Raw genomic sequence first — 57,412 nt, forward strand, 5'->3', positions numbered from 1 at the left:
CTGGCTGGAGTGGCGAGCCCGCCCCTGTGATGGCCAGCGCTTCCCCCCTAGTGAGGCGCCAGAGTCGGCCGTTCGCTCCCCAGCCCACGGAGCTGGCGCTCCAGTGCCGCCTCCACCTTCCTGCCGAACCCGTGCGAGCCCTGCCTGCGGGCCACGTCGAGCGCGTGCATGAAGGACACCGTGGCCGCCGCGTCGTGGCCGAGAGCCCGGAGCAGCTCGCCCTCGATGCGGTGCAGCTCCACCTCGTAGGAGCGCTCGCCGAGCGCGTCCGCCCACCCCAGGGCGTGGCTCACCGCGGACAGGCCCTGTGAGTACTGCCCCAGCTTCAGGTGGTACTCCGCGAGCATGCCGAGGAACAGCGGCATGCCGGCGCGGATCCCCGCGTTGCGCCACTTCCCCAGGTTGGCGCGCAGCAGCGCGAGCGCCTCGCGGGGGAAGCCCTGCGCGGACAGCACCCAGCTCTTGATGAAGACGGACCAGCCCAGCCACAGCCGGAAGCGGTGCTCGGTGGAGATGGCCATGCACCGCTCGGCGCGCTCCTGCGCGCACTCCAGCTCTCCCCGGAGCTGACAGGCCAGGGCGGTGTAGGTCAGCGCGAGGGCCAGCGTGTGGTGGTGGCCTATCCGGTCGGCCAGCGCCAGCGCCTCGTGGCCGTAGGCGCGCGCCCTGGCCTCATCACCGGTGACGGAGTGGACGACGGAGCCATAGGCGAGCGCGGCCACCCGCGGATCCACCCACTGCTTCACCGCGAGCTCCCGGTGCTGCTCGAGACTCACGTCCGAGCACTCCAGGGCGCGCTCCAGGTGCGCCACGGCGGTGGGCATGTCCCCCCAGGTGAAGAAGTTGGTGGCCATCATCCGGTGGCCCAGCGAGAGCATCTCGCCGCTGTGCTGGCGCTGGCCCACGTCCACGAGCAGCTCGGCCAGCTCATGGGCCACCTGGAAGCGGGCGCGCATGAAGTAGTACGCGAACGAGCCCCAGGTGGAGACGCGCAGGCCCGGCAGCGCCTCCCCCACCTGGTGGAACAGCTCCAGGGCGCGGCCGTAGGTCTGCTCCACCTCGCGAGCGCGCACGCTGCGCGTCTGCATCAGCGGCAGCCCCAGGCCCACCAGCAGCTGCAGCTCCTGCTCGGGGCGTCGCGCCTCCTCCGGCAGGCCGCGCAGCAGCTTCAGCGCCTGGCTCAGGTGGCTGATGGCCTCCACGTTGGCCGAGCGCCGGCTGGCGCGCTCTCCGGCCTTGGCCCACATGCGGATGGCGGGCTCCACCTCTCCCGCCTCCGTGTAGTGGTGGGCGAGCATCTCGGGCTGCGTCTCCGCCAGCTCGGGGAACTGGGCGGCCATCACCTGGGCGATGCGCCGGTGGTACTCGCGCCGCGTGCGCCGCAGCAGGGACTGGTAGGCCGCCTCCTGGATGAGCGCGTGGCGGAACTGGTACCGGGGCTCGTTGGTGTCATCCCCCGGCTGGAGCAGGCCGGCCTGGATCAGCCCGAAGAGATCCTGCTCGAGCGCCTGCTCGTTGCGTCCCGACAGCGTGGCCAGCAGGGCATGGCTGAAGCCGCGCCCCACCACGGCGCACAGCTGGGCCAGCGCCTTCTGCCGTCGGGGGAGCCTGTCCAGGCGCGCCAGCAGCAGCCCGCTCAGGGTGAGCGGAATGGAGGAGGACTCGGAGCCCGGGGCCTCTGGGCCGCCCCGCTCCACCACCATGCGCGTCATCTCCTCGGCGAAGAGCGGCACGCCATCCGTCTTCGCCACGAGCTGCTCGATGGTCTCCTCCGACAGCGAGTGCCCGCTGGCCGCCTGCCGCACCAGCTCCGCGCTGAGCTTCGGCGCCAGCCGATCGATCGTGAGCACGTGGAGCCGGTCCGTCCTGGGCCACGCGTGCTGGAAGTCCGGACGCGCGGTGAGGAAGACGCAGATGCGCGATCGCTCGATGCGCGTCAGCAGCACCCCGAGCAGCTCCAGCGTCGAGGGATCGGCCCAGTGCAGATCCTCGACGACGGCGAGCACGGGGCCCTCCTCGGTCATCTTCAGCAGCAGCGTCGTGAGCGCCTCGAGCGTCTTCTCCTTCAGCCGGTCTGGCGTGTACCGCAGGTGCGGTGAGCCCTCGGTGACGGGCAGCGCCAGGAGGCTGGCCAGCAGGAACACCTGCTCCGCCGGCAGCCCCGCCGCCCGCATGCGCCCCTCCACCTTGCGCAGGTTCACCTGCGGGCTCCCCTCGGGATCCAGCCGCAGCAGGTGCTGGATCAGCTCGATGATGGGATGGAAGGCGCTGGTGCTGAACTGGACCCAGCACTGGCACCGCAGGCGGATCGCGCTGTCCGCGGGGACACGCTCGCGCAGCTCCAGGACCAGCCGCGACTTGCCGATGCCCGCCTCTCCTCGAAGGAGGACGAAGGCGCCCTGCCCCTCTCGCGCCCGCTCCCATTCCTCGAGGAGCCGCCGCAGCTCGGGCTCGCGGCCCACCAGCGGAGTGAGCGGGCCCTGCTCGTGGGTCCGCTCGAAGCGGCTCACGGTGCGCTTTTCCCTGAGCAGCTGGTGGACCTCCAGCTTCGTCACCCCCGACAGCCCCTGGAACGAGCGCTGCCCCAGCGGCTCGGTCCTGAAGGCGCCACGCACCAGCCGCCAGCTGGTGTGGCTCATGCACACCGCATCCGGCTGAGCCTCCCGCGCCAGCCAGAGGGCGATCTTCGGGGCCTCTCCCTGGAGCGCGGAGGTGCGCCCGCGCAGCTCGGTCGGGAGGTTGTCCAGCACCACGGTGCCCGTGTGGAGCCCCACCTTCACGGTGAGCTTCCGGCGCGGCAGGTACGGCAGCTTCTGCTGGATCGTCGTGCCCAGGTGCGAGGCCAGGTACAGGGCCGCCCGCGCCGCCTTGTCCGCGTCCTCCTCGCGCGCCTGGGGGTAGCCGAAGCAGGCGAGCACCTCATCCCCCACGAACGTGGTGATGAACCCGCCATGCTCCTGGATGATCTCGGAGCAGGACTGGTGGAAGGCCCCCTCCAGTTCGCCGAGATCCTCCACGTCCAGGTGCTCGGCGAGGCCCGCCAGATCGGCCAGCCAGCACGCCACCAGCGTCACCTGTCTCCGCTGGGGGGCCAGCCCGCGAGGCTCGTCCTTCCACGGCGTCAGGCTCTCCTCGATGCGCCGCAGGCGCTCGCGGACCTCCGCGATGCTGGCGATCCGCTTCGCGGGCTCCTTGACCAGCATGGCCGCCACGAGCGCATCCAGCTCCTCGGGCAGCTCCGGGGTCCGCTCGCGCATGCGGGGCACCGGCGCCTGGGAGAGCACCCGCTCGCGCAGCTCCACGAGGCTCGTCTCCATGTAGGGCGTCTCGCCGGTGAGCAGCTCGAACAGGAGGACTCCCACCGCCCAGATGTCCGTGCGCTCGTCCTGTCCCTCGCCGCTCCACTGCTCGGGCGCCATGTACGAGGGCGTCCCGGCGGAGGGCAGGTTCGGCACCGAAGGGAACGCGGTGGCGGTGAGCCAGGCCAGCCCGAAGTCCAGGAGCTTCACCTGGCCCCTGCGGGTGAGGAAGACGTTGCCGGGCTTCAAGTCCCGGTGGATGACGTGGTGCTCGTGGGCATGGGCCAGGCCCGCGACGACGCCGCCGATGATCTCCAGGGCCCGCTGGACCGAGGGCTGCTCGCGCTGCATCAGCGCCGAGAGACACTCACCCTCCAGGCACTCCATCACCAGGAATGGGACGCGCGGCTCCCAGGACGCGCCCTCCCACTCCGAGACGTCGAAGATTCGGACGATGTTCTCGTGATCCAGCTGGGCGATGGCGCGGGCCTCCTGCCGCAGCAGGGCGCTGAGCGGCACCTCGACGAGCACCTCGCGCGGGAACAGGAACTTGAGGGCCACCTCGCGCTGCAGCTCCTTGTCCCGGGCCCGGAGGACCACGCCCATGGCGCCGCCGCCGAGCCGATCCTGGATCTCGAAGCGCTGGCCGTCCACGCCGCCCATGCGCGCTCCAGGCTCGGGGACCCGCAGCGGGACGGAGACGCGGGCCACCTGGTGCAGCAGGGAGTCATCGAGGTCGGCGTCGTCGTCGGCCTCGCTCCACGGATCCTCGGATCCGGGCGCCTGCTCGTCTGGATGCTCCTCTCCTTGATGCATTCCTCTGCCCTCTGGTCCTTCCCCGAGACCCTCGGCGCAGCGTCTCGTCAGAGGTTAGGAATCCTGGTGAGGCCGAGCAACGAACCTGATCCGCGGGGCGATGCGTGCCACCACCGGGCGCGCGAGCAGGCGGGAGCCCGCTCCAGCCCGCGCCACCCGCCAGGACAGGCAGGCTTCCGCGAGGGGGGCCACACATCCTGTTCCAGGAACCGCACGTACCTCATCACACCGGGAGCACCCAGACTCGATCCAGACAGAACGACAACGAAGGAAGCAAGGCGGGCGACACCATGAGCACCATCCTCCTCGTAGACGATGAACAGGAAATGCTCGACCTCTTCACCGAGGTGCTGGAGCAGATGGATCACCGGGTCCTGGGTGCTCGGGACGGGCGCGAGGCGCTCTGCATCGCGCGCGAGGCGTCGCCGGATCTCGTGGTGACCGACTGGAACATGCCGCGCATGAACGGGCTGGAGCTGTGCCACGAGCTGCACTCGGACGAGCAGCTGCGCGACATTCCCATCATCCTGCACAGCTCCGCGGGCAACCCGCGAGCTCCGGGCGTCCAGTTCGTTCCCAAGAGCTGTGCCCTGGACGAGTTCGAGAGGCTGGTGAGCCGGCTGCTCTCCAGCACCCACGCCCAGCGCAAGCTGTCATCTCACGAGCGCGAGGGATCGCGCGCGCCCCCTCTCGCCCAGACGCCCGTGCACGCGGCGAGTCGGGCGTGCAGGTTCAACATGGAAGGCGAGGCGGCATGCTGCACGGCACACTGACCATCGTGAAGCGGATCAGGCCCTCGAGGGTGGCGGCGCTCGAGTCGCTCCTGGGCCAGGTGGATCAGCGCATCCGCCAGGGCCAGGCGCATCCCTTCGAGGGTGTGGACGGGCTCTACTTCGGGCGCTGGGGCATCCTCGCGCCGGGCCCGGACGGAGAGCGGCTGCTGGTGATGGGCCTGGACTTCAGCGCGGAGGACGGGCGCTACCGCAGGCGGCTGGACGAGTTCCTCACGCGGTTCGTGGACACGCTCGCCGAGCGCCGCGGGGAGCCCGGAGCCCGGGCCTTCGAGGCCATCTACCGGAGCTGCGAGGGGTACCCCGCCAAGGGGCTGCGCAAGCCGACGCGGGTGCGCGAGTTCCTCCGGGCGGGCTCCGTGGACTACACGGCGCGCCACGTCGACTTCTCCTACCGGGTGGAGCCGCCCGAGGGCATGCGCCGGCTCCTGGCGCTGGGCGAGGAGATCGAGCGCTACCTGAACGCCTCCAGCCGCAGGCTGGAGGGACTGGCCCGGAGCGAAGCCCGCTGGATCGACCGGGTGCACCAGGAGCTGAACGATCGGCTCGAGTCGCTGCAGGAGCTCCGGCAGGATCCGGAGTGGCGGCGGCGCTGGGCTCGGGCGCGCTTCAGCGCGGCGCGAGCCACCCTCCTCTATCCTCCGTTCCGCTACCTCGTGGCGATGCCCGCGGTGGGCCTCTTCACCGCGCTCGGCTGGGTGGAGAAGCGGCTGCGCGGTGTGCTGCGCCGCCAGTCTCCGGAGGCAGCGCGCGTGGTGGGCCGGCACGGCGCGGCGCTGCCCCGCTACGAGCGGGAGCCCCAGGGGCAGGTGCAGAACCCGATGATCCACGTGGCCACGCTGGTGCCCGGCCTGGGCAGCCGGCTCGCCCTGTGGATGACGCTGCGGAGCGTGAACCTGCGGCTCGCGCGCTACGTGGTCGGCCTCAACCACATCCGCGCCATCCACTGCGCGCGCTGGGTGCTGCTGAAGTCGCGGCGTCCAGGGCGGGGCTCGCTCCTGCGGCCCAGGACGCGCCGGCTGCTGTTCTTCAGCAACTACGACGGCAGCTGGGAGTCGTACATCGACTCGTTCATCGACGACTCCGAGGTGCGCAACTTCCTGGTCAACATCTGGAAGGACACGGAGGACTTCCCCCTGCGCGCGCGCGGCCGGCCCTTCCTGGAGCCCTTCAAGGGGTGGATCCACCAGAAGCAGGTGCGCACGCGCGTCTGGTACAGCACCCACCTCCACGGCCCCGGGGGGCGCATGGAGCCGGCAATCACGGACCTGCACCACCTGCTCCAGTTGAGAGGCCTGCTCGCGCGGGGGGACGTCTCCGCGCCCGACGCGCAGGAGGCGCTGCGCTCCTTCCTGTGCCGAGGTGTCTTCTCTCCCAAGCCCCACATGATGAGGGCGCGGGAGTGGCTGAGCTACATCCTGACGCGACGCGCTCCGCGAGAGCCGGGCCGCCGCCTGACGCAGTGGAGGAAGCCGAATGTTGCGATCCGAGCGCTCCCACGTACCGATGCTCCAGCGCGCCCAGCGGCTGCTGCCGCTCTTCCTGCGCAAGCGGCCACGGCCCGATCCCGGTCGGCCCCAGGCCGACATCCAGGGGATCCTGCTCCATGGGTACAAGACCCAGGACGTGGCGTGCTTCCTGCTGTTGAGGATCGAGGATCCCGCCCGGGCCCGGAGCTGGCTGCGACAGAGCCTTCCTGAGGTGACGAGCGCGGCGGAGAAGACCCCCGAGCAGCTCGCGCACTGGAGGACGAGCGTGAACCTGGCGCTGACCGGCAGCGGCCTGAAGGCGCTGGGGCTGCCCGAGGCGGCGCTGGAGACGTTCCCCTCGGAGTTCCGCGAGGGCATGGCCGCCCGCGCGGACATCCTGGGCGATGAGCAGGAGAGCTCGCCGGAGACATGGGAGTACGGCGGCACCTCCGGCCCGGCCTCCCAGGAGGCGGTGCACCTGCTGCTGATGCTGTACGCGACCACCGAGCAGGAGCTGTCCTCGCTGCTCGCCACGCAGCGCTCGCGGCTCGAGGCGGGGGGGCTGCGGGAGCTCGCCGCGCAGCGGACCGCTCGCATCCGGGATGCCCGGGGCGGCATGGTGGAGCACTTCGGCTTCCGCGACGGCATCTCCCAGCCCGAGATCGAAGGGTTCCGCGAGTCGAAGCACGAGGGCCCAGATCACGGCGCCATCAAGCCGGGAGAGTTCCTGCTGGGCTACGAGAACGAGTACGCGGAGAGCCCCGACGTGCCGAGCGTGCCCGCGGTCCTGGACACGACGGGAGCGCTCCCGGCACAGGCGCACCGGAGGGACTGGAAGGAGCTCGGGCGCAACGGGAGCTACCTGGTCCTGCGCAAGCTCGAGGAGAACGTGGACGCCTTCCAGCACTTCCTCGAGGCCCACAAGGAGCTGGGCGTCGGCGAGAGTGACGAGCAGAAGAAGCAGTGGCTGGCCGCCAAGCTCATGGGGCGGTGGCACAATGGCGCGCCGCTGCGGCCGGGGGAGGATGTGCCGCCCGCGGAGCCCCCGGACGGGCGGCATGGGCACGACAACAGCTTCGGGTTCCGGGAGAACGATCTGGACGGCCATGGCTGTCCGGTGGCCTCGCACGTGCGGCGCGCCAACCCGCGGGACGCGCTGCCTCCCAGCGCGGAGCTGTCGATGCAGGTGAGCCGCCGCCACCGCATCCTGCGCCGGGGCATCACCTACTCCGACGCGAGCGGCAAGGGAGTGCTCTTCATCGCCCTCAACGCGAACATCGCCCGGCAGTTCGAGTTCCTCCAGCAGACGTGGCTGAACAACGGCAAGTTCGGCGGCCGGTATGACGAGCGCGATCCGCTCATGACGCACGGCGCGGGACAGCTGACGTTGCCGCGCCAGCCGCTCCGCCGGTGCGTGGAGGGCATCTCCCGCTTCGTCACGATGAAGGGCGGCGGCTACTTCTTCCTGCCGAGCATCCGGGCCCTGGACTTCCTGGCGCACCTGGAGCCATAGCTTCGCGTCGAACACAGGCCACGCGCTGGTGCGAATCGACACGCCCACCCCCTCGCCCATCCACTGAGGCTCACTGACAGGAGTCTTCCTCGAGCCTCACCCGCACCGTCTGCGGCCACGGCGTGGAGAGCAGATCCGGCCTGCAGCTCCAGAGCCCGTCGTCCCGCACGCAGGACAGGGCGCACGGCCCCACCGTGAGGAGGCCGCACAGCGGCGCATCGTCGCAGATGCGGTCCTCCAGGAGCAGGGGCAGCCCGAGCAGCCCGCACGACTGGGGCAGCAGTCCCTCCCAGCACACGAAGACGCTGAACGCGGGCAGGAGCCCCAGCAGGGGCACGGGCGACGAGAACAGATCGCCATAGGCGGTCGACTCGATGAGGGGGTACTCCGCGCCAAAGGACTGGCTCGCCGAGAGCGCCTCATGGCGGCCCTCCAGGAGGATGGGCACGGACGTCCCGTGGTAGTTCAGCCGCTGGACCATGCACGCCGTCACGTACCGGCGCCCCTCGACGTGAAGGGTGCTGCCGAGCCACGCCGGCGCCAGCCCCCACCACCCCGTGTACAGCTCGCCGGTGACAGGGTCCGTCACCGCCTGCTCCGGGGTGAGGGCGCACTCGACGGCGGAGCGGAGGACCTCGCGACAGTCGCTGGAGACCTGGCTGAGGGGAATGCTCGCCAACGCTCCCCCGCCCTGATCGAGCGCCTGGCCACCGAGGGCTCTCAGCGCCTGCTGCGCGCCATGGGCCCAGAAGCAGGAGGGGCGAGTGCCGTTCGCCCCGTTGGGGGGTGGACGCTCCTCTTCCGTGGCCTGCCTGCGCGACGCGAGGGGAGAGCCTGGCGCGGCCTCCGGCATCTCGGTTCCGCATCCCAGGAGGCCGGTCAGCAATGAAGCAACCCACATGAAGCGCACCTGTGAACTGAACATGAGCCACCTCTGGCCATGGACTCAGACACGGGGGGTCGTGCCGTTCCAATGGCATTGCCATGTTGCAGTCTTTTTGAGGGCTCGGCCTCGCATCGGGGTCGCGGACCAGTGCGGACTAGCGAACAAGCCGCGACGCATCGCCCAGCCAGTTCGCGCTCTCCCGAGCGAGGCGAGGGTTCTTGCGAGCAGCGGTCTCGAAGGCGTCCCGGGCACGCTGTCCCTCCTCGGCGCGGGCTTGCGGTGAGCGGGCCGTCCGCGCCCGCTCGAGGAGGAGGTGCCCCTTCGCCAGCCAGGCCAGGGGGTTGTGGGGGTTCCTGGCGAGCGCCTCATCCACGCGCGCCAGCCCGCCTCGGATGTCCTGCTCGGGGCTCTGGCCCCGCTTCGCGAGCCAGGCCGCGCGCTCGGCATGGAGCTCGGCCGCGAGCTGGTAGGGCGCGGAGTCGTTGCCAGGCAGCGTGAGCAGGGGGCGAAGCAACCCGAAGGCCTGCTCGAAGTGCTCTTCTCGGAGGGCCTCGCTCCGCGTGGCCGCGCGGAGGGCCGTGAGCTCGATGGTCGCCGAGAGCAGCGCGAGCGACGGGATCGGTCCGCTCAGCTCGGAGGCCTGCCTCGCCGCGGCTCGCGCCCGCTCCAGGGCCAGCGATGGATCCGTCCCCTGGCTCAGCGCGTGCTCGGCCTCCAGCAGGCGGCACCGCGCCAGCTCCCGGAGGAGCCACGAGTCCTTCGGGGACTCGCCCGCGGCAGCCCGGATCAGCTCGACGGCCGACTCGAGAGCCCCGCGCGGATCGCGTCCGAGAACGAGCTCCCGCTGGCCGTGGAACCGCCGCGCGCGGGCCTTCCAGAAGACGACCATCCCAGGGCTGAAGTTCGTGCGCGCGAACTGGGACACCGCGCTGGAGAAGGCCTCGAGCACGGCCTGCGCATCGCGTCCACGCGCGAGCTCGGCTTCGAGCCACACCGCCAGCGCCTCCAGGCGGCCTCCGGCGGGCAACGAGAACCGGGAGTCCAGCGCCATGGCCCGCTCGTACTGGCGGACGGCGCTCTCCAGCAGCGGTGTGGCCTCCAGCCCGTGCAAGAGCTGCTCGCGAGCCTCCCGGAGGTAGGCATCCCCCAGCTCGTTCACCGCCCAGGAGAAGCGGGGATCCATCGCGAGGACGCGCTGATACCCCTCGATCGCCGGCTGCATGGAGGCCTCGCGACCCAGGGAGTAGAGCAGCCGCGCGCGCAGGTAGAGGGCCTGGGCCACGGCATGGTGGGCCATGATGTCCCCGGGGCGGGCGCGCACCCCTTCCTCGGCCGCGGCGAGCGCCTCCTCCACGACGGGGATCGTGTCCGCCGAGACGTTGCTCCGCAGGCCATGGAGGCGCGCCATGAGCACGAGCGCCCGTTGCACCAGCGCCCTGCCATCCTTCGAGCTCGCCCGCACCGCGCGATCGCACGCGGCCCTGGCGGCCTCGAACGGCGGGCCGGTGGGCAGGCCCTTGGAGAAGGCCCCCCACCCCATCTTCTCCCACAGCTCGCACTCGGCCCGGTGCACGTCCGGATCGCTGCTGCCGATCTCCGCGGCCACCCGGTAGGCCTGCGCGGCCCGATCGAAGTAGGCCTTCATCTTCTCGTAGTCGAACGCCGCGTCATGCCGGTACCTGCTGCCCTCCGCGTACAGCGCGTCCCCCTCGAGCTTCTTCGGCTCGTACATCCACGGGGCCTTGTCGAACGCGGCCTGGGCCTTGGCGATCGCCTCCTCGCTCCGTCCCTCGTACAGCGCGATCAGCCCCTCGGCGTACTCCGGCACCTCCAGCCTCGAGCCCACCGCGGCGCGCAGGTGCGCGAGCGCCGGCTCACGGATCTCCCGGTCGAGGAGCTCCACCTTCTTCTGGCGCTCCTCCTCGTTGCTGATGCGCCGGGTCTCCTCCAGGGCGTGGCGCAGCAGCTCGCCCAGCGCCCGCCCCAGCGCGTACTGGAGATCCGCCGACGAGTAGCCCGCCGCGAGCGCCTGCTCCAGGTGCTCCCGGGCGCGCTCGGGGCTGCCGAGCGCGAGCTCTCCCAGCCCGAGCGCGTAGTGCCCGGGCCCCTGCCCCGCCCTGCCCGCCTCGCGCATCCGTCGCTCGATCTCCCCGAGCCGGGCGCGCACCACGTCCCGCTCCCGCTCCACGTCATGCAGGGGCAGGCCGTACGCCGTGCGCAGGAACAGCTCCATCTCCTTGACGCTCTCGCCCAGCTCCAGCGCCAGCCGGGCCTGCTCGGCCGCATGTCTCTCCGCCGCGACCCAGACGCCGCCCAGCGCCAGCGCTCCCAGCGCCAGCGTGGCCACCAGCCCCGTGAGCAGCTTGTGCTTGCGCGCCTTTCGCAGGAGGACCTGGGCCCAGGACACGGGTCGGGCCTGGATCAGCTCGCCATCCAGGACGCGCCGCAGATCCTCGGCGAGCGCCCGCGCGGAGTCATAGCGACGCGCCGGAGCGCGCTCCAGGCACTTCATCACGATGGTCTCGACGTCCTTGGGCACGCCCGGCTTCACCGCGCCCAGAAGCGGGACATCCTCGAGCGTCACCATGGCGAGCAGCTTCCACGGATGATCCGAGACGAACGGGGGCCGCCCGGCGATCACGTCGTACAGCGTGGCCCCCAGCGAGTAGACGTCGGTGCGGCGATCCAGCCCGTGCACCTCGCCCAGGGCCTGCTCGGGCGACATGTACGCGGGCGTGCCGATGACCTCTCCGGTCTGGGTCTGGCCCTGATCCTCGAGCTGGCGCACCAGGCCAAAGTCCACGACGTACGGCTTCCACGTGCCGTCCTCGCGCTGCTCGACGAGGATGTTCCCCGGCTTGATGTCCCGGTGGATCATCCCCAGCCGGTGCGCCTCATGCACCGCCGAGGACACTTCCATGAGCAGCTTCACCTGCTGCTCGAGCGTCAGCCGCTCGCGGATGCGCGAGAGCGGCTCGCCATCGATGAACTGCATCACGATGTACGGCTCGCCGTCGGCCTGCCCGGCCTCGTACACGCGGCACACGTGCTCGTGCTGGATGCGCGCCTGGGCCCGCGCCTCCGCGATGAACCGCCGCCCGAGCGCCGGGTTGTTCCCCTTCAAGAGCTTCAGCGCGATGGTGCGCCCCAGCCGGGGGTCCACCGCCCGGTAGACGATCCCCACGGCCCCTTCGCCGGCCAGCCGGATGTCCTCGTACCGCTCGACCAGCGAGGGAGGCAGCGGCCTGCGCTGGGGGGCGGACGGCTCCGGGGCCCTGCCCAGGAGCGTCTCCGCGAGCGGGGGATGGCTCTGGCTGTCGTCCTCGGACATGGGGGCCTCGGACCACGGATGACGCGACGGGACAGACGCTCGAGCTCGAGCGTCAGGGCCACGTTACGCGCCCTCCGTCACCGCTTCCTATAGCGCCGCGGGATGAGATCCGCCGTTCGGAGAGGGGGGAGGGTTACCGCCACCCCAGCTTCGTTCCATGGACACATCCGCTCGTGTCTCGACTCATCTGGGGTGCCCGCAAGATCGCCAGGCTCACTTCGATGAAAGGACGTGGAATGGACTTCCGATCAAGAGGCGCCTGAGACCTACGCTTGGGCGCCTGTGCGCCCACCCGCTGTGCCTGGCACGGGCCTCCCCAACAGCGGGCAGCCAGGGCAGGTTCGCCCCAAGCCCCTGCCGCGGAGCCCTCACAAGCGCGTGTTACCGCCCACCCGGGAGCCGGGACTCTGGGCCGGAGACGCTCCTCGGGCCTCACAGGAACCGGAGGTGTTCCGCCCCGGGGGCTCCCAGCGCTCAACCTTCCCAAGCACCTCCGCTCGCCTGAGATCCCCCACTATCTCGGGTGGCTGAACTACTGGTCGGCAGCCACCGCGCAGACCCTCGGGTTCCCGGACCCTGCCCGCGACGAGGAGCTCCTCTCGCGGGCGTGGCGCACTGCGACGGGCGGGTGGGTCGTTCGGCTCACGGAGACGCCGCTCGATCTCGACGACCCCTCGCACCTGGAAGCGCTCCTGCGCGCCTACGAGCGCTTCCCGGAGATTGGCGGGCGCGCGCCCCCTCGATGAATCACCGGGCCCGAGGCAGAGGGGGGCCGACCCGGGCTACTTCGCCGCCGCCCGGGACACGGGGAAGCCGCGCTTGCGCATCAGCGCGTCGATGCCGGCGTCCTTGCCGCGGAAGGAGCGGTAGGCCTCGGCGGGATCGACCGTGTTGCCCAGGGAGAAGACGTTCTTGCGCAGCCTGTCGGCCACGGCCCGATCGTAGAGCCCGCCGCCCTCGGTGAAGGCCTCGTAGGCGTCCGCCGTGAGGGTGTCGGCCCAGAGGTAGCTGTAGTAGCCCGCCGAGTACCCGTCGCCCGCGAAGACGTGGGTGAACTGCGGCGTGCGGTGCCGCATGACGATCTCCTCCGGCATCCCGAGCGCCTTCAGCGTGTCGCGCTCGAACGCATCCGGGTTGATCTCCTTGGCACCGGCCAGGTGCAGCTTCATGTCCACCAGGGCGCTGGCCAGGAACTCCACCGTGGCGAAGCCCTGGTTGAAGGTGGAGGCCTTCTTGATGCGGTCCACCAGCGCCTGGGGAATGGGCTTGCCCGTCTGGTAGTGAACCGCGAAGCGGTTGAGCACCTCGGGAGTGGAGAGCCAGTGCTCCAGCAGCTGCGAGGGGAACTCCACGTAGTCACGCGGCACGGCGGTGCCGGAGAGCGACGGGTAGCTCACCTGGGAGTTCAGCCCGTGCAGCGCGTGGCCGAACTCGTGGAACAGCGTCTCCGCGTCCTCCCAGCTGATGAGGACGGGCTCGCCGGGCTTGCCCTTCACGAAGTTGGAGTTGTTGGAGACGATGGTGGTGACTTCGCCCTTGAACCGTTCCTGGCTGCGGTAGGCGTTCATCCACGCGCCCGAGCGCTTCCCGGGCCGCGCGTACGGATCGAAGTACCACAGGCCGATGTGCCGGCCGCTGGTCTTGTCCTTCACCTCCCAGACGCGGACGTCGGGGTGGTAGACGGGCACGTTGTCCACCGGCACGAACACGAAGCTGAACAGCTCGCCGGCGACCCAGAACATGCCCTCGCGCAGCTTCTCGAGCTGCATGTACGGCTTCACCTCGTTCTGATCGAGGTCGTACTTCGCCTTGCGCACCTTCTCGGCGTAGTAGCGGTAGTCCCAGGGGGCGATCTTCAGCTTCGCGCCCTCCTTGTTGGCCACCGCCTGCATGTCGGCGACCTCCTCGCGGACGCGAGCGACCGCGGGAGTCCACACCGCCTCCATCAGCGCCATGGCGCGCTCGGGCGTCTTGGCCATGGCGTTCTCCAGCCGCCAGTGCGCATGCGTCGAGTAGCCCAGCAGCTTGGAGCGCTCGGCGCGCAGCTTGAGGATCTCGGAGATGATGGCGTTGTTGTCGCGCGCATCCCCGTTGTCACCGCGGTTGACGTAGTTGCGCCAGACCTTCTCGCGCAGATCCCTGCGGGACGAGTAGGTCAGGAACGGCTCCATGGCGGAGCGCGTGTTGGAGATGGCCCACTTGCCCTTCTGTCCCCGAGCCTCGGCCGCGGCCGCCGCGCCAGCCCGGACGGAGTCGGGAAGGCCGGCGAGGTCCGCCTCGGACTCGAGGATGACGGCGTAGCTCTCCTCGTCCTTGAGGACGTTCTGGCTGAAGGTGGTGAAGAGTGAGGCGAGGCGCTGGTTGATCTCGACCAGGCGCTTCTTCGCGGCCGCGTCGAGCTTGGCGCCGGCGCGGACCATGTCCGTATAGCGGAGCCAGCTCAGGCGCTGCTGCTCGGGGGTGAGCTTCGCCTTCTCGGGCGAGGTGTAGACGGCCTCGATGCGCTGGAAGAGCTTCTCGTTCTGGTTGATCTCGTCATGGAAGGCGGCGAGCTTGGGAGCCATCTCGCGCTCGATGGCCTGGAACTCCGGCCCGTTCATGGTCGAGGACCAGACGCTGTAGATCGTCCGCACGTCATCCAGGGTGCGCCCCAGGTCCTCCAGGGCGGCCAGGGTGTTCTCGAAGTTCGGCGCGGCGGGGTTGTTGGCGATGGCGGCCACCTCCGCGCGGGCCTTGTCCATGGCCGCCTCGAGGGCGGGCTTGAAGAGCTCGACCTTGACCTGATCGAACGCGGGGACGCCGCCGTACGGGCCAGCCCACGGGGCGAGCAGCGGGTTCTGGACCTGCGGACTGGGAGCCTGCTGGCTGGGGGCCTGGGCGGCCGGGGGCTGGGTGTCGTGCATGGAGCTTGGGCCCTCCTGGGCGGGGGTGGTGGCACACGCGGCGGACACGAGGACGGCGGCGCCGGCGCTGGCGAAGAGATGCTTTCGCTTCAAGTGAAACCTCCAGAGGGGACTGGCATGAATTCGCGCAGCAACCCTATAGCCTGCCCGCTCATTCCCCGACCTGGAAGGTTTTCACCTGCGCTCGGGCGGACGAGCGCAGGGGCGCGGTGACCAGGATGCCGACCACCGCGGTGGCCAGGCCACCCAGCAGGTCCAGGAAGTAGTGCTGGCGGGTGGTGATGATGGTGAAGGACGTCAGCGCGAAGGCGATCCACAGCGGCACGGCGACGCGGGGGCGATCCCTCACCAGCCCCCAGCAGGCCACGGCGGGGATGGTGATGTGCCCCGAGGGGAAGCTGCTGTGGGGCGTGTCCACCACGACCAGCAGGTTGTAGGCCGCCATCGAGATGGCATCTCCCTCCACGGAGGACGGGCGGGGATAGGTGGTAGGGAACAGCAGCCAGATCGTGAAGTTCAGCCCGATGGCCACGTAATAGGCCCGCACCGTGTCGCGGAAGATCGTCTCGTCGCGGATGAAGGCCGGCACGCCGACGTCCGCCAGCAGCAGGATGGCGTAGGGCCACACCGTCCAGGCCATGAAGGGCAGCAGCGCGTCCACCCACGTGAGAGGCAGGTACGCGGGCGTCCCCGTGGGGTGGTGGTTGAACCAGAGGTAGGCCGTCGTGTTCACCAGCACCAGCGGGATCATCCGCCGCACGTTGCGCCAGATGTAGCTGGCCATGTCAGTACACCATCGCCAGCGCGCCGATGGACACGCCCGCCGCCGTGCCGGCCAGCAGGATGCGATCGCCCCGGCGGATGCGCCCCGCCTCCACCGCGTCATGGAGCGCCATGGGCAGGGAGGCGGAGATGCAGTTGCCGTGCGTCTGGATGTTCTCCACCAGCCGCTCCTGCTCGAAGCCGCACGCCCGCGCCGCCATGCGCACGGCGAAGAGGCTGGCCTGGTGCGGCACCAGCACGCGGATCTCCTCGGCGGGGAACGGCAGCGACGCCAGGTACTTCGCGATGAAGGGGACGCTGGCCTGCTGCGTGAAGCGGAAGATGGCCGGCCCATCCATGTGGAAGAGGTTCATCTCCGGCGTGGTGGTCGGCGCGTTGGGATGGTTGAGGGTGCCTCCTCCCGTGAGGCAGGCCAGGTCCGCGCCGGCGCTATGGGTGGTGAAGGACGAGGGGTACAGGTGGCTGGGCTCCGTCTCCTCCGCGCGCGTCACCACGGCGGCGGCCGCCCCGTCGCCCATCAGCACGCAGCTCTCCTTCTCATTCCAGTTCAGCCCGACGCTGGCGAGGTCCGCGGACACCACGAGCACGGCGCGGTGCTGCCCCAGCGCCACGGCGTTCGCCGCCACGTCCAGCCCGGTGAGGAAGGACAGGCAGGTGCTGTTCACGTCGAAGCAGGGAATGCCGTGCGCCTCCGGGCCCAGCTCACGCTGGAAGAACACCGCCGTGCAGGGAATGGTCTGCTGCGGCGTCCCCGAGGCGCAGAGGATCAGCCCCACGTCCCCCAGCGTCAGGCCGGCCCGCTGGAGCGCCACCCTCGCCGCCTCGGCGCCCAGGGAGGCAGCCGTCTCGTCGGTGGCGTGCCGGCGCTCGGCGACGCCCGTCTTGCGCTCGATCCACCCGGGCTCCAGACCCAGCCGTGTCTCCAGCTCCGCGCTCGTCACCACCCGCCGGGGCAGGCTCTTGCCCAGCCCCGCGATCTTCACTCGTCGTATCGTGTTCACCCGGTCCTCCGCGGACGAGCGGATGGCCCCAGGCCACTGCTCAATCCGGACCGCTTCCGAGGTGTGCTCGGCCCCTCGATGCGGCCGCGAGTATAGTGCAGCCCTTCGTGCATCGACACGCACATGACTCCCCTCCTCCCCGTGAACCCGCCATGAGCGGCCAGGCTCGAACTCTCCCGCAAGCGCCCCCGATCAATGTGGCGCGCTACCTGGAGCGGCTCGCGACGCACGCACCGACCGCACCGGCCCTGCACCTGGCTCGCACCGGCGAGACGGTGAGCGCGGGAGTGCTCGCCGAGCGTGCGGCCAGACTCTCCCGAGGGCTGGCGGCGAGGGGCGTGGCCCCCGGGGATCGCATCCTCCTCATGGTCCGGCCCGGGCTGGACTTCGTCGCGCTGGCGTTTGGCCTCCTGTCGCTGGGGGCGGTGCCGGTGCTCATCGATCCAGGGATGGGGCGCAAGCGCCTGCTCGATTGCGTGGAGGCGGTGGCGCCGGTGGGCATGGTGGCGGTGCGCCTGCTGCATGCGCTGCGCTGGACCCGGCCGAGCGCCTTCCGGAGCGTGCGCCTGTCCGTATCGCTCGGAGCCTTCCCCGGCACGGTGCGCTACGCCTCGCTGCTGGAAGGCGAGCCGGTCCCCTTCACCGCCGTTGCCCGCCGGGCGGAGGATCCCGCCCTCATCGCCTTCACCACGGGCGCGACGGGCGTGCCCAAGGGCGTCGTCTTTCCCCACCGCGTCCTCGAGGCGCAGGTGGACACGCTGCGAGAGCTGGCCTCGCTTCGGGAGGGTGACTGCTTCCTCGCGCTGCTGCCGCCGCTGGCGCTGCTGGGCCCGGGGCTGGGCTGCTCCGTGGTGCTACCGGACATGGATGTGGCGCGTCCGGCCGCGGTGGATGCGGCCCGGCTGGTGGAGGCCATCCGCCGCTGGCGAGTCACTCTCGGCTTCGGCTCGCCCACGGTGTGGGGCCGCATCATGCGGCACCTGGAGGCCACGGGCGGCACCCTGCCCTCCCTGCGGTTCCTGATGCTCGGCGGCGCGCCCGTGCCCCCGGAGCTGCTCCGGGCCTGCTCGGGGAAGCTGGCGCTCGGACGGGAGGCGCTGACGGCCTACGGCGCCACCGAGGCCCTGCCGCTGACCGGCGTGAGCACCCGCGAGAGCCTGCTCGAGGCGGAGCGGGAGCGCACGGAGCGAGGCTCCCTGGTGGGCCCGCCCGTGCCGGGGGTTTCGGTGCGCATCGTGCCCGTGACGGATGCGCCCCTGGAGCGACTGCCCGCGGCACTGCCTGCCGGCGAGGTGGGCGAGGTGTGTGTCCGAGGTGGCGTGGTGGCCTCCGGCTACTTCGGTCGCCCGGAGGCGGATGCGCTCGCGCAGGTTCCGGATCCCGGGGGCGCCTGGCACCGCATGGGAGACCTGGGCTACCTGGATGAGCAGGGCCGCCTGTGGTTCTGCGGGCGGAAGACCGAGCGGGTGGAGACGCCCGAGGGACGGCTGCTCACCGCGTGCGTGGAGCCGGTGTTCGCCGCGCATCCCCGCGTGGAGCGGGTGGCGCTGGTGGGCGTGGGCGAGCGTCCCCACCAGCGCGCGGTGCTGGTGGTGCAGCCCCGGGCCGGGCAGTGGCCCTGGACGAAGGCGGCCCGAAACACCTTCACCCAGGAGCTGCTCGCGCTCGGAGCCAGATACGCCCAGGCGAGCGGAGTGCGCGACGTGCTGTTCCACCGCGAGCTCCCACTGGACGTGCGCCACCAGGCGAAGATCCTCCGACACGAGCTGTCGCGCTGGGCCGCGGAGAAGCTGAAGTGACGGAGCCACGGGAGGGCACGGGCGAGCAGGAGCGCGGGAGCGAGCCCACGGTGGTGACGGGGGCCACGGGCTTTCTCGGGCGCCACCTGTGCGCCGCGTTGGTCGCCCGGGGAGAGTCCGTGGTGGCCGTGGGCCGGGACTTCTCGCGCTTCCCGCCGCTGGTGGAGCCCCTGTGCCGCAAGGCCGTCACGGACCTGGGAGATGCACGGGCGCTCGAGGCCGCATGCCGGGGAGCGCGAGCCGTCATTCACGGCGCGGCCCTCTCCAAGGCCTGGGGCCGGCGCGAGGACTTCGTGCGAGTCAACGTCGAGGGCACCCGGAACGTGCTGGAGGCCGCGCGCGCGGCGGGCGTCCGGCGCTTCGTGCACATCTCCTCCTCGAGCGTCGTCTTCGAGGGACGGGACGGCTGGAACCTCACCGAGGACGCGCCCCTCCCCTCGCGCTTCCTCGGCGACTACTCAGAGACCAAGGCCCGTGCCGAGGAGCTGGTCCGCGCCGCGCGAGGCATCGAGACGATCATCCTCCGACCGCGAGGGATCTTCGGGCCGGGAGATCCAGGCATCCTCCCCCTGCTGGTGGCGAGGGCCCGAGCGAAGCGGCTATCCATCATCGGCTCGGGAGACAACGTGCAGGACTTCACCTACGTGGAGAACGTGGTCCACGCGGCGCTGCTGGCGAGAGATGCGGCTGGCGTCTCGGGGCGCACGTACTTCATCACCAACGGAGAGCCCATCCGGGTCTGGGACTTCATCCGTCGGGCACTGGAGGGGCTCGGGATCGCGCCTCCCACGCGACGCGTTCCCCTGGCGGTGGCGCGCACCGTGGCGGCCGGACTGGAGGCGCTGTACCGCCTGGTGCCGGCCCTGGGAGAGCCGCCGCTCACGCGCTACACGGTGTCCCTGGTGGGAGTGAACCAGACGCTGGACATCACGGCCGCGCGGCGGGAGCTGGGCTACGCGCCCCGAGTGAGCCTGGACGAGGGCCTGGCGCGCACGCTGGCCGCCTTCCGCGAGGAGCACGCATGAGCCGGGTCCGCATGGAGGTGAGATACGCGGGGCGCTGCTTCCACCCCGAGGCCATGGTGGTGCGCGGAGCGCCGCTCCGGCCCGCGGCGTTCCCGGCCCTCTTCGCGATCCTCCGCCACCCGGAGGGCGGCGTGGCGCTCTTCGACACGGGGTATACGCCGCGCTTCCTCGCGGCCACCGCCACCTTCCCCGCGAGCCTCTACCGTCGCCTGACTCCCATGCGGCTGGAGACGGGCGAGACGGCCGTGGCCCAGCTCGCGGCCCTCGGCATCCCACCCCACGAGGTGCGGACCGTCATCCTCAGCCACTTCCACGCGGACCACATCGCGGGGGCGCGTGACTTCCCGCGGGCTCGCTACCTGGCCACGCGTGAGGCCTACGCGGCCGTGAGCGAGCGAGGTGCCCTCGGACGTCTGCTGCGCGGCTTCCTCCCGGATCTGCTCCCCGAGGACTTCGAGCAGCGCGCCATGCTGCTGGAGCCGGAAGACTTCACCGGAGCTCCTGTCGCCGACTTCGGCGCCACGTACGATCTCTTCGGCGATGGCAGCGCGCGATTGGTCCGCCTGCCGGGACATGCCGCCGGGCAGCTCGGGCTGTGGGTGCACACCGAGGAGGGCCGCCGTGCCTTCCTGGTCGCGGACGCGGCGTGGACCTCGCGCTCGTTCCGGGAGCTGCGCCCACCGAATCCCGCCGCGAACCTCATCGTCGACAGCGCCCGGGAGACCCGACGCACGCTGGAGGCCCTCCACGCGCTGTCCCTGAGGGAGCCCGGACTGGAGATCATCCCCTCGCACTGCTCCGAGTGGCACCAGGCCCACGCGGCAACCCCTGAGCCAACACGGCTCAGCCCGCTGGAGCGTGCTGGCGGCGGTACTCGCCGGGAGTAGTCCCCGTCCAGCGACGGAAGGCCCGGTAGAACGCGCTCAGCTCCGTGAAGCCGGCGATGAAGGCCACCTCGATGATCTCCATGCTGCTGGCGGTGATGTAGTGCTCCGCCACCTCGCGCTTGACGGCATCGAGCTCCGCGGTGAACGACGTGCCCTCCTGCTGAAGATCCCGCTGGAGGGTGCGCGGGCTGGCGCTGATCGCCGCCGCCACCTCCTCCAGTGACGAGCGCCCTTCCGGGAGCAGATCGACCAGCACGGCTCGAACCCGCTCGCGGAGCGTCCGGGGCTTCACCTTCCGCAGCAGCGCATCGGCGTGGCGCTGCATCACCGAGAGGAGCACCTGATCCCGCTCGCGGAGCGGCAGGTCCAGCAACGAGCTCGGAAGGACGATCTCGTCGAGAGAGCAGCCGAAGCGCACCGGACCGCCCAGGATGCGCTCGCGCTCGGCATGCGGCTCGATGGGGGGATGCCGGAAGCGGACCTCCTGAGGGCTCCAGGGCGTCAGCGTGGACTCCCGCCCGGCCCTGAGCACCATGCCCGCGTAGAACTCGGACAGCTGAGGCAGGCGCGGAGCTGCGCGTCCCTTGATACCCCAGCGGACGAACGCCTGGGGGCCGCGCACCTCCAGCTCCATCTCCAGGCAATCGTTGATCAGCGGGATGTAGCGCACGAGGCGCTCGAAGGCGGAGCGCAGGGTCGGGCTGGCGCGGAACAGATAGAGGTTGATGCCAGCGGCCGTGAGCCGCATGCGCTCGACCATGTGCAGGGCGATCGTGGAGTCACCCGAGTGCCGCTCCAGCTCGCGAAAGATCCCCAGCGCGGGGGCCAGCGGAAGACGGCCGTCATGAGCCTGGAGCGACGCGGGATCGATCCCCACCGTGCGCAGGAGCGCCTCGTGCGAAATGCCCATTGTTTCAATGGCTTCGACCAGGGTGGCCACGGCCTGTATGGAGACGGTGCCCTCTCGCATGGTGGGCATCATACCCCTTCGTTCCGGTGGCTCCCGCGGCACGGAACCACCTCACGGACCTCACATGTCACCCTCTGTCCCCCCATGGCTGCCTGGGCCCGTCTGCTCTAGGTGCTCCTTTTCGGTCTGACTGCGTGTGCCACCGCTGGGGAAGAGCGTCCTGCGCGGCGACTGAGCGCCCGGTCGCAAGGCTCCCTGCGCCCGAGGAGCGGCGCGCCTCCGTCACAACCCGCCCGAGCCACCTCCCTCCCCTTGGATCTGCCAGGGAGCGCACCGGATGGAGCGATGGGGATGGACACGGAGGATGGCGCTGACTTTCTGCTGCCTGGGCGGGCTCGCGGCCACGTCGCCCGCCACGGCAGCGGAGGCCCGGCGCGGGGAGGTTCCATCGCCCGTCCCGGCGTCGGACGGTGGGGCTCCCCGCGCGGGCGTTTCCGCGGCCTTCCTGGGCGTCGTCATCCCGCATGACTCGGTGGACCTGACCTCGAAGTTCGAGGGCCGGCTGGAGGAGCTGACCGTCGACGTGGGAGACGCCGTCCGCGAGGGCGACGTCCTGGCGCGGCTGGACGTGCGCCCGCTGGAGCAGGATCTGGCGGCCGCGCGGGCCACGCTGCAGGGCTCACGAGCGGAGGAGCAGGCCGCCGGCCTGGCGCTCGCGGAGGCTCGTGAGAAGAAGCAGCGGTACTTCACCCCGCGCTCCCTGGAGCTGGGGGTCTACTCCCAGGAGGAGCTGGCCAGGATCCGCTACCAGGAGAACACGGCCCTGGCGCGCCTGGAGGCGGCCCGGGCCCGGACGCGGGAGCAGCAGGCGCGCGCCAAGGAGCTGGAGCAGAACGTGAGCGAGGCCACGCTCGTGGCGCCCTTCGATGGCGTCGTGGCCACGCGGCCCGTGAGCCCGGGGGCGCGAGTCGCCGCGGGACAGCCGGTCCTCCGCGTGCTGGGCACGGGAGGCCAGAAGATCCGCTTCGCCGTCCCCGAGGAGGAGGCACGTCGGCTCGCGCCCGGCTCGCCGCTGCGGCTGACCGTCGAGCAACCGGCGGTGACGCTCGCCGGGCACGTGGAGAGCATCACTCCCGAGGTGGACGCGGCGGCCCGCCTGGTCTTCGCCGTCGCCGCCTTCGACGCGCCGCCACCGGAGACGGTCGCCACCGGCATGGTGGCCCGGGTCCGGCCGGGCCCGGCGCAGGGGAACGTCGTGCAGCTCGAGTCCGGCGGCCCCACCCCGACGCGGAGCGGGCCGTAGGCCTTCACCGCGAGCCGGAGCACGTGCCCCCGCACGGCCGGCCAGGAGCAAGAGACATGGAAGCCGTTCGCTCGAAGATCTTCCGAGAGGAAGCGCTGCGCCATCACGAGGGCGCGCAGCAGGACGGAGACGTCCTGCGCATCTCCCCGTCGTGGACCCGGTGGACGTACTGGACGCTGCTGGGGCTGCTGCTCGCGGCGCTGGTGTACTCGCTGCTGGGCACGCTGCCGGAGTACGCCTCCGGGCCGGCCATCGTGAAGGTGGAGGGCCAGAGCCACCTGACCGTGGACCTGCCGGGCATCGTGTCGAGCGTCGAGGTCCGCCCCGGGCAGCGGGTGGAGCAGGGGCAGGCGCTGGTCAGCTTCCACTCGCAGGAGGAGACGGTCTCGCTGGAGCGCATCGAGCGCGAGTTCGATCTCCAGCTCATCCGGGTGCTGAGGGATCCCTCGGACGAGAGCGCGCGGCAGACGTTGACCTCGCTGCGCGCGGAGCGAGAGCTGGCCATGGCGCGGCAGCAGGCGCGGACCCTGCGGGCGCCCCAGGCGGGCGTGGTGAGCGATCTGCGGATCCGCCCTGGCCAGTATGTGACGCCCGGGCAGAGCGTCGTCTCCGTGGTGGGCGACGACGTGACGGTGTCGCTGGTGGCGCTGCTGCCGGGTGGCTATCGGCCGACGCTCGAGCGGGGGCGCTCGCTGCGGGTGGAGCTGAGCGGCTTCCACCACGAGTACCACACCTTCAGCATCGACTCGGTGGGAGACCAGATCGTCGGGCCGGCCGAGGTGCGGCGCTTCCTGGGCCCGGAGATCGCGGACGCGCTGGAGCTCGAGGGGCCGATGGTGCTGGTGAGGGCGCGGCTCCCCTCCTCCACGTTCACGAGCAAGGGCCGGACCTTCAACTACTTCGACGGGATGTTGGCGCGAGCGGACGCGCGGGTGCGTGCGGAGCGCATCCTCGTGGCGCTGGTGCCGGGCCTGAAGGGAGCCATGGGACATGAGGACCGCTGAAGCAAACGTCGTAGGGCTGGCCGACCGCTTCCCGGCCCTGCGCAACCTCCAGGCGCGGGTGAAGGGTCGCATCCCGATCGTCCGCCAGCTCTCGGAGACGGAGTGCGGCGCGGCCTGCATCGCCATGGTGCTGGGCTTCCACGGCCGGCCGGTGCGGCTGGAGGAGGTGCGGCAGTCCATGGGGGTGGCGCGGGACGGAGTGTCGGCGCTGGACATCCTGCGCACGGCGCGCACGTTCGGGCTGCGCGGGCGCGGCGTGTCCATCGACGAGGAGGCGCTGAAGTACCTGCCGCCGGGCACCATCCTGCACTGGCAGTTCTCGCACTTCGTGGTCTTCGAGCGCCTGGGCAAGGACGCTGTCCACCTGGTGGACCCGGGCCAGGGCCGGCGGCGCGTGCCGATGGAGCGCTTCCGCCAGTCCTTCACGGGCGTGGCCCTGCTGCTGGAGCCTGGGGAGAACTTCGAGACGGGCAAGGCGCGGCCGCGGAACGCCTCGCGCTACGCGCTGCAGGTGCTCCAGCAGTCGCACACGCTGACGCGGGTGCTGGTGATGTCGCTGGTGCTCCAGCTCTTCGCGCTGGCCATCCCCGTGCTCACGGGGCTGGTGGTGGACCGGGTGGTCCCCCGAGGGGACGTGCACCTGCTGGGCGTGGTGGCGGCGGGGCTGATCGCGCTGACGGGCTTCCAGTTCCTCACGACGCTCATCCGCAGCCACCTGCTGCTGGAGCTGCGCACGCGGCTGGACTCGAACATGACGCTGGGCTTCGTGGAGCACATGGTGGGGCTGGCCTGGTCCTTCTTCCAGGTGCGGGCGGCGGGCGATCTGCTGGCGCGGCTCAGCAGCAACGCGACGGTGCGGGAGATCCTCTCCTCCAGCGCGATCTCGGGGCTGCTCGACGGCGCGCTCGTGGTGCTCTACCTGGTGCTGATGTTCGTGGTGAGCCCGGTGCTGGCGCTGATCGTCCTGGGGCTGGGGCTGTTGCAGGTGCTGATCCTGGTGTTCTCCACGAAGCGACAGCGCACGCTGATGTCGGAGAGCCTGGAGGTGGAGGCCAAGAGCCAGAGCTACCAGGTGGAGATGCTCACGGGCATCCAGACGCTCAAGGCGTTCGGCGTGGAGCACCAGGCGGTGCAGCGCTTCTCGGAGCTGTTCGTGAACGTGCTCAACGTGTCGCTGCGGCGGGGCCGGCTGACGGCCTGGGTGGAGGCGCTCAACGGGTGCCTGCGCGTGGCGGCCCCGCTGGTGCTGCTGAGCTTCGGCGCGCTGCAGGTACTGAGCGGGAAGATGACGCTGGGGACGATGCTGGGGATGACCGCCCTGGCGGGCGCGCTGCTGGTGCCGCTGTCCAACCTGGTGAGCACGGGCAGCCAGCTCCAGCTCCTGGGCAGCTATGTCGAGCGCATCGATGACGTCTTCGACACGCCGCCCGAGCGGGATCCGGCGAAGCCCGGCCAGCCGGCCCGGCTGAAGGGCGGCATCGAGCTGGATCGCGTCTCGTTCCGCTACGCGCCCACGTCACCGCTGGTGGTGAAGGATGTCTCGGTCCAGATCCAGCCGGGGCAGTTCGTGGCCATCGTGGGACGCTCGGGGGCGGGCAAGAGCACGCTGGCCAACCTGCTGCTGGGCCTGTACCTGCCCACCGCGGGGCGGGTCCTCTATGACGGCGCGGATCTGGGCGATCTGGATCTGCAGTCGGTGCGCGGCCAGATGGGCGTCGTCCCGCAGGAGCCGGCCTTCTTCAGCACCACGCTGCGGGCGAACATCGCGCTGAGGGATCCCACGCTTCCCATGGAGCCCATCATCGAGGCGTCCCGGCTGGCGAGGCTCTACGATGACGTGATGGCGATGCCGATGGGCTACGACACACCGCTGGTGGATCGCGGCGCGTCCCTCTCTGGCGGACAGCGTCAGCGGCTGGCGCTGGCCCGGGCGCTGGTGCACAACCCGGCTGTGCTGCTGCTGGACGAGGCGACGAGTGCGCTCGACGCCATCACGGAGAGCCAGGTCCAGCAGGCGCTGGCCTCCCTGCGCTGCACGCGCATCGTCATCGCGCACCGGCTGAGCACGGTGGTGGACGCGGATCTGATCCTGGTGATGAATGACGGCCAGCTCGTGGAAGCTGGCCGTCACGAGGAGCTGCTCTTGCGGCGGGGGGCCTACGCCGAGCTGGTCCGAGCCCAGATCGAGAAGACCGGTCGCCTCGAGTGAATCAGCCGTTCCGCTCGGCCGAGTGGAACTTGGTGAAGAGCTGGCCCCAGATGAGGTCCTCGCTGCCGCCCTTCTTCGACAGCTCGCGCGCCTCGTTCTTCCACACCTCGCGCTCGCGGGGCGTCAGCTTGCGGCCGACGCTGCTCTCCAGGTGGTTGAGCACCCGGTCCAGCGCGGCCTCGCTCAGCGTGGCGCCCTCCGCCGGCGTCTCCGCGGCCGCGCCCGGCAGCACATCCACTCCGCGCCCGGTGTTCTGCTGCGCCGAGTGGAACTTGGTGAAGGCCTGGCCCCAGATGAGGTCCTCGCTGCCACCCTTCTTCGACAGCTCGCGCGCCTCGTTCTTCCACACCTCGCGCTCGCGGGGCGTCAGCTTGCGGCCGACGCTGCTCTCCAGGTGGTTGAGCACCCGGTCCAGCGCGGCCTCACTCAGCGTGGCCCCCTCCGCCGGCGTCTCCGCGGCCGCGCCCGGCAGCACATCCACTCCGCGTCCGGTGTTCTGCTGCGCCGAGTGGAACTTGGTGAAGGCCTGGCCCCAGATGAGGTCCTCGCTGCCACCCTTCTTGGACAGCTCACGCGCCTCGTTCTTCCACACCTCGCGCTCGCGGGGCGTCAGCTTGCGGCCGACGCTGCTCTCCAGGTGGTTGAGCACCCGATCCAGCGCGGCCTCGCTCAGGGTGGCGCCCTCGGCCGGCGTCTCGGCAACCGCGCCCGGCAGCACATCCACTCCCCGTCCGGTGTTCTGCTGTGCCGAGTGGAACTTGGTGAAGGCCTGACCCCAGATGAGGTCCTCGCTGCCGCCCTTCTTGGACAGCTCGCGGGCCTCGTTCTTCCACACCTCGCGCTCACGAGGCGTCAGCTTGCGGCCGACGCTGCTCTCCAGGTGGTTGAGCACCCGGTCCAGCGCGGCCTCACTCAGGGTGGCGCCCTCCGCCGGCGTCTCGGCGGCCGCGCCCGGCAGCACATCCACTCCGCGTCCGGTGTTCTGCTGCGCCGAGTGGAACTTGGTGAAGGCCTGGCCCCAGATGAGGTCCTCGCTGCCGCCCTTCTTGGACAGCTCACGCGCCTCGTTCTTCCACACCTCGCGCTCGCGGGGCGTCAGCTTGCGGCCAACGCTGCTCTCCAGATGGTTGAGCACCCGGTCCAGCGCGGCCTCACTCAGCGAGGCACCCTCCGCCGGCGTCTCGGCGGCTGCGCCCGGCAGCACATCCACTCCGCGCCCGGTGTTCTGCTGCGCCGAGTGGAACTTGGTGAAGGCCTGGCCCCAGACGATGTCCTCACTGCCACCCTTCTTGGACAGCTCGCGGGCCTCGTTCTTCCAGACGTTGCGCTCGTTGGGCGTCAGCTTGCGGCCGATGCTGCTCTCCAGGTGGTTGAGCACCCGGTCCAGCGCGGCCTCACTCAGCGTGGCACCCTCGGCCGGCGTCTCCGCGGCCTGACCGGGCAGGACCTCCTTGAAGGGGCGGGCCTGCGTCTCGGCCAGCGCCATGGGAGCAGCGCGAGTCGTCTCGAAGCCATCCTGCCGCGGTGCGGCAACCTGCGCCTTGGTCGCCGTCATCTGGCGCAGCAGGGTCTGGGTCGTCCGCAGGCTCTCCAGCGGAGAAGACGGGGTGCTGCGCTGCGTCGTGGGGGTGGTGGGCTTCGTCAGGCTGCGAATGGTGCTCATGGGCAGGGGCCTCGAAGTGGGGGCTTCAACTGGCACGGGGACTTGGGGTCCGAAAGAATTATCTCATCGACAATTCAAGAGTTGCGGTTGACTTCCCAATTCCTGTCACGCCACGACTGTCCCTGATCTGGGACAGTGACTGTCTTACTCCCAGCGAGCCCCTGAAGCCTCGCGCCAGGGCGACTGTCCCTCTTCTGGGACAGGTGCTCTCGCGGCGCCGGAGAGTGTCCCTGATCTGGGACAGGTGCTATCTCAGACACCAATAACAATAGCCAGACATGCCCTGCTCGGAGTTCGCGACCCTCGCCCACATGAGAGGGATAAAGACAGACGATGCAGCTGGAGCGGGCGCGGCCTTCGGGAACCCCGCGGGCTCAGTCCCCCATCGGCAACCGGTAGATGAAGCCCAGGGTGACGCTGGCCGTATCCAGCCAGTTGCTGCTGTAGCCGTCGCCCAGGCCCATCGCGGCCTCCTGCTCGTCCGTGCCGCGTGCGCCACCCCCCAGGTAGCGAAGATTGAGGAACACATCCATCGTACGAGTGAGACGCATCCCGGCGCGCGCGCTCGCATCCAGGATCGCGGCGTCGAAGCTATCCGCCTCATTGTTCCGATTGAGCAAGCCCCCGGAGGCATAGATTCCATCCACCTCCAGCCCGAGCCATGCCCCCGAGCTGAAGGTGTAGCGTCCACGCACCTTCAGTGCGGGCACGGGCCCGACATCCCGGCTGGACCAGCGCCGAAGGCCATCCGCCGAGGTGAAGGTGAGCGCCGCGTTGCGCAGCTGCAGCGAGGCGCCCACCGCCAGCTCCCACTCCGCCCCCGCGAGCAAGTCGTAGAGGTAGCTCGCCCGCCAGAACGAGAAGCCATAGCGGACGTCCAGGGGTGTCCCCGCTGGGAAGCTGTTGTCGAAGAAGGAGATGTCACGCGACAGCACCGTCTCGCCCCGCAGATCGATCGGCTGGTACAACAGCACGGCGGTGTGCCGCCCGCGCCACGAGAGCTCCGCGCTCAGCCGGGTGGAGAGGAAGAGGTTGTCCTGGCCTCCCTCCTCGGTGAAGCGGAAGAGCGAGCCGCCCTGTCCGTAGCGGACCGAGTTGGCGTGCACATCCAGGAAGCCCAGCTCGCCCACGATGCTTGCCTGGAAGCGCGGCTCGGGCGGAGCCTCCTGCGCGGATGCAGCGGTGGAAAGGCCCAGCAGCACGACCAGCGGGATGAAGCGCTCCATGGTTCCTCCTCGTGAGAGGCGTCACCTGATAAGCCCGAGCGATCCACCGCACGCGGTTTTCTCCCCGAGTGTTCGCAGGTCCCCACCTCCGCCGCCGGGTTACGTCTGTTTCCAGAGGCTCCGGCTCGTCCTAGGGTCCACTGTCCATGGCTCCCTGGAACGCTTCGAAGCATGCCCGCCTCTCCGCGCTCGCCGTCGCCACCCTCCTGCTGGGCTCGAGGGCCGTGCAGGCACAGGACTCGGGTCCCATCGATCCGGCCCGGCTGTCGCAGAGCGTCAAGGTGCTCGCCTCCGACGAGTTCCTGGGCCGGGCGCCAGGCGGGCCGGGCGAGAAGAAGACCCTGGAGTACCTCATCCGTCGGTTCCAGGAGGCGGGGCTCGAGCCCGGCGGCGAGAACGGTGGCTGGACGCAGAAGGTCCCGCTGATCCGCTTCCAGATGGGAGACAAGCCCACCCTGAGGCTGACCGCTGGCGGCAAGACGACTTCGCCGCGGCAGGGCCAGGAGGTGATGGTCAACACCCAGCGGCCCGTGAAGCGCGTGAAGATAGACAAGGCCCCGCTGGTGTTCGTCGGCCACGGCGTCTCCGCGGCCGAGCGCGACTGGGATGACTTCAAGGGGACCGATCTACGGGGAAAGATCGCCGTCTTCCTGATCAACGATCCCGACTTCGAGGCCAGGGAAGGCGAGGCCGTCCGTGGGAAGTTTGGCGGACAGGCGGCCACGTACTACGCCCGCTGGACCTACAAGTTCGAGGAAGCAGCCCGGCGTGGCGCCATCGGAGCACTGATCGTCCACGAGACACCGGGCGCGGGCTATGGCTGGTCCACCGTCATCGCCGGCAACGGACAGAGCTTCGACATCGTCCGGGCCCAGCCAGACAAGGAGAAGGTCCTCATGCAGGGCTGGCTCCAGCGCGACGCCGCGGTCGCGCTCTTCGCCCGCTCGGGGTTGGACCTCGAGAAGCTGAAGGTCGAGGCGCGCAAGGCCACCTTCACCCCCATTCTCCTGAAGGGCGCCAGCCTCTCCGCCGACTACGGCCTGACCCATACGCGCGCTGACAGCCACAACGTGATTGGCCGCCTGCCAGGAACGAAGCGCCCCCATGAGTCGATCATGTACGCCGCCCACTGGGATGCCTATGGGCTGGGGCCGCCGGATGCCTCGGGCGACGAGATCCGCCGCGGCGCCGTGGATGACGCCATCGGCCTGGCGGGCATGATCGAGATCGCACGTGCCTTCCAGAAGGGGCCTCGGCCCGAGCGCTCGCTCCTCTTCGCCGCCTGGACCGCCGAGGAGCCGGGCCTGCTCGGCTCGGAGTACTACGGCGCACACCCGCTCCAGCCCCTGGAGACCCTGGTGGCGAACATGACCATGGATGTCCTGCAGACGGCGGGCCCGTCCCGGGATGTGGTGCTGGTCGGCCACGGCCAGAACGATCTGGAGGACGAGCTCGTCAAGGCCGCCGCGCGGCAGGGGCGCACCGTGACGCCCGACGCCAGGCCCGAGCGGGGCCTGTTCTATCGCGCCGACCACTTCTCACTGGCTCGACGCGGTGTGCCAGTGTTGCTGCTCATGGGACTGGGCGGGGGGCATGACCTGGTGAATGGAGGCAGGGAGGCTGGCGACCGGTGGGTCGCCGAATACACCGCTCGCTGCTACCACCAGCCCTGCGACGCGTGGAGCGCCGACTGGGATCTGCGCGGTGCCGCCCAGGATGTGCAGCTGCTCCATGAGATCGGCCGCGAGCTGGCCTCGTCGAGCCGCTGGCCGGAGTGGAAGCCGGGCTCCGAGTTCGACGCGGTGCGCGACCGCTCGGCTGCCTCGCGGAAGTGATCGGCGGCACACAGAGCAGGCCATCACTCCACACCAGGACACACCCCGCCCCCGACGCTGGGCGCGTGCCCAGGTGGCGGGGTGCGAGGTCTCCATTGGAGTAGGGTTTCGCCGTACCCAGCTTGTCAGCACCCGCGCGAAAGGGGTCTGCTTCGTCTGATCACCGCAGGGCCCCGAGTCGCCGCGCAGCTCCTCGCTGTCATTGCTCACAACCCCAAATGACCCAGCCTACCCAGCCGATCCAGCCCCCCGCCCCCACTGGAGTGACGACCCAGGTCATCCAGGAACAGTTCAGCCCTACCCTCCCGCCCCACTTCCTGCTCGCCAATACGGTGAGCGGCGCCCTGCTCCTGAGCAAGCACGTGTGGCTCTCCGCGGAGCTGGGGATCGCCGATCACCTCGCTCAGGGGCCGCGGCACATCGACGAGCTGGCCGCCGCCACGGCAACCCACGCCGGCTCGCTGTACCGGGTGCTCCGCGCGCTCGCATCGATGGGCATCTTCGCCATGGATGAGAAGCAGGTCTTCCGCAACAACCCGCTGTCCGAGTACCTCCGCTCGGATGCGCCCAACTCGATGCGCTCGTATGTGCGGTACTTCGGAGGCCCGTGGATCTCGGAGGTCTACAGCCGCTCGATCGAGTCGGTGAAGACGGGCAAGCCGGTCCACGAGCTCATCGACCATGCGAACGTCTTCGAGGTGCTCTCGAAGAAGCCGGAGCTCGGCAGGCTGTTCACCGAGGCGATGACGGGCCTGGCGCCCTTCCCCGACTTCGCGCTCCTGAAGTCCTATGACTTCGCGGGCGTCCGCACCCTGGTGGACGTGGCGGGAGGCCAGGGCACCCTGCTGGCGAAGATCCTCCAGGCCCATCCAGGGCTCCAGGGCACGCTCTTCGATCTGCCCAGCGTCATCCAGCAGGCACGCGAGCTGGGGCTCCTGAAGGAGCAGGAGCGCGCGGGTCGCGCGGAGCTCGTCGGCGGCAGCTTCTTCGAGGCGCTTCCACCCGGGCGGGACGCGTACCTCTTCAAGCAGATCTGCCACAACTGGTCCGACGAGGACGTGGTCCGGATGCTCAAGGTGGCGCGGACCGCCGCGGGCGGGCCCGGCAAGAAGCTGCTGATCCTCGAGATGATCATCGATCCGTCCCCGGACAAGGGCATGGTGAGCAAGGTGACGGACATGATCATGCTGGTCCAGTTCGGTGGGCGCGAGCGCACGCCTCAGGAGTTCGGCGCGCTCTTCGAGGCGGCCGGCTTCAAGCTGAACCGCACGATCCCGACGCCCACGCCCTACGCCATCGTCGAGGGCGTGTCCGTCTGACGGCGGCCCCCGCTACAGGAGCCCCTTCGGAGGCAGATGGTGAAGTGGCCGGCGGAGACCTTCATCGCTTCCTTGAAAAGCTCGAGGGTCGTGTAGCGTGCCAGGGCAGGCGCCTTTCTTCCCACTCTACGAACAACCTCCCGGAGAACCCATGGAGACGAAGCAGGCAACGGGCCCCACTTCCCACGCACAGGGAGGAGAGTCCACGCTGGCTCCCGGACTCCGTCAGGTGCTCATCACGGGAGGAGGAAGAGGCATCGGGCAGGCCGTGGCCGAAGCACTCCTGCGGGCGGGCGGGCGCGTGGTCGTCACGGGCCGGCGCGTGGAACGGCTGGAGGCGCTCGCCTCCGCCTGGCCGGGACGCGCCTTCGCCCTGCCCTGCGATCTCACCTCGCCCACCGCGCGCACGGGGCTCGTCGCTCGCGCGAGGGATCTGCTGGGAGGGCTCGACGGGTTCGTCGCCTCGGCGGGGGTCGTCTCCCATCAGCCCCTGGGCCACATCGACGAGAGCGCCCTGCGCGAGCAGCTCGAGGTGAACCTCGTGGCGCCGCTGCGCCTGGGCGAGGAAGCCCTCTCCGTGCTCGAGCCCGGCGGGGGCATGGTCTTCATCTCCTCCAACGTGGCCCACCGCCCCATCGATACGACGGCCGTCTACAGCGCGTCCAAGGCGGGTGTCCTGAGCGTGATGAAGTCCCTGGCCATGGCCGGTGCGCCTCGCCGCATCCGCGCCAACGCCGTGAGCCCTGGCGCGGTGGACACCGACATGGTCCGCGAACTCCGGCTCCCACCGGGAGCCCCCGAGCCCTCTCCGGCCGAGCGGGAGGCGCTGCTCGAGCGCCAGCTGAGCTCGCTCCACCAGTTGCACCCGCTGGGCCGCATGGGGACCCCGGCGGACGTGGTGCAGGCCGTCCTGCACCTGCTGCAGGCCCCCTGGACGACAGGCTCCGAGCTCGTGGTGGACGGAGGGCTCCTGCTGCGCGGGTGACCTGGAAGGTCGGCATAGGCAGTGCGGCGCACGGATGGTATGGCAGGCGCCATGAAGGACGTTTCCCCAGGGGAGCAGGCGCCGTCGGCCTCGCGGGACACCGCCACGGGTTCCCGAGACCTGAGCGCCGCCAGCACGGAGGAGCTGATTCGCGAGCTGCTCCTGCGGCTCGGAGAGGATCCCTCCCGCGAGGGCCTGGCCCGGACACCGGAGCGCGTGCGCAAGAGCCTGCAGTGGCTCACGTCCGGCAGCATGCTCCAGCCCGCCGTGGTCGTCGGCGAGGCCATCTTCCAGTCGGACAGGCAGCGGCGCGAGGAGCTCCTGCGGCTGGTCCGCCCCTGACGCTGGGGCTACTGGGGACAGGGCCTCATCTCGAGCTGCCACTCTCCCTGGACGCAGACTCCGCCCAGGCCGCAGCAGGCCGGACCGCAGGACACCCCGTCGGGCTCGCAGGGTCCGCCCTGCCGGAAGCCTCCCAGCACACAGGCCGCGGGCCCGGGCGGCTCGCAGCGGTACGTCGGAGGCGCCGGAGGTGGAAGCGCGCGCGCCACGCCGCTGCACTCCGGCTGGACGGGATCGGCGCGGTAGGCGCAGGCCACTCCCTCGGGATAGATGCAGACGATGCCAGAGCGCGCCGAGACGCCCTCGGGCGCCGCTCCGGCCTGCCGCGGACACACGCCCTCGAACTGGGACGAGCAGCTTCCCCGGGCTCGCGCGTACCACTGGCCGAGGTAGCACTCCCAGATGGCGCCGCACTCCGGCGTGTCGGCGTAGGTGCAGCGCAGCCCGTTCGCCTTGCACGAGCCCAGCTCGATGGGAGGCACGGAGGGGCACCCCTCCGCCACGGGCGTCGCCGGGCTCACGGCCTCCGTCTCTGGGGCCGTCGCGTCGGCGCCCGTGGCGGCGGGAGCAGGCACCGGGGCGGGAGCGCGGGGCTGCGGAAGGGGCGTCGACCTGGGGGACGCGCACCCCAGGGACACGACCATCGCCACGGCGGCCCACCTCCCGAAGCTCATTCCGAGCGCATCGCCTCCACGGGATCCAGCTTCGCGGCGCGGTAGGCCGGATAGATGCCGAAGATGAGGCCCACGCCGGAGCTCATCCCCAGCGACAGCGCCACGGCCCACGGAGGCACCACCGTGGGGAAGCCCAGCATCCACCGCCCCAGGAACGCCAGGCCGAAGCCCACCGCCACCCCGATGGCTCCGCCCACCAGCGCCAGCATGATCGCCTCGGTGGCGAACTGCCCCAGGATGCGCCGCTTGCGTGCCCCCAGCGCCTTGCGGATGCCGATCTCCTTGGTCCGCTCCGTCACCGACACCAACATGATGTTCAGGATGCCGATGCCGCCCACCACCAGCGACAGCAGGCACACACCGAAGCCCGCGATGGTGATGACCTGCGAGAGCTGGTTGAAGGACTGCGTCATCGACTCATTGGTGACGACCTCGAAGTTGTTCTCCTCCTGGGGCCCCACCTCGCGCCGGCGCCGCAGCAGGTTCGACACCTCATCCTGCGCCTTGTCCACCAGCGTGGGCTCGAGCGCCTGGATGTTGAGATCCAGCGAGCGGTTCTTCCCATAGAGGGGCTGGAACGTACGCAGCGGCATGATGACCAGGTTGTCCATGCTCATCATCCCCAGGAAGCTGCCGCGCCGCTGCAGCACCCCGATGACGGTGAAGCTCCGCCCCTTGATGCGGATCTCGTGGTTGAGCGGATTCGCACCGGGGAAGAGCGCCTCGGACACGTCCACGCCCACCACGGCCACGTTGCGCCCGTCCACCGCCTCCGTCTCCGTGAAGAAGCGCCCGGAAGCAAGGGTGACGCCGCTGGTCTCCGGGTACTCGGGCGTAGCTCCGACGACACGCACCGAGGGCCGCGTCTCCTCGTTGGAGGTGGCCACCTTCTGGCCGCCCTCGTCATCCGCGGGGCCGACAGCCCCCACCGAAGGGCACGACTCCTGGATGGCGCGCGCGTCGTCCAGCGTCAGGTTCGGTCGCCGGGCGTACTTCGCCCAGTTGAAGCGCCCGAACCCCGAGGGCCACTTGGTGGCCATGAACGTGTTGGCCCCCAGCTGGGACAGATCGCGGTTCACCTTGATGCGCAGGCCCTCGATGAGCGCCATCATCGTGATGACCGTGGTGACGCCGATGACGATGCCCAGCAGCGTCAGCAGGGAGCGCAGCGGGTTGCCCAGGAACGTCCCGAAGGCCAGCCGGAGGTTGTCGATGAAGGCTCGCATAGAGTCCGCCGCTCACTCGTAGCGGAGCGCCTCCACCGGATCGAGGTTCGCCGCGCGCGCGGCCGGCCAGATGCCGAACAGCAGCCCCACCACCGCCGCGAAGCCCACGCCGCCCACCACGGTGAGCACCTGCACGTCCGCCGCCAGCGGGGTGATGAGCGACACCACCTTGGCCAGGCCCAGGCCCACCAGGGTGCCCAGCGCCCCGCCCACCGCGGACACGGCCGAGGCCTCCATGAGGAACTGGACGACGATGGTCCGCTTGCGCGCCCCCAGCGCCCGGCGGATGCCGATCTCGCGCGTCCGCTCGCGCACGGACACGAGCATGATGTTCATGATGCCGATACCACCCACCAGCAGGGTGATGAGGCCCACGCCCACCGCCACGCCGTAGAGCGCGCCGGTGAGCTGCTGATAGGTGTTGGCCAGCATCTCCGGCCGGTTGATGGCGAAGTCGTCCGGCTCGCCGGGGGGCGTGCCTCGCAGGCGCCGCATGATGCCCACGAGCTGATCCTCCGCCTTCTTCACGTCCTCCGCGCTGGTCACCGCCATGGAGATGCTGAAGGGGCGCTGCTTGCCGAACACCGCGTAGAACGTCTTGAAGGGCAGCATCACGACGAGATCCTGGTTGTTGTCCAGGAGCTTGCCCTTGCGCGACAGCGTGCCCACCACCTGGAAGGGCCGGTTCTCGATGCGGATCGTCTGCCCGATGGGGCTGATGTTGGGGAAGAGCCCCGAGGCCACGTCCGCGCCGAGCACCGCCACGGGGCGAGTCGTCTCGTCATCCGCCTCGGTGATGAAGCGGCCCTGGACCACCTCATAGCCGGAGATGACCAGGTACTCGCTCTTCACCCCGTTGACGCCCACGGTGGACAGCTGCTCCGAGCCGTGGGCCACGTCCGCCGCGCGCCCCACGATGGGCGAGATGGCGGTGACATAGCTGGACTGGGCGCGGATCTGCTCCACCTGCGGCAGGGTGAAGTTCTTGCGGTTGCGGTACACCCACCAGTCACCGCTCATCACCCAGGGGAACTTGGACACGAAGAGGGTGTTGGCGCCGATGGTGGCCAGCTGCTTGTCGAAGGAGGAGTTGAGCCCCTGGATGATGCCGACGATGGCCAGCAGCGTGGCCACGCCGATGCCGATGCCCACCGTGGTGAGCACGGTGCGCATCCGGTTGGCCCTCAGGGAGAAGAGCGCGATGCGCGCGCCCTCCAGCACGTCCACGCGGAAGACGCTCATGCCCCACCCGCCGCCTGCGCCAGGGGCAGCCCGTGAATGGCCATCGCAACCTCGCGGCCGGGCCCGTCCGCCACCACCTGCCCGTCGCTCAGGCGCACCGCGCGCGGGCAGCGCGCCGCCAGCCTGGGCTCGTGCGTCACCAGCACCAGCGTGTGCCCCGCCCGGTGCAGCTCCTCGAAGAGCTTGACGATCTCCTCGCCCGTGGCCGAATCCAGGTTGCCCGTGGGCTCGTCCGCCAGGAGCATGGAGGGCTCGGCCACCAGCGCCCGGGCGATGGCCACGCGCTGGCGCTGACCGCCGGACAGCTCGTTGGGCCGGTGGTGCATGCGGTGGCCCAGGCCCACCTTCTCCAGCGCCGCCCTCGCCTTCTCGCGGCGCTCGCGCGCCGGCGTCCCGCGGTACACCAGCGGCAGCTCCACGTTGGCCTGCGCCGTCTCCTTCGGCAGCAGCTGGAAGGTCTGGAAGATGAAGCCGATCTCCTTGTTGCGGATGACCGCCAGCTCGTCATCGCTCATGCGCGAGACGTCCTTGCCGTTGAGGAAGTAGCGGCCGCTGCTGGGCGTGTCCAGGCACCCCAGGATGTTCATCAGGGTCGTCTTCCCCGAGCCGGACTGGCCGATGATGGCCACCCACTCGCCCTTGGCGATGCCGAAGGAGACGCCGCGCAGCGCCCGCACCTCCTCACCGCCCACGCTGAAGACGCGGGTGATGTCATGGAGCTGGATGAGCCGGCCGTCGCCGACAGCACTCTCCGTCGTCACGACTTGCCCCCACCCTTCATTCCCCCGGGGCCGCCCGGCTTGGGCTCGCTGACGGTGGCGCCGTGGCTCAGCTCCTTGGAGAGCGTGCGGTAGGGGCCCTCGACGATGCGGTCCCCGTCCTGCAGGCCCTCGAGGATCTCCAGCTCCGTGTCCGAGGCGATGCCGGTGCGCACGCGGCGCACCTGCGCCTTGTTGTCCGCGTCCACCACGAAGACGACCTTGGCCAGCGACTCCGTCTTGCGCTTCACCGTGAGCCCGCCCTCCACGGGCGGCTTGTAGTCCGGCAGCGTCTTCTCCGAGCGCACCGTCACCGCCTGGATGGGGACCAGCACCGCGTCGTTGTGCGTCTCCGAGGAGATGCGCACCTCCGCGCTCATGCCCGGGAGCACGCCGGGGGGCCGCGAGTCCAGCGCCACGGTGACGGGGAACGTCGTCACCTCCGCCTCCGTGCCCGGGTTCTTGATGAGGGCCTTCTGGGCGATCTCCACCACCGAGCCCTGGAAGGTGTCGCCCTCCAGCGCGTCCACGGCGACCTCGGCGGGCTGGCCGGGCTTGAGGTGCACCACCTCGTGCTCGCCCACCTCGATCCTCACCTCCATGGCGCTCAGCGCGGCGATGGTCATCACCACGTCCTCGGAGAAGTCCGAGCCACGCACGCGCTCACCCACCTCGCGAGACAGCTCGATGACGTTGCCGTCGATGGGCGAGGTGAGGGTGGTGTTGGCCAGGTTGCTGGCCGCCTCGTCGTAGACGGCGGAGGCCTGCGCGTAGCGCTGCCGGGCCGCGGCCACGCGCGCCTCGGCGGTGTCCCTGGCGGCCTTGATCTGCTCCAGCTCCGCGGCGGACGCCAGCCCCTTGGCCACCAGCCCCTCGACGCGGCCGTACTCGGCGGCGCTGCGCTGGGCCTCCACCTCGGAGACCTGGACCTCCGCCTTCGCGGCGCTCTGCGCGGCGCGCGCCTGGTTCACCGAGGCCTCGAAGCGCCGGCGATCGATCTTCCCCAGCACCTGCCCCTTCGTCACCCGATCGCCATCCTTCACCATCAGCGCCACCAGGTCGCCAGAGAGGTTGGAGGAGATCTTCACGGTGGTGGCCGCCTGCACCTTGCCCGCGCCGGTGATGGTGCGGGTGATGGTGCCCTTGCGGGCCTTGGACACCTGGACCTCGACCGTCGGCGGAGGCCGATCCTTCAGCCCGCCCGCCGTGATGGCCGCTGCCCCCAGGAACAGCACGCCAGCGATGACTGCCTTCCACCACTTCATTTCGTCTCTCCCGGGCTCAGGGTGCCCATGGCCCGCATCAACGAATAGCGGGCAATCTCCACGTCCACTCGGTTCTCCAGGTAGGTGAGCTCCGCGCGAGTGAGGTTGAGCTGCGCGTCACGCACCTCGAGCGTCGAGCCCGCGCCCGCCTTGAAGCGCTCCTCGGCGAGGGCCAGGCTCTGGAGCGCGGCCTGACGGTTCTCGGCCGCCAGCCGCGTCGCGTCGATGTTGGCCGCCAGCGCCTCGATGGAGACGCGCACCGCGCCATCCAGCTCGCGCTCGACCTGGGCCAGGTTCAGCTCCGCGGTCCGCTGCGAGGCCGCCGCCCGGGCCACCTGGGCCGGGGTGGCGAAGCCGTCGAAGATGTCCCACTGCAGCCCCACCCCGCCGGCCACCGCTGTCTGGCTGCGCGGCGCCGTGAGGACGGTGCCCTCGAACTCCTGGCGGGTGGAGGAGCCCTGGCGGGTAAAGGAGCCCTGGGCCAGCAGCCGCGGGAGGTAGGCTGAGAAGGCGACGTCCCGGGCCAGCTCCGCGGCGCGCACCTGCGCCTGGAGCGCGCGAACGAGGGGGCGGCGATCGCGCGCCTCGGCGAGCGCGGCATCCAGGGAGGGCACGGGCTCGGGCTCCAGGGTGAGGATGCCGGGATCCTGGGCCAGCAGCGGCGTGGTGCCAGGCTGGGCCAGCCAGATGGCCAGCTGGGACTGGTCCTGCACGAGCTGCCCGCGGCGCTGCAGCAGGGTGATGCGATCGTTGCCCAGGTTCACCAGGGCGGACAGCTCCTCGCCTCGGCCCACGCGACCGGCCTGGAAGAGCGCCCGGGCGCGCTCGAGCTGCTCCTCGCTGCGCCGCACGGTGGCCGCCAGCACCTGGATGGTGGCCTGGGAGCGGTAGAGCGCGTAGAAGCGGTTGACGGCCTCCAGCTCGGCGGCATCCGCCTGGTCCACGGCCTGGCCGCGCAGCGCCTCCGCCGTCGCGCCACTCTGCTCGAGCTGCTTCCAGCGCGCCCGGTCATAGATGACCTGCGTCAGGGTGGCCGAGAGATCGTAGCTCCGGGTCGTCGACGCGGGGATCTCTCCAGGCACCTGCACGAGCTGGCCCGTGTCGGGATCCTGCACGGGGGTGAGGATGCGCGAGGTGCCCGTGTAGGAGCCTCCCGCGTTGGCGGAGAGGCTCAGCCGCGGCAGCAGGGCCGACCGGGCGATGCGGATGTCCTGCTCGCCGCGCGTCACATCGAGCAGGGCCAGCAGGGACTGGGTGTTCTTCCGGCCCTGGGCGCGCACCTCGGCCAGGGTGATGGGGACGGTGCCCAGGGCGGGCATCACCTGCGGGGCGGGCTGGGCGCTGGCGGCCGGAGTGGCCGGAGTGGCCGGAGTGGCCGGGGCGTCCTGCGGAGCCTGGGGAGCGGCGGCGAGCAGCGCGGCGAGCATCAGGGGCTTCATCGGCCACCTCGCGCGCCCGGACCACCAGAGCCACCGGGCCCACCGCCCATGGCGGGCAGGCCGATGGCGAAGACGCCCACGAACATGACGTAGAGCACCACGGCCAGCAGCAGGGCCCGGCTCTTGCGCATCCCCGTGGCGGAGGAGAACCCCAGCCCGAGCAGGCCCACGCTCCAGAGGTTGAAGAAGTCCACCGCGCCCAGCACCTTCTGGAGCTTGGGGGACAGCCCGCCGAGCGCCGCCAGGCTGGAGGGCACCAGCGTGGCCACGCGCTCCAGGCTCATCGAGTACTGCGCCGCGGCGCAGGCAGCGAAGATGAGGTGGTACAGGGCGATGGGCAGCATGGCGATGGCGGCCACCGTCATCAGGCGCCCGAAGGCCGTGGGCGTGCCGAACAGCCACGCGACGAACCAGAGCACGGCGGCCAGCAGCAGCACCTGCAGCGGCATGGCGAACACGCCCTTGGCGATGCCTCCCACCAGGGCCTTGCGCGCGGAGGTCTGGATCTCGTCGGCGAGCTCGCTCTCGGAGTACCGGCCGATCTCCCCGCTCATCTCCAGGCGCTGGATGGTGGCCGGAGCCGCGTCCCAGCGCAGGGCGAAGGCGGTACCGGCCAGGGACACGGAGAAGCAAAGGAGGAGCAGCGGCCACACCCAGCGGCGGGCCTCGATGGCAGCCCCCATCCCGTCGAATGGATCGACAAGGACGCGGGCCGGTTGGGCAAGAGAGGTCATAAGGTCGTGAGGTTCGGGCACTTTACGTCGGTTGCCGCCACTTGATTGCCTGCACCATGTGGGTTGGGCAGCCGAACAGGCGAGCGACCTGCCACATTCCACGAATTCAGCGGGGTTACCCCTACCTTGTAGCGGCCTGTAGCAGAAATTTTGCGACCGGGATCGAGTGGGTGTATTTGCTCGACTGCCCGCTTGCCGGAGCGCCAATGGTCGATAGCACGGATCTCGCGCAGGTACTCCTCGAGGCTAAGGACATTGCCCAGAGCGTTTCTCAGAAGCTCAGCTCCGCCCATGTGTTGTTGGCGCTCTTCACGGTGGACAACCCCGCCCAGGTGCTCCTCAAGGAAAAGGGCATCGACGAGGATCTGCTGCTCGAGCGGATGACGGAGTCGCCCGCCGAGGAGGAGCACCTCGTGCGCGAGCTGTGCCAGCGCGCCCGGGTCATCGCCCAGCAGTGCGACTCGCGGGAGGCGGACTGCCTGCACCTGCTCATCGCCTTCGCGCGGGTGCGCTGCGCGGCGAACGATCTGCTGACGCAGGCGGGGGTGGACCTCATTGGACTGAGGACCACGGCGCTCTCGTACTTCACGAGCGGCCGGATGCCCCGGAAGCTCCAGGCTGGGCGGGTGGGACAGGCGCCGCAGGCGCTCGGGGCGCGCTATCCGCTGGGCCGGCCCCTGGGCGCCCCGCCGTCTCCCCTGCCCCAGGCCGCCGTGGCGCTGAGCATGCCTCGGCCGGCGACGCCGAGCCGCTCTTCCCTGCCCGCGATCTCTCCGCGCGATCTCATCGATGCGGACGAGGGCCATGACGAGGCGCCCCAGGTGGCCGAGCGGCTGCCTCCCGCCCCCGTGGCTCGGGCCATCCCGGTGCCTCCTCCGGCTCCGGCGCCCGTCGCGCCCCCCGCTCCGGCCCCGGTGGCGCCGGCGGTGGCCCGGCAGCCGGTGCCCACGCCCGTGCCGTTCCCGGTGGCCAAGGGGACGGAGTCGCTGGTGCTGGAGCCCAAGGCCTTCCCGCTGCTCACCTCGCTGGGCCGCAACCTGAGCCAGCTGGCCCAGCAGGGAAAGCTGGACCCGGTGGTGGGCCGCGCCAAGGAGATCGAGGAGGTCATCGACATCCTCGGCAAGCGCCGCACGAACAACCCGTGCCTGCTGGGTGAGGCCGGTGTGGGGAAGACGGCGGTGGTGGAGGGTGTGGCGCAGCAGCTGGTGACGCTGCGTGGCACGCTGGCCGCGAAGATCATCGTCGAGCTGGACATGGCCTCGCTGGTGGCGGGCACGCAGCTGCGGGGCTCGTTCTCGGAGAAGCTGAACGCGCTCAAGGACGAGGTGCGCAAGGCGGACGGGCGCGTGGTGGTGTTCATCGACGAGATCCACACGCTGGTGGGCGCGGGCTCCACGGGCGACGGGCCGCAGGACGCGGCCAACGAGCTGAAGACGGCGATGGCGCGGGGCGAGTTCCCGTGCATCGGCGCGACGACGCACGACGAGTTCCGCAAGTTCATCACGCAGGATCCGGCGCTGGAGCGGCGCTTCACGCCGGTGGTGGTGAACGAGCCCTCGGTGCCGGAGACGGTGGAGATCCTCCGGGGCGTGATTGGCCGGTACGAGGAGCACCACGGGCTGAAGTACGCGCCCGAGTCGCTGGAGGCGGCGGCGTCGCTGGCGTCCCGGTACGTGACGGACCGGTTCATGCCGGACAAGGCCATCTCGGTGGCGGACCTGGCGGGCTCGCGGTGCCGCCGCGAGGGCAAGAACTCCGTGGAGCCGGCGGACGTGGCGCGGGTGGTGGCGAAGCTGGCGGGCGTGCCCGAGGAGCGGCTGCTGCTGAACGACTCGGCGCGGCTGTTGAGCCTGGAGACGGACCTGTCGCAGCGCGTCATCGGCCACGAGGACGCGATCACCCGGATCGCGCGGGTCATCCGGCGCAACTACGCGGGGTTCGCCTCGCGGCGGCCGATGGGCTCGTTCCTGTTCCTGGGCCCCACGGGCGTGGGCAAGACGGAGATGGCGCGGGCGCTGGCGGAGGTGCTGTTCGGGAACAAGGACGCGCTGGTGCGGCTGGACATGAGCGAGATGTCCGAGCAGCACGGCGTGTCGCGACTCATCGGCTCTCCGGCGGGCTACGTGGGGTTCGGCGAGGGTGGCCAGCTCACGGAGCCGGTGCGGCGTCGGCCCTCGTCGGTGGTGGTGCTGGACGAGATCGAGAAGGCGCACCGCGAGGTGCAGATGCTGCTGCTCCAGGTGCTGGAGGAGGGCCGGCTGACGGACGGCAAGGGCCGGCACATCGACTTCTCGAACACGGTCATCGTGCTGACGACGAACCTGGGCGCGGAGGCGTTCTCGCGCACGGGGCGGGCGCTGGGGTTCGGTGCGGACGCGGGCGTGGGCAGCATGGGAGACGTGGAGATGGCCAGCGCGGCGGCGCGCAAGGCCCTGCCGCCGGAGCTGTGGAACCGCATCGACGAGCGGCTGCCGTTCCGTCCGCTGCGCGAGGTGGAGGTGGCGCGGATCGCCACGCTGCTGCTGGCCGAGAGCAGCAAGCGGCTCGCGACGGAGCGCGGCATCGAGTACGTGGCGGGCGAGGACGTGGTGGGCCACCTGCTGAAGTCGGGCGGGTTCGATCCGCAGCTCGGGGCGCGGCCGATGCGGCAGGTGGTGCAGCGGCTGGTGGAGGCACCGCTGGCGGAGCGCATCCTGCTGGGCGAGTTCGTCGCGGGCGATCGGGTGCGGGTGGCGGTGCGAGGCGCGCAGCTGGCCTTCCACCTCGTGACGGCCTGAGGCTTCGAGCCCGGGCCGGGGTGAAGACTCATGGCGGCGCGACGCCCGAGGATCCTGGTGGTCGGTGGAGGCCGCCTCGGCGGAGCGCTGGCCCTCTCCCTCTCGGCGCGTCGCTGGCCTGTCAGCGTCCTCAGCCGTGACGATGAGGGCCGCGCTCGCGTGCGGGCCCTGGGGCTGAAGCCGGCCACTCCCAGGGATCTGACGCAGGCGCGAGTGGCCTTGCTCTGCGTCCCCGAGAAGGTCGTGCCCACCGTGGCGCGGGAGATGGCACGGACGCTCGGCCGGGGCATGGCGCTGGTGCACTGCGCGGGCGCCCTCTCCCTGAAGGCGCTGGGGGCTCCACGAGGGCGGCCACTTGGCTCCTTCCACCCGCTCTGCGCGGTCTCGGACCCGAGGGACTCACTCGCGGGCCATGCGGTGGCCATCAGCACGCGCTCGCGGGCCTTGCAGACGGTGCTGCGCCAGATGGCGAAGGACCTGGACCTCCAGGTGCTGGAGGTCCCCGAGCGCCACCGGGCGGCGTACCACGCGGGCGCGGTGCTGAGCGCGGGCGGCGCGGTGGCGCTCATGTCGGCGGCGGTGGAGGCGCTGGGCCATGCCGGCATTCCGGAGGAGGCGGCGCTCTCGGCGCTGCTGCCGCTGATGCGCTCGGCGGTGCGGGGTATGGAGGCACGAGGGCTGGCGCGCGGGCTCACGGGCCCTGTCGTCCGAGGAGACTCGGGCGTGGTGGCGGCCCACCTGGCGGCGCTGCCTCCCGAGGTCGCCGAGGTGTACCGCCTCCTCGCCCAACGCTCGCTGCGGCTGGTGGGTCCCCGGCTGCCGCCCGAAGCGCTCGCCGATCTGACAAAGCTCCTGTTTGAGCGGTGAACCCGGAGGCCATCGCGGCTAGGGTCTGGGTTCAGCCCGCATGAAGCTCACGAAGCTCAAGATCGACAAGTACCGGGGCGTCGCTCCCGGCACCGAGCTGACGTTCAGCCCGGCTCGGAACCTCGTGCTGGGTCGGAACGGCACCGGCAGGACGACGCTGCTGGATCTGATCTCGGTTGCCCTCTGCTCGGACTTCTCGGGGCTGGTCCACGAGGAGTTCTCCGTGGAGTACGAGCTTGCCTTTCCGGGCATGACCATCCACGTCCGTGCCCGGAACGTGCAGGGCTCCACCACCCCGGAGCCCCAAAGCTCCTCTCGGGATGGCGCGACGCTGATGCCGCTCCGGACTCCGGAGGTGGTGACGAACCTCGAGCCGCTCATCGAGGCCACCCTACGGCTCGAAGCTCCGGCGTCCGAGCTGGTGGTGCGAGGTGACTCCTCGGGCCTGTACTGCGAGGTAGATGGCAAGAGCGGCTACGCGCGGTCGATGCACTGGTCGGTGCTTGATCGCACGGTGTGGACGCTGATCTTCATGGTGGCCCAGTACATCGACCGGGACGTGAAGGAGCGGCTCAAGGAGCTGCTGCGCCGCACGTTCCTTCTGGCGCCCTCGCGGTTCGACGAGGCGCTGGGGATGTTCGAGCACATCGGCACCATCAAGTACGCCATGGAGATGCAGGGCGACGAGGTGTTCCCCCTGGGCTTGATGGCCCTGCCCACGTGGATGCCGGCGTGGCTCCGGGGGCAGGTGGAGCGCACGACTCCGACGGGCACCCTCGAGGTTCCGCACGATGAGTTCGCGCAGAGCTTCCTGGCGAAGTTCACCTCGCTGGCGGGGTTCCTCTCGGGAAGGTTCCGGGTGGAGGTGCTGGAGAAGCGGACGTACGAGAACGGCGGGCGGGTGGGGTTCGGCCAGTTCGGCTTCCGCTTCAAGCGGTCGGACGGCACGGAGCTGACGCAGGCGCAGCTGGGCCACGGGCAGAAGCGGCTGCTGTCCTTCCTCTACTACCTGGACGTCAACGAGGACTTCGCCATCGCCGACGAGCTGGCCAACGGGCTGCATCCGCGCTGGGTGGAGGCATGCATGCGGGAGATCGGCGCGCGGCAGGCCTTCCTGACGAGCCAGAACCCGCTCCTGTTCGACCACGTCACTTTCGGCTCCGCGGATGAGCTGCGTGCCTCCCTCATCCTCTGTGGAGTCGAGCCTCGCGACGGCCGCGAGAAGCTCCTCTGGACGAAGCCCACGAGCGAGGCAGCCTCGAAGCTCTTCGAGGCGCATCAAGCACGCACACAGCCGCTGGGGACGCTGCTGCAGACCCACGGACTGTGGTGAGTCCGAGGCAAAGGGACCGTCAAGGCTTCCGGAGCGCCGGGCCTCGTCCTCGCACGGCGCTCCAGAGCGCCAGGACGATGACCACCCTCCCCTGCTCGTCATGGACGTAATAGAGGTGGTATCGGGTTCGCGGCATGAGCAACCGCCGGACTCCCGGGACACGCGGGTGGGAATAACGACGCCCGAGATCCGGCAAGGCGGAGAGTAGTTGGAGCGCCGTGGTCAGCTCTTCTTCGAAGAGCGAGGGAGCAGCGGGTCGATTCGTCCGCCACCACAGGGCGGCTTCGCCCACCTGAGACTCGGCTCGGGGCGTGAACTGAACCTGGATCGTCATTTCCCCGTGCGGAGTCTGGCCAGCACGGCTGCGGCCGGAATCAGCTTGCCGGCCTGAGCCTCCTCCCATGACTGGGAGAGCGACTCATGAAGCTCCAGCCGCTCCTCCGCGGACAGGTCGTCGCCAACGTCGGCTGCGACCAGCTCGAGCGTGGTCCCTTCTGGGAGCTCGGTCGGCACGTCGAGGACCAGACGACCGTTGCGGACATGAGCCTTGAGAGTGTCCATGTCCGAAATTCTAGGTCCGGTCCCTCGCAGCGGCAAAGCAGCCTCTGCCCCCATGTGGTCAGGAGGCGGCGGGCTTCGGTCGGGCCACATACAGGCAGCACACGCCGAAGGTCAGCGGCTGCATGCGCAGCACCTCCAGGCCCGACTCGCGCATGATGTCAGCGAACGCCTCCGGCTTCGGGAAGGCCGCGATGGACTGCTGCAGGTAGCGGTACTCCCGAGCCCCCGAGAGCAGGCTGCCCACCCAGGGCACCACGGTGCGGATCTGGAACCGCGCCAGCGGCCCCAGGATGCCACCGCTCGGCTCGGACAGCTCCAGGATGGCAATCCGGCCATCCGGCCGCGTCACCCGAGCCATCTCCCGCAGCGCGCGCGCTCGGTCCGGGACATTGCGGATGCCGAAGGCAATGCACACCCCGTCGAAGCTGTGGTCCGGGAACGGAAGCACCTGGGCATCCCCGACCTGGAGCTCACACTGTCCGGCGAGCCCGGCCTCGGCCACCTTCCGCCGGCCGATCTCCAGCATCCCCACGGAGGGATCCACTCCCACCACGGTCGTCTTCGGGTGGCGCCGCAGCACCTTGAGGGCCAGGTCCGCCGTCCCCGTGGCCAGGTCCAGCACGCGAGCCCCCGGCTTGAGCTCGAGCGCATCCACCGTCTTGTTGCGCCAGCGCTGGTCCACGCCGAACGACATCAGCCGGTTCAACAGATCGTAGCGCTGGGCGATCTTGTCGAACATGGCGCCCGAGCCCGCCTGCACCACGGCGGATCCAGGCTGCGGCGAGACTGCGGACGACTGAGACTCCGTGCTCATGGCTTCCTTCCGGCTCAACGACGGCTCCGGCCTATACCACTGTTGTCCGCTCACTTCCGAGTGGAGGAGCCGGCGCCGGTGAACTCCGGCATCAGGTACTCGTCCACGGACGGAGCCTTCTCCAGGAGCCCCAGCTCCACGAGCTGCTGCCCCAGGGTCTCCCAGCGCTCACGGCTCATGACGCCAAGGCCCTTGGCCCGCGTCTCGTCCGTCTCGATGAGCGGCTTCTGCACCTCGGCGATCGCGGCGAAGGTCTCCGCATCCATGGTGGTGTTGAGCTTCGCCATGATGTCATTGGCCGGCTTGGGGTTGTCCAGGTACGCCCGCCACCCCTCGCGCAGGGCCTGGACGAAGGCGCGCACTCGCTCGGGCGACTTCTGGAGCAGCTCCCGCCGCGTCACCACCACGGTCATGTAGGGGTTGAAGCCCTCGTCGGCGACCTTGAAGACGACCGGCTCGGCGCCCTGCTTCTTCGCGGCCAGGGGCTCGGAGGTGAGGAAGCACTGCTGCCCGAACTCCTTGTCCGCCACGAAGCGGGCCACGCCGCCGTCGTAGGGGACGATCTTCACCTTGTCGAAGCCGTACTTCTTCTTCAGGAAGGCCGCGAAGGGCGCGCCGGGCTCGAGCGCCAGCGTGCCTCCGGAGAACACCTGCCCCATCGAGGTGAAGCCTCGCGAGGCGTGGACCATGATGGCTCGCGGAGAGACCTGGTACACGGCGAACAGCGGCACCAGGTCGGCCCCTCGGGCGCGAGACACCAGCAGCTGGTCCGCGCTCGTGATGCCGAACTCCACCTGACCCGTGGCCGCCATCTGGGTGACGGGTGCGCCAGCGCCGCCGCCCAGCACCTCCACCTCCAGTCCGTGGCGGGAGAAGGCGCCGCTCTCGCGCGCGGCGTAGAAGCCACCGAACTCAGGCTCGGGCACCCAGTCCAGCGCCAGCTTCATCCGAGCGGGCGCGGGCGTCGCCGCCGCGGTCGCACTGGCACCCTCCCCGGCCGGCGCGGGTGGAGTCTTGTCCCGGCTGCAGCCCAGAGCCAGCACCGCCAGACACGACAGCGCACCCACCCAAGACGCCTTCATCATGAATCTTCCCTCCACAGGTGAAATCTCATGAGGCCGAGGGGTGCCAGCGCCGGAGCAGGCGCGTCCCCGCCAGGCTCACCGTCCCGAACAGGACGATACCCAGTCCCGCGGCGCACAGCACCGCCGCGAACATCAGATCGGTGCGCAGCTGCCGGTAGGCCGCGAGCACGAGGATGCCCAGTCCCGCCGTCCCCTCGGAGAAGCCAGCGACGAACTCGCCGACGATGGCGCCGATGACGGCCAGCCCCGAGGCGATGCGCAGCCCGGTGAAGATGTTGGGGAGCGCGCCAGGGAGCTCGAGCTTGAGCAGCGTGGCGAGCCGGCGCGCGCCGTACAGGCGGAACATGTCGCGAAGGGCCGGATCCAGCGAGCGCACGCCACTGAGCGTGTTCGCGATGACGGGGAACACGGAGACGATGAAGGCGGAGGCGGCCACGGCTCGCTGCCCGGGTCCAAACCACAGCACGAGCAGCGGCGCGATGGCGACGATGGGGACCGTCTGAAGGAAGAGCGTGTACGGATAGAGAGCGCGCTCGAGCAGTCGCGAGGACGCGAGCACCACCGCGACGAGGACGCCCACCAGGGCGCTGAGGCCAAAGCCGATGAGCGCGGCCTCGGCGGTGACCCAGGCACTGGCAGCCAGCTCCCGAGCGTCGTGAACCGCGGTGGTGAGCACCGCCGAGGGAGGAGGCAGCAGGAAGGCCTGCACCCCCAGGAGCCGCACGAGCCCCTCCCACAGAGCCAGCAGCGCCACGAGCGCGACGAGCGGAGGAAGAACGGAGCGAAGCAAGGTGCCGCGCATCAGGCGCCCCCCCGCTCCAGGGCCTCGGAGAGCACGTGCACCTCGCGAGCAAAGGTGGGCTCCAGACGCAGGGCCGCGGCGCGCTGGCGTGGCAGCTCCAGCACGTGGTCCAGCAGCACCCGTGCGGGGCGTGGAGAGAACACGATGGCCCGCTCGGCGAGCCAGGCGGCTTCGGAGAGCGAGTGGGTGACGAAGAGCACGGTCATCCCCAGCTCGTGCCACAGCGCCCGAAGCTGCTCATCCAGCCGGCCGCGGGTGAGCTCGTCCAGAGCGCCGAACGGCTCATCCATCAGCAGCAGCCGAGGCCGTGTCACCAGCGCCCGTGCCAGGGACACGCGCATGCGCATGCCGCCAGAGAGCTCGGCCGGGAAGCGCGCGGTGAACTCGCCCAGGCCCACCTGAGCGAGCACCTCGCGAGCGGCGGCGTGGCGCTCGGCTCGGCGCATGCCGGACAGCTCCAGGGGCAGCGCGGCGTTGTCGAGGACGGAGCGCCAGGGAAGCAGGTGTGCATCCTGGAAGACGTAGGCGATGGGGGCGCGAGAGGCGTGAACCTGCTCGGCGCCTGGAGCCAGCACCACCCGGCCGCGGGTGGCGGAGTCCAGTCCGGCGATGATGCGCAGCAAGGTGGACTTACCGCAGCCCGAGGGCCCGACGAGCGCGACGAAGGAGCCGGGAGCGATCTCGAGGTTCACGCCATCGAGGGCCTCGACCCCCCCTGTGAAGGTCCGGTGGACCTGCTCCACTCGTACACCGATCCCGCTGCCGGGAGAGGAGGCGGCAGTCACGGGAGGCACCGGCTCGGAGGCGGGGGAAGCCATCTCGACCTGCTTCTATCCTCGCCAGGAACGGATGGCCAACGTTCCTGAGTGTCCGGCAGCCAGAGAGCCCAGAGGCAGCTGAGGAGGGATGGCTTCCGGAGACCGTGTGCCATGGGCGAGCGGGACGGCCGGTGCGGGAGGACCCGTCAGCTGACGGGGGGACCCGCACCGAGCCGAGGGGCCCGCGACCTGGAGTCCCCCGGCCGTGGGCCCTGCCCGGATCCGCGTAACGAAGATCCGAGCCTACGTGGTGAGGATGATGCGGCCACCCTGCAGGGCGCGGCGAACCAGGGCCAGGGCCTGCTCGGAGGCGGCCTCGGCCTCGGTGAGGCGGCGCAGACACAGGGGCCCCTGAGTGGCCGTGACGGCGCGCTTCAAGTCCGTGAGCAGCATCAGCGCGGCCTGGAGCATCTCCTTGCCCTGGGACGACTCGTCCGTCTTGGACTTGCCGGCCTTCTCCGCCACGTACTGCGTGAAGCGCTTGACGACATCCTCGGTCTTGCTCGGGTCGAACTGCTCGAGCAGCCCCTTGAGCCGCGCGGGGTTGATCTGGATCAACCGCAGCGCGCCGACCTTCTGGAAGGCCGGGTGCGGCAGGCCGATGTCCGTCATCTCGAACGCGCCCAGCAGACCCTCCTCGGGGGCCTTGTGGGCGTGCGGCACCACGTCCACGAAGAGCGCCAGCGGCTCGGCGCCCTGGTTGAAGGCCTCGACCTCATCCTCGTCCAGCGGCGGGAACTGCTGCGGCACGCCGATGAAGAGCAGCGGCAGGACGATCTCGGCCCAGAACTCCTCGGGAGCGCAGCCGGTGCCACCCACGGTGGCCACCATGTGCGCCATCAGCTCCACCAGCCGCGGCGCGCGCTCCACCTGGTCCGCCAGGGACTTGCTCGCATCCAGCCGCTGCAGCGACGAGACGATCTGCCCCTCGAACTGCTCCCGAGCCTCCTTGGGCAGCGGGGGCTGCGTGCGCCCCAGCGCGTCCTTCACGTCGCGCGCCAGCGAGTCCGGCTTCGACTCGAAGGTGGTCTTCGCCTTGGCGGGATCCAGCACCACGAACTGGAGGAAGCCCGGATCGAACAGGCGCTGATAGTCCGCGGGCCCCAGCCTGGGCGGGCTGCCCAGCGAGCCGGCCGGATTGGCCCCGAAGCGCACCTGCCCCAGCGAGCGGCGGATGTCCGCGCCCAGATCCTCCAGCTTCGCCAGCTTGCCCTGGCTCAGCGAGTCCATCACCGCGCCAAACGGCGACAGCATGATGATGGCCTCCGGGAAGCCCAGCGTGGCCCCCTCGGGAGAGTCCCGGTTGGGGAACCAGAAGGCCCGGTGCTCGGCGATCATCCGCCCGGCGAAGGCCCCGGCCAGTCCCAGCGCCAGCGCCTGGTGCTCCGGACGGTTCGGCTGGAACTGCCCGCCAACCAGCTTGATGACGCCCTTCTCCACCTCCGCCCAGGGGGCCTTCAGCAGATCGACGGGCTTGCCCTCGGCTTTCTCGAGCGCCGCCGAGAGCTGCGCCTGGGCCTGGTGGACGTGCTGCGGAACGGGATGATCCTGGGGAACAGGAGGTTGAGCCATGTCACATCCTGAAGAGTGAAGAGAGCGTGGGCGCCCCTTATCGTGAAAAACGTGGCCTTGGCTACGACTTGTGCCCCTAGGATGGCGACATGCTCACGCTCCGTCGCTGGCCCGGGGGCTCTCCCCTCCTCGCCTGCCTGCTCCTGCTTGCCTCGGGGTGCGCTTTCGTCTCACCCCGGTTTTCCCAGGAGGTCCAGACGTCCTTCGCCCGGGACGAGATGCGCAAGCTCACCACCCGCTCCATGGAGCTGTACTACCCGGAGCAGCTCAAGCCCGCCGCCCTGCGCATCGCCGCCCGGGTGGAGGCCTGCGTGGACCGGCTGAGGGATCTGTCCTGGAGCAAACGGCCCAGGGATCGCATGCTCGTCTACATGACGAGCGCGGGCTTCAACAACGCGTACGTCCAGCCGGACCTGGCGAGCACCCCGCAGCAGATGGTGATGCCGTCGCACATGAGCCTGGAGCTCTTCCACCTGATGAACCTGGGTGAGACGGAGCTGGGCGACGTGGGCTGTCACGAGGCCGTCCACTACGTGCAGATGCAGCAGGAAGAGGGGCTCTGGTACGGCATCAACTTCACCACCGGGGGCATCCTCCAGCCCAACATCTTCACCGAGTCCTGGTTCCTGGAGGGGCTGGCCACCTACTACGAGGGCCAGTTCGACAAGAGCACCGGGCGCCCGCACAGCCCCGTCTGGCGCGGCTGGTTCGAGTCCCTGGTGCAGGAGCGCGGCGGGGACCTGAACCCCGGCCACATGTCGTCCGACCACCGGCAGGCGGACCCGTTCGGCGGCAACTACCTCACGGGCAGCCACTTCGTCGCGTGGCTGGTGCGCAAGCATGGCGAGAAGAGGCTCTGGCAGCTCATCCACGAGCAGGGCCAGTCCTGGGCTCCTCCCTTCGGCGTGACGCTGCGCTTCCGGCGCGTGTACGGCAAGACGATCGGGGGCCTGTTCGACGACTTCACCGCGGAGCTGAAGCAGGAGCTGCGCCCGCGAGAGCGCCCGGCCTCCCAGTCCGTGGTGGTGCCGGAAGTGGGGTACTTCGCGAGGCTGGCGGCCTCTGCCAGGGACGGCGCCACGGCGATCGTCCACGTCGGGCGCGAGCAGCCGCCGCGCCTCACGGTGCACGAGCGGGATGGCTCCGAGCGCTTCTCCCGAAGGCTCACGCTGATGCTGCCCGGCCGCGAGTGGATCCTCAGCAACCCGTCCGTGATGAGCGGCATGTCCTTCACGCCGGATGGTGCCCTGCTCTACCTGGTGGCCGCCGACCTGGACAGCCAGGGCGCCTACATCTCGCGACTGTGGCGGGTGGATGCGCGCACCGGCGAGGTGCTGCGCACCTGGGAGATCCGGGACGGCCTGGGCGGTGGCGTCACGCCGGACGGCGCGGGGTACGTCTTCGTGGACATCCAGGGCGGGGACACCGCGAACCTCGTCCGCCTGAACCTGGAGACAGGCCAGCAGGAGCCACTCACCCGCTTCGAGGGCCACGTCTCGCTCGGAGCGCTGGCCGTCTCTCCGGACGGGCAGCGCGTGGCGTTCGTCATGAAGGGACGCAGCGGCTGGGATCTGGCGCTGCGGGGACAGGACGGCAGCGTGCGCTGGCTCACGTGGGACGGGCGCTTCAACTACTCGCCCAGGTGGCTGGATGACGATCAGATCCTCTTCCTGCGCGAGCACGACGCGCGGCTCCAGGTGCACGTCCTGCGGCTCTCCACGGGAGAACTCCGGCGCATCACCGATGCGCCGCACCTGGTGATGGACGCGCAGCCCACGGGAGACGGCCATGTGGTGTTCCTCAACCGCGCGGGCGTGAACTTCTCGATCGATCGAGCCCCCATCGTGCCGCTGCCGGACGATCCTCCCCAGACGGCCGCGGCCTCGACGCCAGCACCGGCCGCGCCTGAAGCCGCGCCTCCGCCCGCGCCCTCCGCCACGCCAACGGCTCCGGAGGCTCCGCCGCCAGCGGAGTCCGTCCCAGGCACGCCGCCCGCTCCGGATGCCTTCGCCGAGTTCCCCGGCGCTCCCCCCTCCTCCCCTCCTCCGCCTGAAACGCCCGCGCCGGAGGCTCCGACTCCGGGTGCCCTCGCGTCCGACGCCCCCACCGCCGCGTTCCCCGCGCTCACCACCGTGCCCCTGGCGGATGCGCCGCTGGCCAGCATTCCCTCCGCCCCCGAGGTGGAGGTCATCTCCGACAAGCCGTACTCAACGCTCGAGAGATTCTTCTACCCGGAGCTGCGCATCCCGCTCGTGCTCGCCTACCGGGACGAGGACACCGATGACCTCCGGGTGACGGGACTGGTCTCCCTGGCGGGACAGGATCGGCTCGGCTTCCACGCCTGGGCGATCAACGCCTCCTACGACTCCAATACGAAGTACCCGAGCATCTCCGTGAACTACGGCAACGCGTTGCCTGCTCCGTGGTACGTGCTGACCTCGTTCGGCTACGCGAGGGATGAGGACCAGGAGGACATCCAGGCCACGATCTCGGCGTCTCGGACCTTCTGGACCACGCCGGTCGCCTTCGGAGTGCTCGGCCTGCGGCGCCAGTACTACAACGCGGACGATGGCTCCCCCCGAGAGCTCACGTCGCTCGTCGGACCGCGGATCTCCACGTCCTACTTCGCCGGCGAGAGCAGCACGTATGGCGGGACGCAGCGGGGGCTCGGCTTCTCGCTGACGGCGGGCGCCTTCCCCAAGGCGTTCGGCACCGACACCCTGCTGGGAGACGTGCGAGCCGAGGTGGAGACCTACCTCGGAGGCCTCCCCATCCTGGGCAGGGACAACCTGCGCCTCTCGGTGGCGGGCCGCTTCCTGCCCGGCGCTCCCGAGGGCCTGCTCGAGGTCGGCGGCATCGCCTCGGGCACCCCGTTCTACCAGTCCGAGGAGAGCCGCGGCCTGGGCCTCTCCCGGCAGTTCCAGCCGGGCACCACCTTCTCCGAGTACCTGCGCGGCTACGAGGACTACACCTTCCGCGCCCGTCACGCCGTCATCGGCAACGCGCTCTACCGCTACCGCTTCATCATCGACTACGGCTGGGCGTCCACGCTGTACCTGCTGCCCTCGGTGTTCGTGAACCAGCTCGAGGTGGAGGGCTTCGGCTCCTGGGCGCGCACGGACTTCAAGGAGAACCACCGCGCGGCGGGCGGCGCCGTCCGCCTCCAGCTCACCTTCGGGCAGCTCGTCCCGGTGGGGCTCTACTACCAGGTCGCCCACCGCTTCGACGCGTGCCCGGATCCGATCGATCTCGTCGACCAGTGCGCGGACCCGCTCCACATGGTGGGCGTGTCCTTCTGACGAGGCTCACAGGCCGTAGAGGCCGGCCTGGTGCGCGTAGTCGAGCACACGGGACGGCACCAGCTCCGCCGGGCGCTGCCCTCGGGACAGCATCTCGCGGATCTGCGTGGAGGACACCTCCGCCAGCGGCGGCCCCAGCGTCCCCGGCGCCGGGTAGCCGGCCCGGTACAGCACCAGCACCCGCACCATCTGCTCGATCCGATCGAAGCTCTTCCAGTTCGGCAGATCCTTCAGGATGTCCGAGCCGATGATGAGCGAGAAGCTCACCTCCGGATGGCGCTCCCTCAGGTACGTCAGCGTCTCCACGGTGTACCCGGAGCCGCCGCGCTGAGCGACCTCCTCCTCCACCCGGCTCGTCCGCAGCCAGCCGGAGACCTCCTGGCACAGCACCTCGCACATCCGCACGCGGTGCTCGAAGGGCGCCAGCGCCTTGCCGAACGGGTGCTGGTAGGCGGGCATCAGCCACACCGCGTCCACGTCCTGCGTGGCGTGCACGTACTGGGCGGCCAGCAGATGGCCCACATGGGGCGGATTGAACGAACCTCCCAGCAGCGCGACCCGCAAGGCCACCTCACTTCACCGACAGCTTCGTCCCACGCCCCAGCTGCAGCTCCCGCGGCTCGAGCACCACCTTCCCATCCAGCCGGAAGGCCGTGAAGCGCAGGTTGCGATCCGCCTTCTCGATGAGCCCGCACGTCTGCTCGGCCGCTCCGGCCAGCCGCCCCGGCGTCAGGAAGTAGCGCGGGCCGATCTGCACCACGTTCGGCTCGGACTCCTTGCCGTGGATGAAGACCGTGGCGTTGAGCAGATCATCCCGCGTCAGATCGTTCTTGTCGTAGACGAGGCAGCACAGCGCATCGCCCACCATGTCCAGCATCTTCCGGGGGATGTTCGGGTCCATGTACTGGAGACAGTCCCGCTCGGGCACCCGGGAGAAGCGCTCCAGCACCAGGCGGCGATCCTCCTCCGCGGAGAAGTCCCCCGGGGCCTCGCCGAACGCGGGCGGCCGAGGCAGGGCGTCCTTGGAGGACAGCCACTGCGTCACGTCCGCCAGGAAGTCCATGTCCGAGTACTCGCGCCCGCCGCGGGCCTTCTCCCGGCGCTCCAGGATCCACGCATCCAGGTCCGTGTAGCGCCCGCCGGCGAAGAGGAAGCGGCGGGCACCCTTCTCCCGCAACAGCTCGTAGGCCGCGTCGAAGGCGGCCAGATCGCCATGGCTGTCGGAGATAACGCCAATCACAGGGGGGCCTGCACTCAAGCGTACAGCAGGTAGGGCCTCCTTTGCTTCTCGAAGGCGTCCGTCTGGGCGGAGAAGCCCTCCACGAGCCTCTCCAGGGGCCACCCCTCTTCCATACCCCGGCGTACCTGATCCGTGCCGCACAGCAGATCGAAGGCCGGCACGTCCTCGACGAACTCGTAGGCGTCCGCGCGCCAGGCGAACTTTCCTCCCGAGACATCCCGGACAGCCTGGAAGATGGCGATCCCCGTGCGCAGCGGCAGGAAGGTGCGTCGATCCGTCACGTGGATGAAGGCGCCGTTGCAGGACTCGCCCTTGAACTTGTCGAAGGTGGGCGTAAAGCCCACGGGGCGGAAGGCGACGCCCGGCAGGCGCTCCTTCTCCAGCCGCGCCACCAGGGCCTCGGAGTCCAGCCACGGGGCGCCGAACTGCTCGAAGGGGCGGCAGGTGCCGCGGCCCTCGGAGACGTTGGTCCCCTCGCCCAGGCACATGCCGGGATAGACGAGCGCGGTGTCCGGCGTGGGCATGTTGGGCGAGGGCGAGATGAAGGGCAGCCCGGTGTCGGGCCAGTACATCTCCCGGCGCCAGCCCTCGCAGGGCACCACCGTCAGCTCGCACCCGAGGCCGAACTCGGCATTGAAGAGCCGGGCCAGCTCCCCCGCCGTCATGCCGTGGCGGTTGGGCAGCGGGTACAGGCCCACGAAGGAGCGGTAGCGCTCGCCCACCAGGTTTCCCTCCAGGGCGGTGCCGCCCAGCGGGTTGGGCCGATCCAGCACGAAGAAGGGCACCTTCGCCTGGGCCGCCACCTTCATGGCCAGCGCCATGGTGTACACGTAGGTGTAGTAGCGGGCGCCCACGTCCTGGATGTCGAAGACGAGCGCATCCAGCCCCGCGAGCCACTCCTTCTTGGGAGACAGCGACTCGAAGGTAGAGCCGTAGAGGCTGTGCACGGGCACGCCGGTGCGTCTGTCACGGGCCTCGCCCACGGCCACCATGTACTGGGCCTCGCCGCGAATGCCGTGCTCCGGCCCGAAGAGCGCCGCCAGCGTCACCCCCGGCGTCTGCGCCAGCAGATCCGCCAGGTGACGGAAGCGCGAGTCCACGCTCGTGGGATTGACGATGGCGCCCACGCGCTTGCCCTCGAGCGCGGAGAAGCCCTGCTCCACCCACACATCCAGTCCCGTCTTCACCTTCATCCCGGTAGCCCTCCGCGCCTGGGGCCATGCCCCCGCGCCTCAGTCATTGCCCAGGCGCTTGAGCGCCTCCTGCGCCGCGCGCCGCGAGTTGCAGCCGCCGAGCCCCGTGCCGAGGAAGCCCTTGGAGCCACCCTCCTCCGGCCCGTCCTCCTCGGCCAGATCCTCCAGCTCGCCTCGGGCGCTCTTCAGCTTCAGGGCCACGATGGCCCCCACCGCCGCCGTGCGCACACCGCACTCCTTGTGCCCCAGCAGATCGATGATGCGGTCCTCGGCGTTGGAGCTGCCTTGCTTCACGGCCGCCGCGTAGTGCTCCACGGCCTCGCGCATGTCGCCTCGGGCCTCGCCCAGCTGCGCGAGCAGGTACTCCATCCGCTCGGGGCGCCGGGCCTCCTCCGCCTGGATGATCTTCCGAGC

44 protein-coding genes and 1 pseudogene (1 of these 45 running past the window's edge) are annotated in these 57,412 nt (G+C 70.4%); 18 read left to right on the forward strand and 27 right to left on the reverse strand.

Translation table 11 applies throughout. From position 1 onward, the window contains the following. Positions 1-47: 47 nt before the first annotated feature. Positions 48-4,115, reverse strand: a complete 4,068-nt coding sequence (locus KY572_RS06335) for a protein kinase domain-containing protein (RefSeq protein WP_224241393.1) — start codon at positions 4,113-4,115, stop codon at positions 48-50. Between the two features lie 290 nt (positions 4,116-4,405). Here KY572_RS06335 and KY572_RS06340 point away from each other — a divergent pair, with 290 nt between their 5' ends. The 3 genes from KY572_RS06340 to KY572_RS06350 are packed head-to-tail and all read left to right on the forward strand — an operon-like array spanning position 4,406 to position 7,888. Next, positions 4,406-4,888, forward strand: a complete 483-nt coding sequence (locus KY572_RS06340) for a response regulator (protein ID WP_224241395.1) — start codon at positions 4,406-4,408, stop codon at positions 4,886-4,888. After that, positions 4,870-6,606 (forward strand): hypothetical protein, encoded by a 1,737-nt coding sequence (locus KY572_RS06345; protein WP_224241397.1) that lies wholly within the window; start codon positions 4,870-4,872, stop codon positions 6,604-6,606. The genes KY572_RS06340 and KY572_RS06345 overlap by 19 nt, the downstream gene beginning before the upstream one ends. Further along, complete coding sequence (locus tag KY572_RS06350) at positions 6,533-7,888, forward strand: Dyp-type peroxidase (RefSeq protein WP_224241398.1); 1,356 nt, start codon at positions 6,533-6,535, stop codon at positions 7,886-7,888. Before KY572_RS06345 ends, KY572_RS06350 begins: the two co-directional genes overlap by 74 nt. Positions 7,889-7,958: 70 nt before the next feature. On the opposite strand, the gene KY572_RS06355 is transcribed toward KY572_RS06350, so the two are convergent. Together KY572_RS06355 and KY572_RS06360 are read right to left on the reverse strand one after the other, a co-directional pair. Further along, entirely contained in the window at positions 7,959-8,813 is an 855-nt protein-coding gene (locus KY572_RS06355) for a hypothetical protein (RefSeq protein WP_224241399.1), read from the reverse strand. A gap of 115 nt (positions 8,814-8,928) precedes the next feature. After that, the gene (locus KY572_RS06360; protein WP_224241400.1) at positions 8,929-12,105 is read right to left on the reverse strand and encodes a serine/threonine-protein kinase; all 3,177 of its coding nucleotides are present in this window, start codon (positions 12,103-12,105) and stop codon (positions 8,929-8,931) included. Positions 12,106-12,554: 449 nt separating this feature from the next. Here KY572_RS06360 and KY572_RS06365 point away from each other — a divergent pair. Beyond that, a pseudogene (locus KY572_RS06365) lies at positions 12,555-12,851 on the forward strand (DUF5953 family protein); the annotation flags it as partial. Positions 12,852-12,887: 36 nt separating this feature from the next. Here KY572_RS06365 and KY572_RS06370 read toward each other — a convergent pair. From KY572_RS06370 to KY572_RS06380, 3 genes are all read right to left on the reverse strand, one after another. After that, the gene (locus KY572_RS06370; RefSeq protein WP_224241518.1) at positions 12,888-15,008 is read right to left on the reverse strand and encodes a M3 family metallopeptidase; all 2,121 of its coding nucleotides are present in this window, start codon (positions 15,006-15,008) and stop codon (positions 12,888-12,890) included. 151 nt (positions 15,009-15,159) lie between these two features. Further along, positions 15,160-15,792, reverse strand: coding sequence for a phosphatase PAP2 family protein (locus tag KY572_RS06375; RefSeq protein WP_224241401.1), 633 nt, complete (start codon positions 15,790-15,792; stop codon positions 15,160-15,162). A 1-nt stretch (position 15,793) separates the two neighbouring features. After that, positions 15,794-16,792, reverse strand: coding sequence for a beta-ketoacyl-ACP synthase 3 (locus KY572_RS06380; protein WP_224241402.1), 999 nt, complete (start codon positions 16,790-16,792; stop codon positions 15,794-15,796). Between the two features lie 152 nt (positions 16,793-16,944). Here KY572_RS06380 and KY572_RS06385 point away from each other — a divergent pair, with 152 nt between their 5' ends. From KY572_RS06385 to KY572_RS06395, 3 genes are read left to right on the forward strand one after another with little or no spacing between them, the layout of a single operon-like run. Then, a complete protein-coding gene (locus tag KY572_RS06385) occupies positions 16,945-18,591 on the forward strand; it encodes a fatty acid CoA ligase family protein (protein ID WP_224241403.1) in 1,647 nt (548 codons plus the stop codon). Then, the gene (locus tag KY572_RS06390) at positions 18,588-19,616 is read left to right on the forward strand and encodes an NAD-dependent epimerase/dehydratase family protein (RefSeq protein ID WP_224241405.1); all 1,029 of its coding nucleotides are present in this window, start codon (positions 18,588-18,590) and stop codon (positions 19,614-19,616) included. The genes KY572_RS06385 and KY572_RS06390 overlap by 4 nt, the downstream gene beginning before the upstream one ends. Then, complete coding sequence (locus KY572_RS06395) at positions 19,613-20,503, forward strand: MBL fold metallo-hydrolase (RefSeq protein WP_224241407.1); 891 nt, start codon at positions 19,613-19,615, stop codon at positions 20,501-20,503. Before KY572_RS06390 ends, KY572_RS06395 begins: the two co-directional genes overlap by 4 nt. On the opposite strand, the gene KY572_RS06400 is transcribed toward KY572_RS06395, so the two are convergent. Next, complete coding sequence (locus KY572_RS06400) at positions 20,460-21,485, reverse strand: AraC family transcriptional regulator (protein ID WP_224241409.1); 1,026 nt, start codon at positions 21,483-21,485, stop codon at positions 20,460-20,462. The two genes, KY572_RS06395 and KY572_RS06400, sit on opposite strands and share 44 nt — an antisense overlap. 292 nt (positions 21,486-21,777) lie before the next feature. Between KY572_RS06400 and KY572_RS06405 the strand changes: the two genes are divergently transcribed. From KY572_RS06405 to KY572_RS06415, 3 genes are read left to right on the forward strand one after another with little or no spacing between them, the layout of a single operon-like run. Next, positions 21,778-22,716, forward strand: coding sequence for an efflux RND transporter periplasmic adaptor subunit (locus KY572_RS06405; RefSeq protein ID WP_224241411.1), 939 nt, complete (start codon positions 21,778-21,780; stop codon positions 22,714-22,716). Between the two features lie 56 nt (positions 22,717-22,772). After that, complete coding sequence (locus KY572_RS06410; protein WP_224241414.1) at positions 22,773-23,720, forward strand: HlyD family efflux transporter periplasmic adaptor subunit; 948 nt, start codon at positions 22,773-22,775, stop codon at positions 23,718-23,720. Beyond that, positions 23,707-25,929 (forward strand): peptidase domain-containing ABC transporter, encoded by a 2,223-nt coding sequence (locus KY572_RS06415; RefSeq protein WP_224241416.1) that lies wholly within the window; start codon positions 23,707-23,709, stop codon positions 25,927-25,929. The genes KY572_RS06410 and KY572_RS06415 overlap by 14 nt, the downstream gene beginning before the upstream one ends. Before the next feature lies 1 nt (position 25,930). On the opposite strand, the gene KY572_RS06420 is transcribed toward KY572_RS06415, so the two are convergent. Continuing rightward, positions 25,931-27,592, reverse strand: a complete 1,662-nt coding sequence (locus KY572_RS06420; protein WP_224241418.1) for a hypothetical protein — start codon at positions 27,590-27,592, stop codon at positions 25,931-25,933. Positions 27,593-27,966: 374 nt separating this feature from the next. Continuing rightward, a complete protein-coding gene (locus tag KY572_RS06425) occupies positions 27,967-28,818 on the reverse strand; it encodes a hypothetical protein (protein WP_224241420.1) in 852 nt (283 codons plus the stop codon). A 146-nt stretch (positions 28,819-28,964) separates the two neighbouring features. Here KY572_RS06425 and KY572_RS06430 point away from each other — a divergent pair, with 146 nt between their 5' ends. The 4 genes from KY572_RS06430 (at position 28,965) to KY572_RS06445 (ending at position 33,299) form a co-directional block, all read left to right on the forward strand. After that, the gene (locus KY572_RS06430) at positions 28,965-30,653 is read left to right on the forward strand and encodes a M28 family metallopeptidase (protein ID WP_224241422.1); all 1,689 of its coding nucleotides are present in this window, start codon (positions 28,965-28,967) and stop codon (positions 30,651-30,653) included. Between the two features lie 218 nt (positions 30,654-30,871). After that, complete coding sequence (locus KY572_RS06435) at positions 30,872-31,972, forward strand: acetylserotonin O-methyltransferase (protein WP_224241424.1); 1,101 nt, start codon at positions 30,872-30,874, stop codon at positions 31,970-31,972. Positions 31,973-32,123: 151 nt separating this feature from the next. Next, positions 32,124-32,957 carry an SDR family NAD(P)-dependent oxidoreductase gene (locus KY572_RS06440; RefSeq protein WP_224241426.1) on the forward strand — a complete coding sequence of 278 codons (834 nt, stop codon included), beginning with the start codon at positions 32,124-32,126 and terminating at the stop codon, positions 32,955-32,957. A 51-nt stretch (positions 32,958-33,008) separates the two neighbouring features. After that, positions 33,009-33,299, forward strand: coding sequence for a GTP cyclohydrolase I (locus tag KY572_RS06445; protein ID WP_224241428.1), 291 nt, complete (start codon positions 33,009-33,011; stop codon positions 33,297-33,299). A gap of 8 nt (positions 33,300-33,307) precedes the next feature. On the opposite strand, the gene KY572_RS06450 is transcribed toward KY572_RS06445, so the two are convergent. The 7 genes from KY572_RS06450 to KY572_RS06480 are packed head-to-tail and all read right to left on the reverse strand — an operon-like array spanning position 33,308 to position 40,586. Further along, positions 33,308-33,973 carry a hypothetical protein gene (locus KY572_RS06450; protein WP_224241429.1) on the reverse strand — a complete coding sequence of 222 codons (666 nt, stop codon included), beginning with the start codon at positions 33,971-33,973 and terminating at the stop codon, positions 33,308-33,310. Next, complete coding sequence (locus KY572_RS06455; RefSeq protein ID WP_224241430.1) at positions 33,970-35,199, reverse strand: ABC transporter permease; 1,230 nt, start codon at positions 35,197-35,199, stop codon at positions 33,970-33,972. Before KY572_RS06455 ends, KY572_RS06450 begins: the two co-directional genes overlap by 4 nt. A 12-nt stretch (positions 35,200-35,211) precedes the next feature. Beyond that, positions 35,212-36,441 carry an ABC transporter permease gene (locus KY572_RS06460; protein WP_224241431.1) on the reverse strand — a complete coding sequence of 410 codons (1,230 nt, stop codon included), beginning with the start codon at positions 36,439-36,441 and terminating at the stop codon, positions 35,212-35,214. Beyond that, positions 36,438-37,202, reverse strand: a complete 765-nt coding sequence (locus KY572_RS06465) for an ABC transporter ATP-binding protein (RefSeq protein ID WP_224241432.1) — start codon at positions 37,200-37,202, stop codon at positions 36,438-36,440. Before KY572_RS06465 ends, KY572_RS06460 begins: the two co-directional genes overlap by 4 nt. Further along, a complete protein-coding gene (locus tag KY572_RS06470; protein WP_224241433.1) occupies positions 37,199-38,464 on the reverse strand; it encodes an efflux RND transporter periplasmic adaptor subunit in 1,266 nt (421 codons plus the stop codon). Before KY572_RS06470 ends, KY572_RS06465 begins: the two co-directional genes overlap by 4 nt. After that, positions 38,461-39,903, reverse strand: coding sequence for a TolC family protein (locus KY572_RS06475; RefSeq protein ID WP_224241434.1), 1,443 nt, complete (start codon positions 39,901-39,903; stop codon positions 38,461-38,463). Before KY572_RS06475 ends, KY572_RS06470 begins: the two co-directional genes overlap by 4 nt. After that, positions 39,900-40,586, reverse strand: a complete 687-nt coding sequence (locus KY572_RS06480; protein WP_407659898.1) for a YIP1 family protein — start codon at positions 40,584-40,586, stop codon at positions 39,900-39,902. Before KY572_RS06480 ends, KY572_RS06475 begins: the two co-directional genes overlap by 4 nt. 257 nt (positions 40,587-40,843) lie before the next feature. Between KY572_RS06480 and KY572_RS06485 the strand changes: the two genes are divergently transcribed. Genes KY572_RS06485 through KY572_RS06495 form a run of 3 tightly spaced genes read left to right on the forward strand, consistent with a single transcriptional unit; the run spans position 40,844 to position 45,614 of the window. Further along, positions 40,844-43,414: an ATP-dependent Clp protease ATP-binding subunit gene (locus KY572_RS06485; RefSeq protein ID WP_224241437.1), complete on the forward strand. Its 2,571-nt coding sequence runs from the start codon at positions 40,844-40,846 to the stop codon at positions 43,412-43,414. Positions 43,415-43,444: 30 nt separating this feature from the next. Beyond that, complete coding sequence (locus tag KY572_RS06490; RefSeq protein WP_224241438.1) at positions 43,445-44,281, forward strand: Rossmann-like and DUF2520 domain-containing protein; 837 nt, start codon at positions 43,445-43,447, stop codon at positions 44,279-44,281. A gap of 40 nt (positions 44,282-44,321) precedes the next feature. After that, positions 44,322-45,614, forward strand: coding sequence for an AAA family ATPase (locus tag KY572_RS06495; protein ID WP_224241440.1), 1,293 nt, complete (start codon positions 44,322-44,324; stop codon positions 45,612-45,614). Positions 45,615-45,633: 19 nt separating this feature from the next. Here KY572_RS06495 and KY572_RS06500 read toward each other — a convergent pair whose 3' ends face one another. From KY572_RS06500 to KY572_RS06530, 7 genes are all read right to left on the reverse strand, one after another. Next, a complete protein-coding gene (locus tag KY572_RS06500; protein ID WP_317987820.1) occupies positions 45,634-46,017 on the reverse strand; it encodes a type II toxin-antitoxin system RelE/ParE family toxin in 384 nt (127 codons plus the stop codon). Continuing rightward, a complete protein-coding gene (locus KY572_RS06505; protein ID WP_224241444.1) occupies positions 45,945-46,175 on the reverse strand; it encodes a hypothetical protein in 231 nt (76 codons plus the stop codon). Before KY572_RS06505 ends, KY572_RS06500 begins: the two co-directional genes overlap by 73 nt. 58 nt (positions 46,176-46,233) lie before the next feature. Beyond that, the gene (gene ubiE / locus KY572_RS06510; protein ID WP_224241446.1) at positions 46,234-46,989 is read right to left on the reverse strand and encodes a bifunctional demethylmenaquinone methyltransferase/2-methoxy-6-polyprenyl-1,4-benzoquinol methylase UbiE; all 756 of its coding nucleotides are present in this window, start codon (positions 46,987-46,989) and stop codon (positions 46,234-46,236) included. 50 nt (positions 46,990-47,039) lie between these two features. Further along, entirely contained in the window at positions 47,040-48,074 is a 1,035-nt protein-coding gene (locus KY572_RS06515) for an ABC transporter substrate-binding protein (protein WP_224241447.1), read from the reverse strand. A gap of 25 nt (positions 48,075-48,099) precedes the next feature. Then, positions 48,100-48,876, reverse strand: coding sequence for an ABC transporter permease (locus KY572_RS06520; protein ID WP_224241449.1), 777 nt, complete (start codon positions 48,874-48,876; stop codon positions 48,100-48,102). Then, positions 48,876-49,568, reverse strand: coding sequence for an ABC transporter ATP-binding protein (locus tag KY572_RS06525; RefSeq protein WP_317987821.1), 693 nt, complete (start codon positions 49,566-49,568; stop codon positions 48,876-48,878). Before KY572_RS06525 ends, KY572_RS06520 begins: the two co-directional genes overlap by 1 nt. A 369-nt stretch (positions 49,569-49,937) precedes the next feature. After that, positions 49,938-51,266 (reverse strand): hypothetical protein, encoded by a 1,329-nt coding sequence (locus KY572_RS06530; RefSeq protein WP_224241453.1) that lies wholly within the window; start codon positions 51,264-51,266, stop codon positions 49,938-49,940. Between the two features lie 89 nt (positions 51,267-51,355). On the opposite strand from KY572_RS06530, the gene KY572_RS06535 reads away from it, so the two are divergent. Next, a complete protein-coding gene (locus KY572_RS06535; RefSeq protein WP_224241454.1) occupies positions 51,356-54,565 on the forward strand; it encodes a TolB-like translocation protein in 3,210 nt (1,069 codons plus the stop codon). A gap of 6 nt (positions 54,566-54,571) precedes the next feature. On the opposite strand, the gene nadD is transcribed toward KY572_RS06535, so the two are convergent. The 4 genes in view from nadD to KY572_RS06555 are tightly spaced (at most 39 nt apart) and all read right to left on the reverse strand, a layout consistent with a single transcriptional unit that may run on beyond the window. Continuing rightward, positions 54,572-55,129, reverse strand: coding sequence for a nicotinate (nicotinamide) nucleotide adenylyltransferase (nadD, locus tag KY572_RS06540; RefSeq protein ID WP_224241519.1), 558 nt, complete (start codon positions 55,127-55,129; stop codon positions 54,572-54,574). 7 nt (positions 55,130-55,136) lie between these two features. After that, positions 55,137-55,805 (reverse strand): hypothetical protein, encoded by a 669-nt coding sequence (locus KY572_RS06545; RefSeq protein ID WP_224241456.1) that lies wholly within the window; start codon positions 55,803-55,805, stop codon positions 55,137-55,139. A gap of 14 nt (positions 55,806-55,819) precedes the next feature. Then, positions 55,820-56,998: an exo-beta-N-acetylmuramidase NamZ family protein gene (locus KY572_RS06550; RefSeq protein ID WP_224241458.1), complete on the reverse strand. Its 1,179-nt coding sequence runs from the start codon at positions 56,996-56,998 to the stop codon at positions 55,820-55,822. Positions 56,999-57,037: 39 nt separating this feature from the next. After that, on the reverse strand, positions 57,038-57,412 hold the end of the coding sequence (locus tag KY572_RS06555; protein ID WP_224241460.1) for an adenylate/guanylate cyclase domain-containing protein. The gene runs 930 nt beyond the window's last position; only the last 375 of its 1,305 coding nucleotides appear in the window; its start codon lies off the right edge, out of view — the gene reads right to left on this strand; its stop codon occupies positions 57,038-57,040.

Source organism: Hyalangium gracile, from assembly GCF_020103725.1.
Classification (GTDB): domain Bacteria; phylum Myxococcota; class Myxococcia; order Myxococcales; family Myxococcaceae; genus Hyalangium; species Hyalangium gracile.

Excerpts from the sequence above, each read along its gene's own strand:
- KY572_RS06405 (WP_224241411.1), top strand. The coding sequence starts at position 21,778 with ATGGCGCTGACTTTCTGCTGCCTGGGCGGGCTCGCGGCCACGTCGCCC.
- KY572_RS06495 (WP_224241440.1), top strand. The coding sequence starts at position 44,322 with ATGAAGCTCACGAAGCTCAAGATCGACAAGTACCGGGGCGTCGCTCCC.
- KY572_RS06530 (WP_224241453.1), bottom strand. The coding sequence starts at position 51,266 with ATGGCTCAACCTCCTGTTCCCCAGGATCATCCCGTTCCGCAGCACGTC.
- KY572_RS06355 (WP_224241399.1), bottom strand. The coding sequence starts at position 8,813 with ATGTTCAGTTCACAGGTGCGCTTCATGTGGGTTGCTTCATTGCTGACC.
- KY572_RS06515 (WP_224241447.1), bottom strand. The coding sequence starts at position 48,074 with ATGATGAAGGCGTCTTGGGTGGGTGCGCTGTCGTGTCTGGCGGTGCTG.
- KY572_RS06500 (WP_317987820.1), bottom strand. The coding sequence starts at position 46,017 with ATGGGAGGAGGCTCAGGCCGGCAAGCTGATTCCGGCCGCAGCCGTGCT.
- KY572_RS06420 (WP_224241418.1), bottom strand. The coding sequence starts at position 27,592 with ATGAGCACCATTCGCAGCCTGACGAAGCCCACCACCCCCACGACGCAG.
- KY572_RS06475 (WP_224241434.1), bottom strand. The coding sequence starts at position 39,903 with ATGAAGCCCCTGATGCTCGCCGCGCTGCTCGCCGCCGCTCCCCAGGCT.
- KY572_RS06395 (WP_224241407.1), top strand. The coding sequence starts at position 19,613 with ATGAGCCGGGTCCGCATGGAGGTGAGATACGCGGGGCGCTGCTTCCAC.
- KY572_RS06455 (WP_224241430.1), bottom strand. The coding sequence starts at position 35,199 with ATGCGAGCCTTCATCGACAACCTCCGGCTGGCCTTCGGGACGTTCCTG.
- KY572_RS06340 (WP_224241395.1), top strand. The coding sequence starts at position 4,406 with ATGAGCACCATCCTCCTCGTAGACGATGAACAGGAAATGCTCGACCTC.
- KY572_RS06375 (WP_224241401.1), bottom strand. The coding sequence starts at position 15,792 with ATGGCCAGCTACATCTGGCGCAACGTGCGGCGGATGATCCCGCTGGTG.
- KY572_RS06430 (WP_224241422.1), top strand. The coding sequence starts at position 28,965 with ATGGCTCCCTGGAACGCTTCGAAGCATGCCCGCCTCTCCGCGCTCGCC.
- KY572_RS06335 (WP_224241393.1), bottom strand. The coding sequence starts at position 4,115 with ATGCATCAAGGAGAGGAGCATCCAGACGAGCAGGCGCCCGGATCCGAG.
- KY572_RS06415 (WP_224241416.1), top strand. The coding sequence starts at position 23,707 with ATGAGGACCGCTGAAGCAAACGTCGTAGGGCTGGCCGACCGCTTCCCG.
- KY572_RS06410 (WP_224241414.1), top strand. The coding sequence starts at position 22,773 with ATGGAAGCCGTTCGCTCGAAGATCTTCCGAGAGGAAGCGCTGCGCCAT.
- KY572_RS06435 (WP_224241424.1), top strand. The coding sequence starts at position 30,872 with ATGACCCAGCCTACCCAGCCGATCCAGCCCCCCGCCCCCACTGGAGTG.
- KY572_RS06360 (WP_224241400.1), bottom strand. The coding sequence starts at position 12,105 with ATGTCCGAGGACGACAGCCAGAGCCATCCCCCGCTCGCGGAGACGCTC.
- KY572_RS06535 (WP_224241454.1), top strand. The coding sequence starts at position 51,356 with ATGCTCACGCTCCGTCGCTGGCCCGGGGGCTCTCCCCTCCTCGCCTGC.
- ubiE (WP_224241446.1), bottom strand. The coding sequence starts at position 46,989 with ATGAGCACGGAGTCTCAGTCGTCCGCAGTCTCGCCGCAGCCTGGATCC.
- KY572_RS06470 (WP_224241433.1), bottom strand. The coding sequence starts at position 38,464 with ATGAAGTGGTGGAAGGCAGTCATCGCTGGCGTGCTGTTCCTGGGGGCA.
- KY572_RS06485 (WP_224241437.1), top strand. The coding sequence starts at position 40,844 with ATGGTCGATAGCACGGATCTCGCGCAGGTACTCCTCGAGGCTAAGGAC.
- KY572_RS06400 (WP_224241409.1), bottom strand. The coding sequence starts at position 21,485 with ATGATGCCCACCATGCGAGAGGGCACCGTCTCCATACAGGCCGTGGCC.
- KY572_RS06490 (WP_224241438.1), top strand. The coding sequence starts at position 43,445 with ATGGCGGCGCGACGCCCGAGGATCCTGGTGGTCGGTGGAGGCCGCCTC.
- KY572_RS06385 (WP_224241403.1), top strand. The coding sequence starts at position 16,945 with ATGAGCGGCCAGGCTCGAACTCTCCCGCAAGCGCCCCCGATCAATGTG.
- KY572_RS06550 (WP_224241458.1), bottom strand. The coding sequence starts at position 56,998 with ATGAAGGTGAAGACGGGACTGGATGTGTGGGTGGAGCAGGGCTTCTCC.
- KY572_RS06505 (WP_224241444.1), bottom strand. The coding sequence starts at position 46,175 with ATGGACACTCTCAAGGCTCATGTCCGCAACGGTCGTCTGGTCCTCGAC.
- KY572_RS06450 (WP_224241429.1), bottom strand. The coding sequence starts at position 33,973 with ATGAGCTTCGGGAGGTGGGCCGCCGTGGCGATGGTCGTGTCCCTGGGG.
- KY572_RS06520 (WP_224241449.1), bottom strand. The coding sequence starts at position 48,876 with ATGCGCGGCACCTTGCTTCGCTCCGTTCTTCCTCCGCTCGTCGCGCTC.
- KY572_RS06345 (WP_224241397.1), top strand. The coding sequence starts at position 4,870 with ATGCTGCACGGCACACTGACCATCGTGAAGCGGATCAGGCCCTCGAGG.
- KY572_RS06480 (WP_407659898.1), bottom strand. The coding sequence starts at position 40,586 with ATGGGGGCTGCCATCGAGGCCCGCCGCTGGGTGTGGCCGCTGCTCCTC.
- KY572_RS06425 (WP_224241420.1), bottom strand. The coding sequence starts at position 28,818 with ATGGAGCGCTTCATCCCGCTGGTCGTGCTGCTGGGCCTTTCCACCGCT.
- KY572_RS06445 (WP_224241428.1), top strand. The coding sequence starts at position 33,009 with ATGAAGGACGTTTCCCCAGGGGAGCAGGCGCCGTCGGCCTCGCGGGAC.
- KY572_RS06440 (WP_224241426.1), top strand. The coding sequence starts at position 32,124 with ATGGAGACGAAGCAGGCAACGGGCCCCACTTCCCACGCACAGGGAGGA.
- KY572_RS06460 (WP_224241431.1), bottom strand. The coding sequence starts at position 36,441 with ATGAGCGTCTTCCGCGTGGACGTGCTGGAGGGCGCGCGCATCGCGCTC.
- KY572_RS06370 (WP_224241518.1), bottom strand. The coding sequence starts at position 15,008 with ATGCACGACACCCAGCCCCCGGCCGCCCAGGCCCCCAGCCAGCAGGCT.